Raw genomic sequence first — 57,671 nt, 5'->3', positions numbered from 1 at the left:
GATATAGCAAAAAGAATAGAAGAAGGAATTAATCAAGTTCAATGCTCTGTAGCAGAATATCCTGAAGCCATTACTTATCTACTAAGACAATACGATCGAGTAGCACTAGGAGAACTAAAGTTAACTGATTTAATTAATGGATTTGTAGATCCAAACTTAGAAGAAATATTGCCTCCTACTTCTCATAATTCTGAAACTGAATGCATAGAAGAAGAAAATATTCGCAATAACGACGATGAAAATTTAGATGAAAACAATAATGATCATCATATTGATCCTGAATTAGCTCGAGAAAAGTTCATTGAACTACAAAACCAATACATAATCACTAATAATACAATAAAAAATAAAAATAGAAATCATCAAGATTCTTTAACTGAAATCCATAATCTATCAGAAATATTCAAACAATTTAGATTAGTTCCAAAACAATTTGATTATTTAGTTAATAGCATGAGAAACATGATGGAACAAATTAAAGTGCAGGAAAAATTAATAATGGAATTGTGTGTAAAACGCTGTCATGTCCCCAAAAAAACTTTTTTAAAACTTTTTATAGGAAAAAAATCTAAAAAAATATGGCTACGATTATCTAAATACAAAAACCAACCATGGTTTGAAAAAATTCACAAAATAAGAGAAAAATTTAATACTATCTTAAATAAATTAACTAAAGTTGAAAAAAAAACAGGATTAACTATAGAACAAGTAAAGGCTATAAATAAAAGAATGTCAATTGGAGAAGCACAAGCCAAAAAAGCAAAAAAAGAAATGGTAGAAGCTAACTTGAGACTAGTAATCTCTATCGCAAAAAAGTATACAAATCGAGGATTACAATTTTTAGATTTAATTCAAGAAGGTAATATAGGGCTTATGAAAGCTGTAGACAAATTTGAATATCGCAGAGGATACAAATTTTCAACATATGCAACTTGGTGGATAAGACAAGCTATTACAAGATCTATTGCAGATCAAGCAAGAACTATTAGAATTCCAGTACATATGATTGAAACTATAAATAAATTAAATCGAATCTCTAGACAAATATTACAAACAATAGGAAGAGAACCAACACCTGAAGAACTATCAGAAAAAATGTCAATTCCAGAAGACAAAATACGAAAAATATTAAAAATAGCAAAAGAACCAATATCTATGGAAACACCTGTTGGAGAAGATGACGATTCTCATTTAGGAGATTTTATAGAAGATACTACACTAGAGCTACCTCTAGACTCAGCCACTTCAGAAAGTTTAAGATCTGCTACACATAACGTTTTGTCTGGACTAACAGCACGAGAAGCTAAAGTATTAAGAATGAGATTTGGTATCGATATGAATACAGATCATACTTTAGAAGAGGTTGGAAAACAATTTGATGTTACTCGCGAAAGAATACGTCAAATAGAAGCTAAAGCATTAAGAAAACTGCGCCATCCTAGTCGATCTGAAATACTACGTAGTTTTTTAGACGATTAAACTGAATATTTACTAAAATACTTGAAAAGCTTCCTCTTTAATAGGAAGCTTTAACCGATCTAACTAAACATATTTCTTATTATAAGACTATTATTCAACTTAAATTGCACATATAAAATATCTGCACTATACAAAATACATAATACATGCAAATCAAAAATCATTATTAAATTTAATAATACTATTAATCAAACAATTACTTTAAAATTTATAACTCAAATGAAATAAAAATATTTTTCTAAAACTAAAAAATTTTACACTATTAATATATCTATATAATTAATTTAGTTAAAATTTAAATTATAGCTGCTAACGATTATTAGAAAAACTTATTACTTTGGCGGGAACTCCAAAAACAGTACTATTAGAAGGTATAGAAGTTAACACAATAGAACCAGCCCCAATTCTTACTTTAGATCCTATTTCAACATTACCTAATATTACCGCTCCTACTCCTATTACAACTCCTTCTTGAATAATTGGACACCGCTGATAAACTCCACTAACCTCTCTAGTACTACTACCTAATGTAACTGATTGAAAAATGTAAACGTTATCTTGTATAACAGTTGTTGCTCCAATTACAATTCCAGTGGCATGATCTAGTACGATTCCACTTCCTATCTTAGCGGAAGGATGAATATCAACTGAAAATATAGTTGATATGCGATTGTAAAGATATATCGCTAATTCTTTTCGTTGATTATTCCAAAGATAATTGCTTATACGATATGCTTGTAATGCATGAAATCCTTTTATATATAAAAATGCAATAGAATAATATTCTACTGTTAAATCTTTTTCGTATATTTTCTGTATATCTTGTATTGCTGAAACAACAATATCATGCTGAGAATTATATATATCATCTATAATTTCTCTTATAGAAGCAATAGAAACTATTTCGTTTCCCAATTTGTTAGACAAAATATAACTTAATGCTGAACAAAAATTTTTATGATTTATTATATGAGAATAATAAAAACCAATTAATGCTGGTTCCTGATTCACCAATGTTTGCACTTCAGATAAGATCTGATTCCATATCAATTCTATTTTTTCAAACAAAATTGTATCTCCAAATATAACAATATAACTTATAACAACAACTTAAAAAATCATTTAATTCTGTTTTTTAGACAATATATAGAAATCTCTTATCGTAACCAAAAAAATTATACTATAACAACAATCTATTTTCTATTATATTAAATACTTTTTAAACTTATCATTTTATTAAAAATAAACAAAAAATGGTTTCTATAAGTTCAACAATAAAATTACTTCAAAGCATATTAAAATATATTGATGAATTATCGACGTATGTTTGATGTTCATACTACATATAAACATTATTTATATTTAATTTTTTCTAATAAAAAAATCTTCACCTATTTAACTCTCGTTTCACCTGATTAATAGCATTTTGAATTTGCACAGGTGAAACACCCCCTTTCATATTTCTCTTTTCAAAAATTGATTCTATTTTTAAACATTGATATATATCACATTCAATATGCTTACAATATTTTTTTAACAAATCCAAATCTAATTCTTCTAATGATACTTTGTGCTTCATTGCTTCTAATACTATTTTCCCAGCTACATAATGAGCATCACGAAAAGTTATCCCTTTCTTGACTAAATAATCAGCTAATTCAGTAGAATTAGCATAACTCTTTTTAGCTGCTTCTAAACAAACAGAAAAGTTAACTTCTAAATTTTCTAAAACTAAAACAGACATTAATAAACAATCACTCCACGTATCCAAAGAACTGAACAAACCTTCCTTATCTTCCTGCATATCTTTATTATATGATAATGGTAATCCTTTTAAAACAATCAAAATACTAACTAAAAAACCAACAACTCTTCCAGATTTAGACCTAATCAATTCCAATGCATCTGGATTTTTCTTTTGAGGCATAAGAGAAGAACCTGATGTAATTGCATCGGATAACGTTACAAATTTTGATTCAGAAGAATTAAAAAAAATTAAATCCTCAGAAAATCTAGATAAATGAATCATACCAATAGATGCAATAGATGCTAATTCTATGACATAATCACGATCCGAAACACTGTCCAAACTATTATTAGTTGCTGATGTAAATCCCATTTCTTTTGCTAACATTTCTCGATCAATGTTCCAAGAAGTTCCAGAAAGAGCTCCACATCCTAATGGACTAAAATTTAACCTTTTTAAAGCATCATTCAAACGATCTGCATCTCGATTTAACATTTCTATATAAGCTAAACACCAAAAAGAAAAAGTAATAGGCTGAGCTCTTTGTAAATGTGTGTATCCTGGCATGATGATATATTGATTTCTTTCAGCAACTGTAATAAGAGCTATCTTAAATTTTTTTATTTGCTCTAATAAAAATCCAATTTTATGTCTACACCATAATTTTAGATCAGTAGTTATTTGATCATTTCTACTTCTTCCAGTATGTAACTTTTTACCAATTACTCCTACAATATTCACTAACTGTTTCTCTACCCAACTGTGAACATCTTCTACATTACTATCTAAAATTAATTTAGGATTTTTAACAACACCTGCTAATATAACATTCAAAGCTACTTCAATTTTTTTTTGTTCTTCTATTGTCAATATATCAACTTTCAATAACGATTTTGACCAAGCTATAGAAGCAAAAATATCTTGCTCTACTAATCTATAATCCACGTTTAAAGAAGAATTAAATTTTTTAAAAAATGAATTGAGCTTATGTACAAATCTTCCTCCCCACAACATCTTATATTTACTCCATCTGCTAAAATTAAGTTAACATCTATATTCTATCTTTAACGTTTATTTATATATTAACAAGATTGATTATTCATTGCCCGTATTCTAGAAGGCAAAGAAAACAATCTTATAAAACCATGTGCATCAGATTGGCAATATACATTGTCTGCACTAAATGTAGCAAATGCTTCAGAATATAAAGAATTAGGTGAACATTTTTGAATAGGGGTCACCATACCTTTATATAACTCTAATACAACTTCTCCATTTAATTCCAAAGATAATTCAGTAGCTGATGCTTGAAGAGATCTACGAATAGGACTAAACCAATTTCCATTATAAATTATATATGACATTTCTAACCCAAGCATCTGTCTCCATTTAAAACTATCCTTATCTAATACTAATTGTTCAATAGCACGAAGTGCATGAAACATTATTGTTCCTCCTGGGGTTTCATAACATCCTCGAGATTTCATGCCAATTAATCGATTTTCTATCATATCAACACGACCGATTCCATGTTTTGATCCCAATATATTTAGCTTATTTAAGCATTGCAATGGAGTTAGATCAACACCGTCTACTGCTATTACACAACCATGTTTTATTTTTAAAGAAACAATATCAGATACATCAGGCGCATTTTTAGGATCTACAGTCCACACCCAACAATCTTTTTTACATCGATTCCATGGATCTTCAAGAATTCCACCTTCTGTTGAAATATGCCAAGCATTTTCATCTCTACTATAAATTTTTTCAATAGTAGCAGTAGTTTGTATTTTCTTTTGTTCTAAATAAGATAATAATTCCTGACGCGAACGTAAACTCCATTCTCTCCAAGGAGCAATTACTTTTAATTGAGGTGCTAACGCAGCATATGTTGATTCAAAACGAACTTGATCATTACCTTTTCCAGTAGCTCCATGACATAAACTATCAGCTCCTAATCTTAGTGCAATCTCTATCTGAGTTTTAGCTATAATAGGACGAGCTATTGCTGTACCTAACAAGTAATTGCTTTCATACAATGCTCCTGTTTGCAATACAGGGTAAACATAATGTTTAATAAACTCCTCTTTTAAATCAACAATAATACACTGAGACGCTCCAGATCGTAATGCTTTTTCTTCAATACCGTTTAAATCGTGTTGTGATTGCCCAACATCAGCAACAAAAGCAACTACATCTGCATTATAATTTTCTTTAATCCATGGAATAATAGCAGAAGTATCTAATCCACCCGAGTAAGCCAATACTACTTTGTTAATAATATTGTTATTAATCATTTTAAGTCCTAAAGTCAATATAATGTGATAAAATATTAAATTCCTTGATATACTTAAAACAGATAAATTCATATTTGTATTAAAATATACTATTGTATTAAAATCTTTAGGAATATATAAATAAATAAAATACTTATCTTCATGTACTTTACAAAAAAGTATAAATAAACATTAATATTTACATTAATTATATAAAAAGCAGACACTCATATATTAACATTTACTTTATAACAATTATTAACATGATTTATGTTGTATTCCTAATACATGACATATAGATATTACCACTTCTGCTTTATTTAAAGTATAAAAATGAAAATTTCTTACTCCTTCTTTGTAAAGTATTTTAACGATATCTATAGCTATACTAGCTCCTATAATCTTACTAATTTCAAAATTGTTATCTAATCCTTTAAACATATGATGAATCCAATTCGGAATAGTTACATTACTCATTTTAGAAAAATTACATAATTGATTAAAATTAATAATAGGAAAAATACCTGGAATAATATCTATAGTGATACCATGACGTACACATAAATCTCTAAATCGTAAAAAATGATTAACGCTAAAAAAAAATTGAGTAATAGCTCGATTAGCACCAGCATCAATTTTTTTCTTTAAGTTAATTAAATCAACATGAGCATTACAAGCTTCAGGGTGTACTTCAGGATAAGCAGCAACAGAAATATCAAAATCAGCAATACCTTTTAATAATTTTATTAAATCAACAGCATACATTTTTGGTTGTCTTTCATAATTTTTAACATCTCCTCTTAAAGCTATAATATGACGAAATCCATTATTCCAATACTTCTTTGCAATTTTTTCTAGTACTTCTTTAGTTAAATCAGCACAAGTAAGATGAGGTACTGTTTCAATATTAGTTTGCTTTTTTACTACTTTTGCAATATTATATGTACAATTTCTTTCCCCCAAAAAAGCCCCACATGTTACTGAAAAAAAAACAGGATTTAATAATTTCAATTGGCCAATAACATTCCAAAGATTATTTTGTGATATTTCATTTTTTGGAGGAAATAACTCAAAAGAAACGTTTATCTTACTACTAAAATCTACTAAGTTTTCATTTAACATTTCATAGTAGCATGTATTAAACGAATTCATATTATAACTCCTTTTAAAATAAAAATTTGAAAAACTAAAATATTATGCTAATTTTTTTGTTGAAATAATAAAAAATGTTAAAAATTAAAATATCTTTTAGAAAATACATGCAATAATACATAGAGATCAAAATATATTTCAAATTTTTTATAAATAATATAGTTTTCACATGCAAAATCACATAATTATTTTAAAAACAATTAAAAGTTTATACAAAATTCAAAATAAATATTAATTAATTAAATTTAAAATCAGTTAATATATTCCAAATGACATTATTACACAATAAAAATAAAAAATGATATATAAAAATCAATCTTTAAAAAAATTTCATACATTCAATATCGATGTATGCGCTAAAAAAATCGTTATAATAAAAAATATAAATGCTCTTACTAAAACATGGAAAATATGTAAAAAAAAAATACCTTTTTTATTTTTGGGAAAAGGTAGCAACACATTATTTTACAAAAATTATAATGGTATTGTAGCTATTAATGAGATAAAAGGAATTAAAGTTGTAGAAACTAAAAAAAAATGGTTAATACACGTTAAAGGAGGAGTAGAATGGCAGTACTTAATAACATATATGCTCAAAATTGGTATTTATGGTTTAGAAAATTTAGCTTGTATTCCTGGAACAACAGGAGCTGCTGCTATTCAAAATATAGGTGCATATGGATTAGAATTTAAAGATGTATGCGATTATGTAGAAGTACTTTCTCTAACCTCAACTAAAACAATTAAAATAAAAGCTAAACATTGCATGTTTAAATATAGAAATAGCATTTTCAAAAATGCGAACTACTATAATTATGTGATTTTATCAGTTGGAATTAAATTACCAAAAAAATGGAGTCCAAATGTTACTCATTTATCCTTAAAAAAGATAAATTACAAAAATATTACTGCTCATGAAATTTTTAACTACATTAAACACATTAGAACAACAAAATTACCTAATCCTAAAATTATAGGAAATGCTGGAAGCTTTTTTAAAAATCCAATAATTAATGAAAACCATGCTAAACAGTTATTATCTAAGTACAAAAATTTACCTTACTATCCTGAACTAAATGGTAACGTGAAAATTTCAGGTGGGTGGTTAATTGAACAATGTCAACTTAAAGGGCACTCAATTGGAGGAGCTCAAGTATATGAAAATCAAGCACTAATATTAATTAATAAATATAACGCTACAACACAAGATGTATTAGAACTCGCTAAAATAATACAAACAAGAATCAAAAATACATTTAACATCTTCCTCGAACTAGAAGCTAAAATCATTAAAAGTAATAACTAATTATCAGACAATGCATAAAAATAAATGAAACGTTTTAAAAATAACATAAAGAAAAACATATACAACGTATATATTATAACTCAAATCAAACTAAAAAATATAGACATTATATCTAATGATATCGAATATTATCCTTACGCATAAGTTGAATACTATTAATATTATGATTAAAATTCTTAGTTAAAACAAAATTAGCATATTTTTTAGTAGGCAAAATATTCTTTTTTAAGTTAACATAATTAATGTTATACCATATATTATCAGCAATATTTACTGCCTCTCGATACGACATTTTAGAATAGATATTAAAGAAAGAACTAGGATAAAATTGTGAAATATATCTTAATTTTAAAAAACGATTAAGATACCATTCTCTTAGCAACAACTCGTGCGCATCAAGATAAATTAAAAAATTAAAAATATTAGACAAAAACAAGCGATCGTTTTCTTGTCTTTGATACAAAAAAGGACACAAAATATGCAAACCTTCTATAATAAAAATATCTGATCTTTCTATAACTTTTTTAGAATACGGGATAATATCATAAAAAAAATGAGAATATGTAGGAATCACTATATTTGAAATACCTAACTTTATATTTAAAAGAACATTTACTAATTTATTAATATTATATGTCTTGGGGAATCCCTTTTTTTTTATTAATCCTAATGCGTGTAATTCTTTATTAGAATATAAAAAATCATCCGCAGTAACTACAGAAATTTTTTTTTAACAAAATACTTTTTTAAAACTATCTGTAACCACTTAGACATCGTACTTTTTCCTACTGCTACACTACCAGAAATCCCTATAATATAAGGCAATTTACTAGTATATCTAAAATATTTATCGTACATAAAATCATAATATAAAATATTCTTAACTAAACACTTTAGAAAATATTTAGAATTTAAATTAGTGTTAAAATTTCTCATCATAAGTTTAATCATTTATACTCAACTAAATTAAAAAATACTATTTTAATCATAAATAACATAATTTTAAAAATCAATCACTTATTGAAATAATTTTGACATTTAACTATACAACGCATACCATCTTCACTATAAATATAATTATCAAAAAGTTGATTATATTTTTTAAACAACCTTTATAATTTATTGTAATTTAATTAAATTCATGATTTTTATATAAGCATTATAAGTTTAAAAAAATAATATTTGATTATATCAAATTTATATTGCATAAAAACTAATCTATACGTAATATATTGGTTATAAAAGCCGGCTTAGCTCAGCAGGCAGAGCAACTGACTTGTAATCAGTAGGTCACCAGTTCAATTCCGGTAGCCGGCACGATAAAAATAAAAGTATATAAAAAAGAAGGTGGGATTCCCGAGTGGCTAAAGGGAGCAGACTGTAAATCTGCCGTCATAGACTTCGAAGGTTCGAATCCTTCTCCCATCATAAATCAACAAAACACCTTTTTATTTGCACTTAAAATATTATGTTTTGCGAATATCGTATAATGGACATTACCTCAGCCTTCCAAGCTGATGATGCGGGTTCGATTCCCGCTATTCGCTTTAACTAAAACATATTGCTGATATAGCTCAGTTAGATAAGAGCACATTCTTGGTAAGAATGAGGTCCCCAGTTTAAATCTGGGTATCAGCATATAATAACTATTTTCAAAAATCTATCTCTCAAAAAATTTAATGTTTGCTCATTTTTTTCTGTATATAAATAAAACTTATCTATAAAATAATTTATTAGTTTAAAGATATAATTTGTTGAAATACATTCAAATGTTTAATATAAATTAAGTAATTTAATATTTAAAATATTATTACTGCAATCAATATTGTTATATATGAAAAATTTTATTGATATGAATTAATAAACAAAATCAAAATAGATCCAAATCTAAAAAACAAATCTAATAAAATCTAATTGAATAACCTGTTTTATTATTACCATTTATAAAAATATCTCATATTATAATGCATGATTTCATCTTATATGGTTATTATATTAGGAAAATAAATGACTAAAACTACCAAATTCTACAAAAATCTTCACATTTCAGATAAAACTAAATGGTTTGGCATAGGAATACTGACAACATTAATGTTTATAAATCACTATTACATAAATTTATCTTTACCGTTAATAAACGTTATCATAAACCTATCTTTAGCTAGCTTAATATTAAGAATAATTGTTTTTACAAAACAAGGAAAAAAAATGTTTCGATTAATATACGAAGCAAAAGAAGAAATAAAAATAATCACTTGGCCTAATTTAAAAGAAACATTCTATACAACTGTTATCGTTATAGTTACAGCTTTTATTATATCTTTAATTTTATGGGGATTAGACAATATTCTAGTCCGATTTATATCATCAATAATTAGTTTAAGAATATAATATGCACAATAATTCAAAAAAACGTTGGTACGTATTGCAAGCATTTTCTGGTTTTGAAGGACGCGTAGCTCAATCGATACGAGAACATATCAAAATAAACAATATGGAAACATGGTTTGGAGATGTAATGGTACCAACTGAAGAAGTTGTAGAAATTAAAGCAGGACAACGCAAAAAAAGTGAACACAAATTTTTTCCTGGATACGTACTAATTCAAATGGTAATGAACGATTCTAGTTGGCATTTAATTCGAAACATACCCCGAGTATTAGGATTTATAGGAGGGACATCAGACAAACCTTCTCCTATAAGCAATAAAGAAGTTAATATTATTATTAACCGACTTAAACAAATCGGAGATAAACCTAGGCCTAAAATATTATTTGAACCTGGGGAAATGGTTAGAGTAAACGATGGTCCATTTTCAGATTTTAACGGAATAGTCGAACAAGTAGATTATGACAAAAATAGATTAAAAGTTTCAGTATCTATATTTGGAAGATCAACTCCTGTGGAACTAGATTTTGGACAAGTAAAAAAAAATTAGTATTTTAAAAAATGTGTCGTATTTCAAACCAACTTTGAAACATTCTACACATTATTTGAAGTATAATTTATATAATTTAATACATTTTACACAGTTGGCATTTAATAATACTTATCCTCATGTTTTTAAAATGTAAAAACTCCGTGTCTATATGTTTAACAAATAGAGCAAAATTTATCATGGCTAAAACAATTCAGACTTATATAAAATTACAAGTTTCAGCAGGTACAGCTAATCCTAGTCCTCCAGTAGGACCAGCATTGGGACAAAAAGGTTTAAATATTATGGAATTCTGCAAATCGTTCAATGAAAAAACCAATCATTTAGAAAAAGGATTACCTATTCCTACTATCATTACTGTGTATTCAGATCGATCGTTTTCATTTATTACCAAAACACCACCTGCTTCCATTCTATTAAAAAAAGCTGCAGGTATTAAATCAGGCTCTTCTAAACCAAGTCAAGAAAAAGTAGGAGAAATAACCTATCAACAAGTAGTAGATATCGCCCAAATGAAAGCAGTTGATATGACAGGATCTAATATCAAAAACATGACTAAATCTATTATAGGAACCGCTCGTTCTATGGGATTGACTATAAAAGGAGAATAAAATGAAAAAACTTACAAAAAAAATGAAAGTTATGCATAGCTTAATTAATCATGAAAAGATTTATAACATTGAAGAATGTATCACACTACTTAAAAAAATGGCAACTTCTAAATTTAATGAAAGTGTAGACATATCTATTAATTTAAATATTGATCCTAAAAAACCCAATCAAAATATTCGAAATAGTGCTATATTACCACATGGCACAGGAAAACTTATAAAAGTAGCAGTCTTTACTCAAGAAGAAAATATAAATATTGCAAAAAAGTGTGGTGCAGAATATATAGGATTGCATGATTTAATAAAAAAAATAAAAACAGAAGGTATTAACTTTGACGTTGCCATTGCCTCTCTTGATGTAATGCATATTGTAAACCAACTAGGACCAATATTAGGACCCAAAGGATTAATGCCTAACCCAAAACTAGGAACAGCTACTAACGATATTAAAACTACAATTGAAAATGTTAAACGTGGTCAAATCAGTTATAAAAATGATAAAAATGGAATAGTACATACTACAATAGGAAAAATCAATTTTATAAATAAAAAAATAAAAGAAAATTTACATGCTTTATTAACATCTTTATACAAACTAAAACCTACAAATTCAAAAAAAACATTCATAAAAAAAATTACTCTTGCTACAACCATGAGTTTAGGAATAAACATTGACCACAATAATTTAAACTAAATAGTTAATTCATTTTTACTTTACGATAAAAGAAAAATTCTCTATAATAAAAAGTTCATTTCTAAAATTGACATCTAAACTAATACTTTCAGTTTTAAAAAATTTAAATAATGCTTACTTTTTATCTAAATCTTAAAATATATGATTTTAATCATTTCTTTATTACTTAAATAAAAAAGTTGAAATGTTCAAAATTAATGTAAACAAAATTATTGATTTTTTCATTTTTATTCTCTTAGAATGAAATTATTTGAGCAATTTAAACTAAATTTAGGAGTATAAAATTAATGATACTAAATTTTCAAAAAAAAAAAGAAATTGTTTCTAAAATCAATGATACGATTAAAAAATCATTATCAATAGTTGTTGCTGATACAAGAAACATAAAAGTAAACAAAATAACTGAACTACGAATACTAGCTCGAAAAATAGGTGTAAAATTAGGTGTCTTTAAAAATACCTTAATAAATTTAAGTATTAAAGGTACACAATTTGAATGTTTAAAAAAATTATTAGTTGGACCAGTATTAATCGGTTATTCTATAGATCATCCAAGAAGTGCTGCAAAATTATTTAAAGAATTTTCTATAAATAATGTTAATTTCAAAATCATTGGAGCTGTTTTTGAAGGAAAAATATTATCTGCATGCAATATTGATACATTAGCAAATATACCCACATACAATGAAATAATAAATCGATTAATGATACTTATGAAAGAAATAGCTATAACAAAATTAATACGCACCATCATATCTGTAAAAAAATCAAAAAGTAAAAAATAGAATGCAATTTATATTTTATAAATAATATTTAAAATTGTTTTTAAATATTATTAGGAACAAAAATTATGTCTATTACTAAAGAACAAATTTTAGAAGCCATATCGGAAATGTCAGTAAAAAATGTTATTGAACTAATTTCTGATATGGAAAAAAAATTTGGTGTATCAGCCGAAACATCTATTAGTTCTACATCTTCTGCAACTATAGAACCTATCGAAGAAAAAACAGAATTTAATGTTGTATTAAAATCTATTGGTGGAAACAAAGTATCAGTAATAAAAGCTGTAAGAAGTTCTACTGGTTTAGGGTTAAAAGAAGCAAAAGATCTAGTAGAATCAGCTCCTACTATTATAAAAGAACACATTACTAAAACAGAAGCTGAATCTTTAAAAAAAATACTAGATGCAACTGGTGCTGAAATAGAAATTAAATAAACATTTTTAAACTATTGATCTAGATTATATTTATTAGTCGCTGGTGATTCTGAGTCACCAGCCTTTTCCTATTTAATTATTTGAAATGCTATATCAACTTCCAATATTTATTGAGTTCTTTAGTCATATAAAAACTATTTCATTATTTTTTATTTTATAAAAACATATAATAAAAAATATTTTAAAAAGATTGAAATTTGCTGCAGTTGTTTCTAATAACATAATAATAACTCAATGGACTGACTAATAAAGGAGTCCTATGATTTACTCTTACACTGAAAAAAAACGTATTCGTAAAGATTTCGGAAAACGTCCACAAGTACTCAATGTGCCATATCTACTTTCTATTCAACTTGATTCATTTCAAAAGTTCATAGAAAAAGACCCAAATGGATTACATGGATTAGAAGCAGCATTTCGTGCAATATTTCCTATTTCTAGTTACAATGGTCATGCTGAATTACAATACGTGGAATATTATCTAGGTAATGCTACTTTCGATGTAAAAGAATGTCAAATTCGTGGAACTACTTATTCAGTACCATTACGTGTAAAACTTCGTCTCATTATCTACGAGCGTGAAACATTAGAAAAAACAATTAAACATGTCAAAGAACAAGAAGTATATATGGGAGAAATTCCATTAATGACAAAAAACGGAACATTTGTAATTAATGGTACAGAAAGAGTAGTAGTATCTCAATTACATCGTAGTCCAGGAGTTTTTTTCGACAGCGATAAAGGAAAAACACATTCATCAGGAAAGGTATTATATAACGCACGCATTATTCCATATCGTGGATCATGGTTAGACTTTGAATTCGATCCAAAAGATAACTTGTTTATTCGAATTGATAGAAGACGCAAACTACCTGTAAGTATTATTTTAAGAGCACTCAGTTTTAATACAGAAGAAATTCTCAACATATTTTTTAAACATAATACTTTCAAAATGCTTCCAAAAAAAATTATCATGGAACTAATTCCAACAAGATTGCGAGGCGAAACTGCCACTTTCGATATTAATTTCAATAATAAAATTTATATAAAAAAAGGTCAGAGAATTACTGCTCGACATATTCATTTACTAAAAAAAGACAATGTTAATTCCATAGAAGTTCCCATAGAATATTTAATAGGAAAAGTGTCAGCAAAAAACTATTATGAAAAAAAGACCAAAGAAATTATCGTACATGCTAACACCGAATTAAATATCGAACTAATAAAAAAACTAAAGTTAAATAATTACTCTGAAATCAAAACAATATTCACAAATGATCTAGATCACGGACCATATATTTCCGAAACACTAAAGATAGATCCTACTTATGATCGATCCAGTGCATTAATTGAAATTTATAGAATGATGCGCCCTGGTGAACCTCCAACACGCGATGCCACAGAAACTCTATTTGAAAACTTATTTTTTTCTGAAGAAAAATATGATCTTTCGCCTGTTGGACGCATGAAATTTAACCGTTCATTATTAAGAACAAATATAGAAGGAAAAGGAGTTCTAAACAAAATAGATATTATTGATGTAATAAAAAAACTTATTGATATCAGAAATGGAAAAGGAGACGTTGATGATATTGATCATTTAGGTAACCGACGAATAAGATCAGTAGGAGAAATGGCAGAAAATCAATTTAGAATAGGACTAATACGTGTTGAAAGAGCTGTCAAAGAAAGACTTTCTCTAGGAGATTTAGACATGCTTATGCCTCAAGACATGATTAACGCCAAACCTATTTCAGCTGCTATAAAAGAATTTTTTGGATCTAGTCAATTATCTCAATTTATGGATCAAAATAATCCGTTATCAGAAATTACACATAAACGCCGTATTTCTGCACTAGGTTTAGGAGGACTGACTAGAGAAAGAGCAGGATTTGAAGTAAGAGATGTACATCCTACACATTATGGTAGAGTATGTCCTATTGAAACTCCAGAAGGGCCTAACATTGGTTTAATAAATTCTTTGTCTGTATATGCAAGAACAAATATATACGGATTTTTAGAAACACCCTATCAAAAAGTAAAAGAAGGCACTATTACAAATGAAATTGAATACCTTTCTGCTATCGAAGAAGGAAACTTTGTCATTGCACAAGCTAATACCAATCTAGATAAGAACGGACATCTAGTCGACGACTTAATAACGTGCAGACACAAGGGTGAATCTAGTCTATTTCACCCACATCAGGTTAATTATATGGACGTCTCGACTCAACAAATAGTTTCTGTAGGTGCATCTTTAATTCCATTTCTAGAACATGACGACGCAAACAGAGCTCTAATGGGTGCTAACATGCAAAGACAAGCTGTACCAACACTCATATCAGATAAACCATTAGTAGGAACTGGAATGGAACGAACTGTAGCTGTAGACTCAGGAGTAACAGAAATAGCAAAACGAGGAGGAATAATTAAATATTTAGACGCATCCAGAATAGTTATCAAAGTTAATAAAGAAGAAAGATGCTCTGGAGAAGCAGGAATAGATATCTATAATCTTACAAAATACACTAGATCTAATCAAAATACGTGTATTAATCAAATACCGTGTGTATCTTTAGGAGAAAAAGTAGAAAAAAACGACGTTTTGGCAGATGGACCGTCAACAGACTTAGGTGAATTAGCGTTAGGACAAAACATGCGTGTAGCTTTTATGCCTTGGAATGGATACAATTTTGAAGATTCCATCTTAGTATCAGAGAAAGTTGTTCAAGAAGATAGATTCACTACAATTCACATTCAAGAACTAGCCTGTATCTCTAGAGATACAAAATTAGGATCCGAAGAAATTACATCAGACATACCTAACGTAGGAGAATCTGCATTATCTAAATTAGATGAATCTGGAATTGTATACATTGGAGCTGAAGTAAATGGAGGAGATATTCTAGTTGGAAAGGTAACCCCGAAAGGCGAAACACAATTAACACCAGAAGAAAAATTGTTAAGAGCTATCTTTGGAGAAAAAGCTTCAGATGTTAAAGATTCATCTTTACGAGTTCCTAATGGAGTATCCGGTACAGTAATTGATGTACAAGTATTTACTAGAGACGGAATAGAAAAAGATAATAGAGCACTAAAAATCGAAAGTATGCAACTTCAACAAGCTGAAAAAGATTTAACAGAAGAATTTAAAATATTTGAATCAAGTTTATTTAATCAGATACAATCAGTATTACTATCATCAGGAATTAATATAAAACATCTAAATCAACTATCTAAAAAAGAGTGGTTAAAAGTTTCTATAAATAATAAAAAAAATCAAAAAAAATTAGTACAATTATCTTCTCAGTACAATAATCTTAAAAAAGAATTCAAAAAGAAATTAGAAATTAAACATAAACAAATTACTCAAGGAGATGATTTAACTCCTGGAGTACTAAAAATTGTTAAAGTTTATTTAGCAGTAAAAAGACAAATACAACCAGGCGACAAAATGGCTGGGCGTCATGGAAATAAAGGAGTGATTTCAAAAATAAATCCTATAGAAGATATGCCTTATGATCAAAATGGAGTCCCTGTAGACATTGTACTAAATCCACTAGGAGTACCATCCAGAATGAATATTGGTCAGATTTTGGAAACTCATCTAGGATTAGCATCAAAAGGAATAGGAGATAAAATCAGCCTAATGTTAAAAAACAAAGATTCTATTACAACTATTAGAAATTTTATTCAAAAAGCCTTTAATTTAGGCGAACATACTAGACAAAAGGTTGATTTAACACATTTTTCTGATGATGAAGTATTATGCTTAGCAAAAAATTTTAAAAAAGGGATGCCAATAGCAACACCTGTTTTCGATGGAGCGAGAGAAAACGAGATAAAAGAGCTATTAAAATTAGCCAATTTACCAGATTCTGGACAAATATCACTCTTTGATGGACGCACTGGAGAAAAATTTGAAAGACCAGTCACTGTAGGATATATGTACATGTTGAAACTAAACCATCTTGTTGACGATAAAATGCATGCAAGATCTACTGGATCTTATAGTTTAGTTACTCAACAACCACTAGGAGGAAAAGCTCAATTTGGAGGACAAAGATTTGGAGAAATGGAAGTATGGGCATTAGAAGCTTATGGTGCTGCCTACACTTTACAAGAAATGTTAACAGTAAAATCTGATGATGTTAACGGAAGAACTAAAATGTACAAAAATATAGTAGATGGAAACTATAAAATGGAACCAGGAATGCCTGAATCTTTTAATGTTTTGTTAAAAGAAATTAGATCATTAGGTATTAACATCGAACTAGAACATGATTAATAATACAATTATTGATACTTATTTCATCAAAATTTTTATTAATTAAATATAGTTATCTTCAAATATTTCACTTCTACGGGAACTAATTCGTGAAAGATTTATTAAAATTTTTAAAATCACAAATTAAAACTGATGAATTTGATGCAATTAAAATTGCACTCGCCTCCCCAGATATGATTCGTTCTTGGTCGTTTGGAGAAGTTAAAAAACCAGAAACTATTAATTATAGAACATTTAAACCGGAAAGAAACGGATTATTTTGTGCACGCATTTTTGGTCCAGTAAAAGACTACGAATGCTTATGTGGAAAATATAAAAGATTAAAACATCGTGGAGTAATCTGCGAAAAATGTGGTGTTGAAGTTACCCAAAGCAAAGTCAGAAGGGAACGCATGGGGCACATTGAATTAGCTTCACCTATCGCGCATATTTGGTTTTTAAAATCATTACCTTCAAGAATTGGATTATTATTAGATATGCCATTACGAGATATTGAAAGAGTTCTTTACTTTGAATCATATGTAGTAATCGAAGAAGGAATTACAAATCTTGAAAAACGTCAAATCTTAACTGAAGAACAATATTTAAATGCATTAGAAGAACATGGAAACGAATTTAATGCACAAATGGGTGCAGAAGCTATACAATCATTATTAATTAATATGAACTTAATACAAGAATGCGAAATTTTAAGACAAGAACTGAAAAATAGTAATTCTGAAACTAAACGAAAAAAATTAACAAAACGTATCAAACTATTAGAATCATTCATACAATCACATAACAAACCCGAATGGATGATATTAACTGTCTTACCTATTTTACCACCTGATCTTAGACCATTAGTTCCATTAGATGGAGGACGATTCGCTACATCAGATTTAAACGATTTATATCGTAGAGTTATTAATAGAAACAACCGATTAAAACGTTTGTTAGAACTATCAGCACCTGATATTATCATCAGAAACGAAAAAAGAATGTTACAAGAAGCAGTTGATGCATTATTAGATAATGGAAGAAGAGGAAGAGCTATAACAGGGTCAAATAAACGTCCACTTAAATCACTTTCTGACATGATTAAGGGAAAACAAGGTAGATTTAGACAAAACTTGCTAGGAAAAAGAGTAGACTATTCAGGAAGATCTGTAATTACTGTTGGACCATACTTACATCTACATCAATGTGGTTTACCTAAAAAAATGGCGTTAGAACTATTCAAACCATTTATCTATGGAAAATTAGAAATAAAAGGATTAGCTACTACAATCAAATCAGCTAAAAAAATGGTGGAACGCGAAGAACCGATCGTTTGGGATATATTAGATGATGTTATTCGAGAACATCCGGTATTGTTAAATCGAGCACCTACTTTACATCGATTAGGTATTCAAGCTTTCGAACCAGTACTAGTTGAAGGCAAAGCTATACAATTACATCCATTAGTATGTGCAGCATATAATGCAGATTTTGATGGAGATCAAATGGCAGTACACGTTCCTCTAACATTAGAAGCACAACTAGAAGCACGCTCATTAATGATGTCTATTAATAACATTCTATCACCTGCTAATGGAGAACCTATTATCGTACCTTCTCAAGACGTCGTATTAGGACTTTATTATATGACTCGAGAAAAAATTAATGTAAAAGGAGAAGGCATGATACTAAACGATCCAAAGGAAGCAGAAAGAGTATATCGAATGGGATTAGCTGAACTTCATGCTAAAGTAAAAACAAGAATATCAGAATATGTTCTTAAAGAAAACAAAACATTTGTGCAAACAAAAAAAATTGTAAACACTACTATAGGAAGAGCAATTCTATGGATGATTGTTCCAAAAGGATTACCTTTCTCTATAGTCAATCAAATATTAGGTAAGAAATCTATTTCTACTATGCTTAATATCTGCTATCGTATCTTAGGTTTAAAATCAACTGTAAATTTCGCTGATCAAATTATGTATACAGGATTCGCTTATGCTGCACGATCCGGTGCATCAGTAGGAATTGACGACATGATGATTCCAACGAAAAAAGCCGATATCATAACAGAAGCTGAAATTGAAGTAGCTGAAATACAAGATCAATTTCAATCAGGACTTGTCACTTCTGGAGAAAGATATAACAAAGTTATTGACATTTGGGCAGCAGCTAACGAACGTGTTGCAAAAGCAATGATGAAAAATTTATCTACAGAATCTGTGATTAACAAAAAAGGAAAAGTAGTACAACAAATTTCTTTTAACAATATCTTTATGATGGCGGATTCTGGTGCAAGAGGATCAACAGCTCAAATTAGACAATTAGCTGGAATGAGAGGATTAATGGCAAAACCAGACGGTTCCATTATTGAAACACCTATTACAGCAAATTTTAGAGAAGGATTAAATGTATTACAATATTTTATTTCTACTCATGGTGCAAGAAAAGGATTAGCTGACACTGCTTTAAAAACTGCAAACTCAGGATATTTAACTCGTCGTTTAGTTGACGTCGCTCAAGACCTAGTAGTTACTGAAGATGATTGCAATACACATGAAGGTATTATTATGACTGCTGTCATAGAAGGAGGAGATATTAAAGAACCATTAAGAGAAAAAGTTTTAGGTCGTGTTACAGCAAATAACATTTTAGAATCTTATTCTACTAATATATTAATACCTAGAAACACGCTACTAAATGAAAAATGGTGTGATACTTTAGAAAAATATTCTATAGATAGTGTGAGGGTAAGATCAGTAGTAAATTGTGAAACAAATTTTGGTGTTTGTGCTCAGTGTTATGGAAGAGATTTAGCTAGAGGAAAAATAGTTGAAAAAGGTGAAGCAATTGGAGTAATTGCTGCACAATCTATTGGAGAACCAGGCACACAACTTACAATGCGTACTTTTCATATTGGAGGTGCTGCTTCAAGAATAGCTACAGAATCTAATATACAAGTTAAAAATTTTGGAATAATAAAACTCAATAATGCTAAATCCGTAATTAACTCTGAAGGAAAAATAATAATTACTTCACGTAATGTTGAATTAAAAATTATTGATGAAGTTAAAAGAACAAAAGAAAGTTATAAAGTGCCATACGGTTCTATAATAGCTAAACAAAACAAAGAAAAGGTACAACCAGGAGAAATAGTAGCGAAATGGGATCCCCATACTATTCCAGTAATTTCTGAAGTAAACGGATATATTAAATTCATTGACATGATCGACGGACAAAGTATTACTAGACAAACCGATGAACTAACAGGTCTAACATCTATAGTAATACTTGATACATCAGAACGAACAACACTGGGAAAAGATTTAAGACCATCGTTAAAAATTATTAATGCTGATAATACTGATGTTTTAATTACTGATACCGATATGCCAGCACAATATTTCTTACCAGGAAAGGCTATAGTACAAGTTGAAAATAATGCTCAAATTAGATCAGGAGACACTTTAGCTAGGATACCTCAAGAATCAGGAGGAACTAAAGATATTACTGGAGGATTACCACGAGTAGCAGACCTTTTCGAAGCACGTCGTCCTAAAGAACTAGCCATTTTAGCTGAAATTAGTGGTTTTATTTCTTTCGGAAAAAATACTAAAGGAAAAAGAAGATTAATTATTACACCATATGACGGAAATAATCCTTACGAGGAAATGATTCCAAAATGGAGACAATTAAACGTATTTGAAGGAGAAAGAGTAGAAAAAGGTGACATTATATCTGATGGACCAGAATCACCTCATGACATTTTAAGATTAAGAGGAATTCAAGCTGTAACAAAATACATTGTAAACGAAGTACAAGAAGTATATCGTCTTCAAGGAGTTAAAATCAATGATAAACATATTGAAGTTATAATCAGACAAATGTTACGAAAAGCTACAATTATTCAATCTGGAAATTCAGAATTTTTAAATGGAGAACAAGTAGAATATTCTCGAATAAAGATATCAAATCAAAAACTTCAAGATAAAAGAAAAACATTAGCAACATTTTCTAGAGATTTATTAGGTATTACCAAAGCTTCTCTTGCAACAGAATCATTTATATCTGCAGCCTCTTTTCAAGAAACAACAAGAGTATTAACTGAATCAGCAGTAGCAGGAAAAAAAGACGAACTAAGAGGACTAAAAGAAAATGTTATTGTAGGACGTTTAATTCCTGCAGGAACAGGATATGCTTATCATAAGAAACGGTTGAATCATCGTCGAAAAGAAAATATAAATTCTAATTTGTCACCTTCTATTAGCGCAGAAGAAGCATCTGCTAATTTATCAGAATTGTTAAATTCTACTTTATGAATTTTAATAAAAAACAAACATTTACTGTGTATTTAAATGTTTGTTTTTTATATTTATTTTATAAAAAACAAATTAATTCAAATTACAATCAATATTTTCATGTAAAACATATTAAACATATTATAAAAAGTTACTTGATATAATCTTTTTTCAAATTAAAAAATCACAAATTTCACACCATTATTAAAACATTTATTTGAATTATTAGAACTACTACTAAATTTATGCTTCATATAAAACATATATAATTTAAAAAAACAAAATTCAAAATTTAGAGAACTTAAACATATTATTAATTGATATCGATTAACTAACAACATAATAATGATTTTTAAAATTAACTATTTAACTGTTTAAAAGCTATTATTATAAATAAAATGTACCATTAATTATTAATTAGAAAAACATTACAATTCAGACAAAAATATAAACACTAATTATAATTATATCAACCATACATACTATAACACTAAAATAGTACAAAATGTTTCAATATAATAATTAATATACAAAATACATAAAATACTAACATTTATATTAATACGTTCTCAAAAATAATAAAGTTACATTTTAATATAAATTCATATCAATAAAATTGTAATAAACATAAAATATGAAAAAAAATACAATAATACGAAATGCGTTAATCAGTGTCTTTGATAAAACTGGAATTATAGAATTTGCTAGGAAACTTACTCAAAAGAAAATCAATTTATTTTCTACATCTGGAACTAGAAAAGCATTAAAAAATGCAGGAATAAAATCAACCAATATTTCTAAATATACTAATTTTCCTGAAATCATGTGCGGAAGAGTTAAAACACTCCATCATAAAATATATGCTGGAATACTAGCACGCCCAGAACAAGATCAAGATACATTAAACAAATATCAAATAGTTCAAATGGATTTAGTTGTAATAAATTTTTATCCATTTGTTCAAATGTTAAATAAGAAAAACACAAATTTTGATGACATACTTGAATTTATTGATATCGGAGGGCCAACTATAGTTCGAGCTTCTGCAAAAAACTACAACCACGTTACTATTGCAACTAATAACAATGATTATTGTAACATTCTTAAAGAACTAAATAAAAACAATAATCAAATTTCACACAAAACACGTATAAAATTAGCTTATACTGCTCTTCAATATGTCTTTAATTACGATTATAGTATAGTAGAACATTTTTCAAACCTAAATAACAAAAATTCTTCTTCTAATACTTTTCCTAATTATTTAAATTACATATTTAAAAAAAAGCAAGATCTAGCATATGGAGAAAATAAACATCAACAAGCAGGATTGTACACAAATTTATCTTATAATTATAATGTTATCCAAATGCAAGGAAAAACTTTATCTTATAATAATATGTCTGATGTTGACATAGCTATATCTTGCGTTCAAGAATTTAAAGATCCAGCCTGCGCAATAATAAAACATGGAAACCCATGTGGAGTAGCGATTTCAAATAATGATCTTTCTGCCTATTTATCTGCTTACGAGTCAGATCCTATCTCATCATTTGGGGGAATAATTGCTTTTAATAGTACGATACATAAAAAAACAGCAGAAACTATAGTAAATCAACAATTTGTAGAACTAATTGCAATTCCAGATATCACTGATTCAGCACTAAATATATTTTCTAAAAAGAAAAATATAAGAATATTAAAATATTGCGATAAATATCAAAAAGTAAACAAGTTAGACATAAAATCAATAAATACAGCATTCTTATTACAAACCAATTCTTATAATGACATAAATCATAAAGATTGGAAAATAGTTAGTAACAAGCAACCAACGCAAAAAGAGATATATGATGCTACATTTGCCTTAAAAATTGTCAAATATCTAAAATCTAATGCTATAGTATGCGTTCGAGACTTAAAAACAATAAGCATTGGAGCAGGACAAACTAGTCGTATTGATGCCATTAAAGTTGCAGTAATGAAAGCCAAAGATAAAAAGATAAACCTGAAAAAATCTATTGTTGCATCTGACGCTTTTTTTCCATTTAAAGATAGTATTGACGTCCTTGCTACACAAGGAACTTCTTGCATTATTCAGCCTGGAGGATCTATAAGAGATAAAGAAATAATTTCGTCTGTTAACAAACATAATATTTCTATGATTTTTTCAAACAAAAGATATTTTAAACACTAAAAAACTATCAATTTAGATGATACATTTATATATAAAAAGATCTTTGTTAACACTAAGATTTAAAGAGGTTTAAGTTATGATTTATAGCATGACAGGCTATGCAAAAGAAAAAATTAACAGAGCATGGGGTAGCGCCATTTTTGAGATTCGTTCATTTAATCATCGTTATTTAGAAATTAATCTTAGGTTATCAGAAGAATTTAGAGAACTAGAACCATGGATCCGTCAACATATTAGATCTAATTTGAACCGAGGGAAAATAGAATGCAATTTACAATTTGAATCTAATAAATATGCGATTCCAAACAAATCTATTAATACCACTTTAGTAAAACAATTAGTAAAACATATTAAATATATTAAATTAAATGTACCAAATGGAATAATAAACATAATTGATTTATTAAACTGGCCAGGAGTAATAAATTCAAAAAATGATAATATAGACCAAATTTCTTCTGAATTACCGGGATTATTAAAAAAAACTATAAAAAGATTATTAAATTTTAGAAAAAATGAAGGAATTAATCTTAAAAAATTAATAGAAACAAAATTGTTTTTCATACAAAACAATGTAAAAACTATAAAAAACAATATAACTCAAATTATAAAATGGCAAAAACAAAAGATCTCAGACAAAATAGAAGAACTAAAAATAGACATTGATCCAAATAGACTAAATCAAGAATTATTTTTTATAATACAAAAGACCGATATTTCAGAAGAACTAGACAGAATCGAGATACATGTTTTAAAAACTTTTTCTATACTAGAAAATAAAGAACCAATTGGAAGAAAACTAGATTTTATTATGCAAGAATTAAATCGAGAAATTAATACGTTATCTTCTAAATCTTCACATTTTGATATTCATTCTTCTGTAATAGAAATCAAAGTATTAATCGAACAAATTAGAGAACAAAGCCAAAATATTGAATAAACTTGTAACACTTTATACTAATATAAATAATTCAATATTATTTTCAATAAAACAACAACCCTAAAATATAATCATGTTATTCACTTCCTTTATTTAGCATCATTATATAATTATTAAAATCGACTTTAAAATTGTATGCGTTTTATTAAACTTATAAAATAAGTTCAAAAAATCAATTCAAACAAAAATTAAGACATAAACTACTAATTAAACATAATTTTCAATAAAAAATTAAAAATAAATATTGTAGTAAATAATGTTAATTGTACAAATAATAGTCACGTGTCAAAACAACTAAAAATAAAAAAGTTATATTTTTAAAATCATAAAATTAAAATAAACCAATATGATTAAAAAAACGATGTTTAGCAACAACATCGTTTTTTTAATCATATGAATTCTAACTATAATCTTTTCTAATAATCTTTGCTGCTTTAACCATATTCTTTAATGCTAGTTTAGTAACTTCCCAATTTCTAGTTTTTAACCCACAATCAGGATTAATCCACAATCTCTGTATTGGAATATGATTTATAGCTTTTCTTAATAACGAAATCATCCATTGTACATTAGGTACATTAGGTGAATGAACATCATATACACCTGGACCAATCTCATTAGGATACTCAAAATTTTTAAAAAATTCCAATAATTCCATATCAGAACGTGATGTTTCAATAGTAATGACATCTACATCCAATAAAACAATAGCATCCATGATATCATTAAATTCACAATAACACATATGCGTATGAATTTGTGTATCATCCCTTACACCAGAATAAGTTAATCGAAAAGACTCAATTGCCCAAGAAAAATACTGATTCCATAAACTACGACGTAATGGTAAACCTTCTCTTAAAGCTGGTTCGTCAATCTGAATAATACCGATTCCTTGACTTTCCAATTCTAATACTTCATCACGTAAAGATAACGCTATTTGTTTTGCTATATCTTCTTTAGACAAATCTTCTCTTAAAAAAGACCAACATAAAATAGTTATAGGACCAGTTAACATGCCTTTTACTGGTTTTTTGGTTAAAGATTGTGCATATGTAATCCATTCCACAGTAATCGATTTAGAACGGCTAATATCTCCGATAATAATAGGTGGTTTCACACATCTTGATCCATAACTTTGAACCCAACCGTTTTCGGTAAACGCGAAACCATTTAAATTTTCACCAAAATACTCTACCATATCATTTCTTTCAAATTCACCGTGTACTAAAACGTCGAGATCTAAATTTTCTTGAATAGTAATAGCTAACGATATATGTTTACGTAACTCATTCTGATATTCTTTATGACCTATCTTCCCTGTTTTAAAATTAAATCGTAACTGTCTTATTTCTTCTGTTTGTGGAAAAGAACCTATAGTAGTAGTTGGAAGAACAGGCAAATTTAGCTTTATTTTCTGATGTTTATTCCTAACAGAATATACGCTTTTCCTCTTATTATCATATTGCGATAATTCATTAACTCTAGCTTGTACTAAAATATTATTCACTAAACGTGAATTACTGCGAGCATAAATTGGCTCACTCCATGTTTTTATTTCATCTATAATATTATTATTTAATGCATTTCTTAACAAAAATAATTCTTTACATTTTTGTAAAGAAAAAGAAAACCAATCCTTAATTTCTAAATTTAAAGAACTTTCATACTCAAGATCAATAGGAGAATGTAATAATGAACAAGAAGAAGATATCCATACTTCTTTTCTAAACATTAAAAATGACTTTAATTTTACAAACCATTGTACTAAATCTGTACGCCAAATATTTCTTCCATTTATTACACCTAAAGATACTAACCACTCTTCAGGAATTTGAGAATTCAACAAAGATAAATTACACTTTCCAGATATTAAATCTACATGTAAACCCTGTACAGGTAACTTACATATTATATCTAAATTATGATTAATACTTCCAAAATAAGTAGTTAACAATATTTTACTATAACCTAATAAACTTTCATAAACAGAATAAAAAGATCTTTTCCATTTTTCTGGTAATTCTAATGCTAAAATAGGTTCATCAATTTGAACCCACATAATATTTTTCTTTTTAAGCTTCAATAAAAGTACCTGATAAACTGGAATAATTTTTTTTAGTAAATTTAATTTATCAAAATAAGAACCTTTTATTTTTCCTAACCATAAATAAGTTAATGGTCCCAAAATTACAGGTTTAACATTATCATATAATAATAAAGCTTCATCGACTTCTTCTAGTAATTGCATCCAAGATAAATTAAATTCTGTATCTTTTACAAACTCAGGAACTATATAATGATAATTAGTATCAAACCATTTTGTCATATCTGACGCGAGTATTAAGTCTTGATTAACAGAACATCCGCGAGCGACGCGAAATAAAGTGTTTAAATCAAAAATACCATTTTTATTTTTGTGTCTTTTCGGTACATTTCCTAACAACATAGTCATTCCTAAAACATGATCATACCAAGCAAAATCACCTACAGGAATGAAATCAATACCAGCTTGCTTTTGCTGATCCCAATGACGACGCCTTAACATTTTTCCAACTGATAATAACTCGTCTTCAGAAATCTTTCCAGACCAATAATTTTCTTGTGCAATTTTTAATTCACGTTTTATACCAATTCTAGGAAAACCTAGTGTATGACTCATGACATTCATATAATGACTAACCCCTATACACATGTTCAAAATACCACGAAATTAAAATACCATTCAAAACAATAATTTGTAACTTATATAAACATCCAAAGTATATTAAAACGTTAAAAATAAAAATTTTAAAATATTAATATTCTAAGTTTAATGGTATTAATGTACATATAATCAATGTCAATTGATAAAATTAAGATCTGTTAATTTATCAAATAAGACAAAATATTTTAATAAATTCAAAACTTTTGCAAAATTAAAAATTTACTATAAATTATCTACTATTAATTAAAACTAATAAAGCTCAATGTACGAATATTACTTGTATATCCAATTAGTTTAAAAACAATTTATGTAAATAACAAGCTACTCCATCTTCTGCATTACTGCCAATAGTTTCAATGTGAGGAAGACATCTTTTTAAAATAGAACATCCATTTTTTACGATGCATCCTTTTCCAGAAATTTCTAACATATCCTTATCATTCATTCCATCTCCAAAAGATAAACAATTTTCCAATGAAAATCCTAATAAACTAGATACTAATTTTAGACCGTGTCCTTTAGAAGCTTTGTAACCTGTCACTTCTAAACAAGAAGAACAAGAAAAATTAACATTTACTAAATTTTTAAATTGACAATTAATATAATTTTCTAAAAGAAACAATTTTTTGAAATTATTACTTGTAAAAAATATTTTACTAATGTTTTGATGTTGCAAATATTTGTAATTAAATAATTTATATTTAAAATCTAATGATAAAAAAAATTTCGAACTATTATTATAATTACTATTTATATACCAATTATTATGAGAATATAATTGAACTAATACATCTTTATCCAAGGATAATATTTGAATTAGCTTTAATACAATTTTTTTATCAAGATCGCAACTATATACTAATTTATCATTAAAATCATAAATTCTTGCCCCATTCGAAGTAATAAGACAAGCTGAAACACCCAAATTTTCTCTAATTTTATATGCTTCGGAATAATGTCTACCTGTTGCTATTACAAAATAAATTCCTTTTTTAACTAACGTTTGAATCACATTTTTTGTATACTCAGTCAAATGATATTCTGGAGATAATAATGTTCCGTCTAAATCAGATGAAATAATATGATAATACATAGTATCCTTAATGTATACTAATTGCTAATAAAACAAATATTTTAAAGCTTATAGTTAAAACAACTAATTAAAATATATTTATGAAAATAAGATTAAATTAAACTATTCTATAACTGTTAAATACTACTAATTATATATTTCAAAAAATTTGTAATTAATTTATATAATAAACGAAAAAATCTTAAACTAGGAATAAATATACAAATGTTAGCTACAAATCTAAACATTATTATTCTTGCTGCTGGAAAAGGTAAAAGAATGCATTCTACTTATCCAAAAATACTGCATTTACTAGGAGGAAAACCCATCTTGCAGCATGTTATAGATTTATCAAAATCTATTAATTCAAAAAATATTTACTTAATTTATAATTATCAATACAAACTATTTAGATCTATTATTACAGATCCTGACCTAATATGGATAAAACAGAAAAAATTATTAGGTACTGGAAATGCTATTTATCAAATAATAAATATTTTAAAAAATAATGAAAATTATCTGATTCTATATGGGGATATGCCTTTAATATCCAATCAATCTATAAAAAACTTAATACTTTCTAAAAGAAAATCATCAATTAGTTTGTTAACAGCAAAAGTAAGAAATCCAGAAAGTTATGGAAGAATTATCAGAAAAAAAGAAAAAATTAAGAAAATAGTAGAACATATAGATGCTACCAAAAAACAACTAAAAATTCACGAAATTAATTCTGGAATTTTTATTACTACTGGAAAAAATTTAAAAAATTGGACAAAAAAAATAAGTAATAAGAACAAAAAAAAAGAATATTACATTACAGATATTATTTACCTAGCTTATAAAGATAAGCATACAATACATGCTGTACATCCTACCAATAACAATGAAATACAAGGTATAAATAATAAACTTCAATTATCCAGAGCAGAAAAATTATACCAAAAAAAAAGAACCAATCATTTATTATTGTCCGGTGTTACAATTCACAATCCATCAAACTTTAACATTCGAGGTACATTAAAACATGGAAAAAACGTAGAAATTGATAATGGTGTTATCTTAGAAGGAACTATCAAGTTTGGTCATTCTGTTAAAATTGGACCAGGTTGTATCATTAAAAATAGCACAATTGGAAACAATTGTTACATTAAAGCATACACAATCATTGAAGAAACAATTATTGCTAATAATTGTATCATTGGTCCTTTTTCTAATCTAAGAAATGGAACTGTATTAAAAAATAACACTAAAATAGGAAATTTCGTCGAAGTTAAAGAAAGTATTATAGAATATGCATCTAAAATTAAGCATCTAAGTTATTTGGGTAATTCTAACATTGGGAAAAAAGTTAATATAGGGGCAGGAACTATTTTTTGTAATTATGACGGAAAAAATAAATTTAATACTACCATAGGAAACAACGTTTTTATTGGATCAAATTGTCAAATTATCGCACCTATTACCATTACAAATGATACTATTATCGCAGCAGGTACTACAGTTATGAAAAATGTTAATAAACCTAGTTTAGTTTATAATAAAAAACAAGAAATACAAAAAAAAATGAAATATTAAAATAAAAAAATTATTTTAAAAAAATAAAATATATAATTTTTTATTATAGGATAAAACATGTGTGGAATCATTGCTATAATTGCTCAAAAAAATGTAATAAATACATTAAAAAAAGGAATGATAAAATTAGAATATAGAGGATACGATTCTTCAGGAATGGCGATCATAAATAAAAAAAATAAAATTATACGATATCGAGCCAAAGGAAAAGTAAATAATCTAATAAACATTATAGAAAAAGTCAACTTATCTGGAAAAATAGGCATAGCACATACTAGATGGGCAACCCACGGAAAAGCATCGATAAAAAACGCGCATCCTCATATATCTGAAAACATTTCTATTGTACACAATGGAATTATTGAAAACTACAAAGAAATTAAAAAATATTTAGAAAAAAAAGGATATCAATTTTTTTCCGATACTGATACAGAGGCTATCGCACATCTAATTCATTTCACTCAAATTAAAAATTGCTACAAAAATTTTTTACAAATCATCCAAAGCGTTATTAAAAAGCTAAAAGGAAACTATAGTATGGTAATTATGGATGCAAATAATCCAAACATATTATTAGCAGTACGTTCAAAAAGTCCATTAATACTAGGAATAGGACAACAAGAAAATTATATTGCTTCCGATCAATTAGCATTAATTAACATTACAAAACGTTTTATATATTTACATGAAGGCGATATTGCAATATTAACACATTATAGTATTAATATTTTAAATAAAGATGGAATATTTATAAAAAGAAAAGAAACATGCATACAACTTAGTGAAAACGTTACCAATAAAGAACCATTCAAACATTATATGAAAAAAGAAATATACGAACAACCTACCTCAATTCGTAATACTCTTATAAATAGATTAAATAAAAATAAAACAATTTGTTTTTCTGAATTAGATACTAAAGCTAAAAAATTACTATTAAAAACAGAACATATCCATATTATAGCCTGTGGAACATCCTATCATGCAGGGTTAGTATCAAAATATTGGTTTGAATCACTAGCTACAATATCATGCGATGTAGAAATTGCTTCAGAATTTTGTTACAGAAAGTTTGTAGTTAGAAAAAATAGTTTACTATTAATACTTTCGCAATCTGGAGAAACCGCTGATAACTTAACTGCTCTGAGAATTTCAAAACATTTTGGATATTTAGGATCATTAGTAATATGTAATTCACAAAGTTCATCTTTAGTACATGAATCCGATTTTTCATTATTAACTTATGCAGGAATAGAAATAAGCGTAGCTTCCACCAAATCCTTTACTACTCAATTAACTATATTACTTATGTTAGTAGCTAGATTCATTCATTTAAAAAAAGATGATTCAAAATTAGAAAAAAAAATAGTTAATACATTAAACGTTCTTCCAAGTAGAATTGAAGAAGTATTAGCATGCAAACACATAATTTATTCTTTAGCCAAAAAAATATCTAACAAAGAAAACATTATATTTTTAGGAAAAGGAGAACAATATCCTATTGCAATGGAAGGAGCTTTAAAAATAAAAGAAACGTCGTATATTCATGCAGAAGGATATCCCATTGGAGAAATGAAACATGGCCCTCTAGCATTAGTTGACTCAAAAGTTCCAATTGTTATAATTGCTCCTAACAATCACTTATTAGAAAAAATAAAACTAAATATAGAAGAAATTTATGCTAGAAGAGGGCTAGTTTATATTTTTACAGATCCGTTCACTCAGTTTAATAAAAGTAGTAATATTATACGACTACCTTATATAGAAGATTTAATATCACCAATTTTTTATTCAGTACCACTACAACTTTTAGCATATTACATTGCTTTAATAAAAGGAAAAAATATAGATCAGCCCAGAAATCTAGCAAAATCAGTAACAGTGGAATAAAAAATTAAGTAATAGATTTGAAAGGAAAAAATATGAAAAAGATCTAAAAATTTAACTTAACGTATTAATTTTACTTACGTCACGTCTCTATAGCAATACGCAATTTTTTCATTGCACTTTTTTCTAGTTGACGAACTCTTTCGGCTGATATTCCATAACTGTTCGCAATAGCTTGTAAAGTAATTTTATTGCTATCATCTAACCATCTTACATTAATAATATGACGACTTCTCTCATCTAATCTTAAAAGAGCATTATTTAACTTGTCAGTAGCATGTATTTCCCAATTATTTTCTTCAACTTCGTTAGCAAAATTCGATAAGTCATCTTGCAAATACGGTGTAATATTTATAAATTTTTCTTTTTCTAAATCTTTCCTTGTAATGGGGTGCAAAGCTATATCTTGAGCAGACATACGAGATTCCATTTCTCTAACATCTTTACTTTTTACACCTAATTCACGTGCAACTAGTTCCAACTCATCATCATTAAACCAACCTAATTTTTTTTTAGCTTTACGAAGATTAAAAAACAACTTTCTTTGCGATTTAGTAGTGGCTACTTTTACAATGCGCCAATTTCTCAATACATATTCGTGAATTTCAGACTTTATCCAATGCACAGCAAAAGATACCAATCGAACTCCTATTTCTGGATTAAAACGACGAACAGCCTTCATCAACCCAATATTACCTTCTTGAATCAAATCAGATTGTAATAACCCATAACCAGAATAATTTCTTGCAATATGAATTACAAATCTTAAATGAGATAAAATCAATATTTTAGCCGCTTCTAAATCACCTTGATAACATAATTTTTTAAAAAGAGATTGTTCTTCTTTCAAAGACAACATCGGCCAAGAATTAGCTACTCTAATATATGCTTCTAAATTTCCTAATGAAACAACCGTGGTTAACATTTTCATATTCTTAGTCATATATAATCCAAAATACTAAAAATATAACTTATTATATAATATTATTAATATAATATGTTAAAATTAAAATAATTAAACTTACATTTAATATTATACTATTTTTAAAAGTTTATAAACACTTCTTATTTTAAATATCAAATTTATTTAAGAATACTCTGAAAAAATAGCATTAACAAAATTTTCACTATTAAAGCAATGCATATCTGCTTCTTTTTCTCCAAAACTAATATATCTAATTGGAATAGATAACTTATTAGCTATAGTGAATATGACTCCTCCTTTTGATGTACCATCTAATTTTGTAATTACTAAACCGGTTACACCTAATGCTTTATTAAAAATTTCAGCTTGATTAATTGAATTTTGACCTATACAAGCATCTAATACTAACATAATTTCATTAGGTGCTGAACAATCTAATTTTTTCATAACTCTTTTAATTTTCTTAAGCTCTTCCATTAAATTTATTTTATTATGTAACCTACCTGCAGTATCAGCTATTACGATATCAACATTTTTTGATTGCGCCGATTTCAATGCATCAAAAACTACTGCTGCTGGATCTGATCCACATTTTTGGGATATTACTGGAATTGCATTCTTTTTTCCTAATATTTCTAGCTGATCAATAGCAGCAGCTCTAAACGTATCTCCAGCTGCTAGCATTACCGATTTTCCTTGATTCTTAAAACTATATGCAAGTTTTCCAATTATTGAAGTTTTTCCTACACCATTTACACCTACCATTAGTATAGAAAATGGTTTCCTATATGTTGCTACAGTTAATGGTTTTTCTACTTTTTTTAAAATGTCAACCATATATCTTTTCAATAAAGACAGGATAACCTTACTATTTTGTATATTTCTAATGCGTACTTCTTTCTCCAAATAATTAATTAATTTATCAGTAGTATTTAAACCAACATCAGCTATTAAAAGTTGCTCAGAAATTTCTTCAAATATAGAACTATTTACCTTCTTTTTCGAAAATAAATTATAAATTTTAGATCCAAAGTGTTTCTTAGTTTTTGAAAGTTTTTTTACTAATGTTAAAAACATCCCTTCTTTTTTAACCTTTATGCAAGATGAAACTATACTTTTTACATTTTTTATGTCAGCATTTTGAGAATTTATAATACTACTCTCTTTTTTATCTAATACAACTGTTTCATTTATATGTTGAGTAGAACAATCTAAAAAATCATTCTTAGGAATTTTGCTTATTTTTAAAATATTTTCATTAACTTCATTATCTTGTACACTAAGTTTCTTATTTGAGTTAAACCAAGAAAATAACTGTTTAAATTTACTTTTATTATCTTTTAACATTATACTATCCTTTATTGTTCTAACGTATATAATAAACTATAAAAAACATAACATCATTTAAAGAAATTACACATATTAATTTATATAAAAATGTAAAAATAAATAAAAAACTTAATTTTTTATATAATTACATAATTTATAAGTCTAAGTAAACGTAGTATATTAATATGAAACAAACAAAAAAAAACAAAATTCGTATTATCAGTGGTGAATTTCGAGGGCAAAAAATATTCATAAAAAAAACTTATAAAGTACGCCCTACTACTGATCGCATGCGTGAAACATTATTTAATTGGATACATGCGAGGACTATTAATGCTAATTGTTTAGACTGTTTTTCTGGAAGTGGAGCATTAGGTATAGAAGCACTTTCTCGTTATGCTTCGTTTGTTACTTTTATAGAAAAACACAAAAGAACAGCATATGAATTAAAAAAAACAATTATAAAATTTAAAAAACAAAATATTAAAATTATAAATGCTGATGCAACAAAATGGTTAAATAAAATTAGAAAACCTTACGACATTATATTTTTAGACCCTCCATTTAATACTGAACTATTACAAAATACAATTATTCAATTAGATAAATACAAATATACCAAAATGTATTCCTTAATATACATAGAACAAGCAAGAACATCAAAAAAACTATTTATGCCTTATTATTGGACATTATATAAAGAAAAAAAAACATTAAATGTTCACTATCAACTTTATATATGTCAAAAAAATGACTAAAAATAATTTTCGTTTCAAATTTTTCAATATATAAACTAAAAATGATTCTAAGGTTACAATGAACAATAACAAAAAATTTTTAAAACGTTTACAATGTTTAATACCTAAGCATATCAAACCTAAATTCGATAGTGACGAAGATCTTTTAGCATGGAATCAAGAACAAGGTAGGCTATCATCTGAAGCTATCATAAAAAACAATAAAATGTTAAAAATTCAACGTATTTTAGGAAGATCAGGCATTCGAGAACTATATATACATTGTTCATTCGAAAACTATCATATAGAACATGAAGGTCATAAAAAAGTAGCTAAAGCAGCAAAAAAATATGCCGAAGAATTTAATAAAAATATAGCAAGCTTCATCTTTTCGGGAAAACCAGGAACAGGTAAAAATCATCTCGCTTCTGCAATTGGTAACTACTTAATTTTAAATGGAAACAGTGTATTAATTATAACAGTAGCAGATCTAATGTCTAATATAAAAGGAACCTTTAAAAATAATAATAATATAACTGAAGAAATTTTATTAAATAATTTAAGTACTGTAGATTTATTAATGATAGATGAAATAGGCATGCAAATAGAATCAAAATATGAAAAAATAATTATCAATCAAATAGTAGATAGAAGATCATCATCTAAGCGTTCAACAGGTATGTTATCCAATTTAGATTATAAAGGATTAAAAATGCTTTTAGGTGAACGTGTTATTGATAGAATGAGATTAGGAAACAGCCTATGGTTAACATTCGAATGGGACAGTTATAGAAGAAAAATAAAAAAGAACGAATATTAGAGCATACAACTTAAATCCAATAAATGTGAATTTGATTAATCATAAAAAAATAAGCTATAGCGTTTGTTAAATTAAACGTTTAATTTCATTTGTTTGTCTTATCTATTAATAACAAAAATTTATAAAATACAACTATATAAAAAAATTTAAAATACTTATATTCCTAAAATTTCTAATACAATAATAAAACTTTATAAAAATGCAACAAAGTTACTTTTCCATAATATAGTTATTAAAATAATTATATTCTTAAAAATTACACACCAAAATATCTAACTAAAAATTGTTCTTGAATAAAATTCATTCAGTATATTTTTATTTATAAAAATATAATAATTTTAATTACTTACAATAATAAAATATATCACTTTTTTATATCAATCAATGAATATATTAAACGATTTATATAATTTATTTAAAATTTTATATTAACTAAATCTTAGAAATCTAGATTTATTCATTAAATTTCGTGAATTAAATTGAAAAGTCATACAAAATTTTGAAAATATATAATATTAGCTTAGATTTTAATCACTTTAAAAAAATTTTAATTTATTACAATAATAATCTCATTAATAAAAACTATATCAAGAAACATGAAAATTGTTTTAATTTTTCTATTTCATATACATAAATAAAATGTTTTATATTCCCAAGTAAAAACAAGAAAATATTTAAAATTAACATCTTATAAAATAAACATATAATGTATAACTTATACTCCATCAATCAGACGTTTAATTTTAAGTTAAATAAATAAACATTACTTTAATTAAATATACACCATTTGTTACATTAAGATAACACTAAAGCATTTCTCTCCTAAAATCCTGAATTTAAAGGAGAGAAACATCACAACGGATACATTAAAAAATTATAAAACTACATCATACCACCCATACCACCCATTCCAGGAGCAGAAGGAGCACTACCACCTAAATCAGATTTTTCTTCTTTTGGTAAATCCGTCACCATACACTCTGTAGTTATCATTAATCCAGCAACAGATGAAGCATATTGTAATGCCGAACGAGTAACTTTCGTAGGGTCTAGAATACCAAAATGTATCATATCTCCATACTCATCTGTAGCAGCATTATATCCGTAATTACCTTTTCCATCTTTAACATTGTTAGTTACAACAGATGGTTCTTCACCAGAATTAGATACAATTTGACGTAATGGAGCTTCCATAGCACGAAGAGCTACTCTTATTCCTACATTTTGATCTTCATTTTGTCCTAACAAATTAGAAATTTTAGCAGCTACTCTAACCAAAGCAACTCCACCACCCGGTACTACACCTTCTTCAACAGCAGCCCTAGTCGCATGTAAAGCATCTTCCACACGAGCTTTTTTCTCTTTCATTTCTACTTCTGTAGCAGCACCTACTTTTAATACAGCTACTCCACCAGATAACTTGGCTAAACGTTCATTTAATTTTTCTTTATCATAATCAGAAGTAGCCTCTTGAATTTGTTGACGAATCTGACTAATTCTATTTTGAATATTAAATTTCTCGCCTATTCCACCAATAATTGTAGTTGTATCTTTGCTTATTACTACACGTTTTGCTTGTCCTAAATCTTCTAAAGTAGCTTTCTCTAATTCCATAGCTAATTCTTCAGATATTACCGATCCAGCTGTTAATATAGAAATATCTTGCAACATAGCTTTACGACGATCACCAAAACCAGGTGCTTTTACTGCTGCTACTTTTACAATTCCTCTTATAGAATTTACAACTAAAGTAGCTAATGCTTCACCTTCTAAATCTTCTGAAATAATTAATAAAGGTTTTCCTGATTTTGCTACAGATTCTAATACTGGAAGCAATTCTCGAACGTTAGAAATCTTTTTATCTGCCATTAAAATATAAGGATTGTCTAGTTCTACAATGCCTGTTTCCGCTTTATTGATAAAATATGGAGATAAATATCCTCTGTCAAATTGCATACCTTTTACTACTTCTAACTCATCTTGTAATCCAGTACCTTCTTCAACAGTAATCACTCCATCTTTTCCTACTTTTTCCATTGCATCAGCAATTAACATACCTACTTTTTCGTCAGCATTTGCAGAAATAGTTCCAACTTGAGTTATAGCTTTAGAGTCAGAACATGGAACTGATAAACATTTCAGTTCTTCTACTGCGGCAATAACTGCTTTATCGATTCCTCTTTTTAAATCCATTGGATTCATGCCAGCAGCTACAGCTTTTAAACCTTCGTTAACAATCGCTTGTGCTAATAATGTTGCTGTAGTAGTACCATCTCCAGCTGCATCATTTGCTTTAGAAGCTACTTCTTTTACCATTTGAGCGCCCATATTTTCAAACTTATCTTCTAGTTCTATTTCTCGAGCAACAGATACACCATCCTTTGTAATACTAGGTGCACCAAATGACTTATCTAAAACAACATTTCTACCTTTAGGTCCCAAAGTTACTTTTACTGCATCAGCTAACACATTAACACCTCGAAGCATTTTAACACGTGCTTCGTTTCCAAATTTTACGTCTTTAGCGGCCATTAAATTTTTCCTCAAACTTAAAATATGGTTTATTTAGTAAGTACTATAAAATTACTTTTCAACAATTGCTAATATATCACTTTCAGTTAGAATTAATAATTCTTCATTATCAATTTTTTCTATTTTTGCACCGTAACCTTCATTAAAAATAACTGTATCACCTACTTTTACGTCTAACGGTTTAACAATTCCATTATCTAAAACACGACCTTTACCAACAGAAACTACTGTACCACGAGTAGATTTTGCTGCAGCCGATCCTGTAAGTACAATGCCACCTGCTGATTTAGATTCTGTTTCTTGGCGCTTAACAATAACACGATCATGTAATGGACGAATTTTCATTCAATGTTTCTCCTTTTAGTAACTAAGATAAAAAATTCATTTAATTTTTAATATTTCCTGATATAAGATATGTGGATCTTCATCTCAACTTTCAAGTATTGATAATAAAATTTTACTATCTATAGTAAAATTAGAAAAGTGATTAGTATACATAAAATAACAGAACAAATATTAACAACTTTTACTTTAGGATATAAAAACAATATACCTATATTATCATATATCCTTATATATTTCATAGAAGTATTAATTTTATCTAAAAAGTTATTGACATCATTAAATTATTGATGTTTAAATAGAAATATCTGCCTGGATAGCTCAGTTGGTAGAGCAGAGGACTGAAAATCCTCGTGTCGGTGGTTCAATTCCGCCTCCAGGCAAAAACAAAACTTATTATTCATATGTAGTAGAAACAAAATGCATATTTCAAAAGTAATTAAAAATAAAATTTTTATAAAGTAAAACACTCTAGAGAAAAATTAATAATTAATTTTTTATTAATATATTTTAGTCAAAATATATTTTGTATTTTATAACTTTTTTATTTTAATATAATATTCACGTTATGAATTATATAATGTAAGTCCATATCTCCTAAAACAATTAAATTTACAAACTTTTCCCGATCTTTTTATTAAAAATTTGTTTTCATATATGAAAAACTTCATATAAAAAAAAGTTTTAATTATTTAATAGAACAATAAAAATAACCACAAAAACTATACATAAAATCCATAATATTTTTTGTAAATATACTAATTTTTTTTAAAACATCAGTGTTTTTAATTAAAAGAACGCGATACGGATAAAGTATCTCGTTTAACATAAATAATCAAACTTTATCAACAAATTAAAATTGTTTTGTAAGTATCCATATTTAATTTAAAAATTTAAAATCGCATTAATTGTTAGATCTTTAAACCTAAAACAGAACTCTATAAAATTTCTAATAAATTCTGTATTATTTTTTTGAATATAAAAAATTGAAATATAACGTTTACTAATTCTCCTATAAAACTCAAACAATTTTAAGTACTTATCAATAATTCTTATTCATAAAAAATATACTATAAATCTCATATACACACGATCTTTTTATTGAAATAAACACAATAAATTATTTTCCAATACAGAAATTAGAAAAAATATCAGACAATAATTGATCAGAAGTACAAATACCAGTAATATGATTTAGTTGATCTTGACAAATGCGTATATCTTCAGCTAATAATTCAATATTGCAATATTTATTCCAGTTTTTTAGACTTATTTTCATATAATTTAAAATTTTTAACAAAGCATCAATATGGCGACGTCTAGCTAAAAAAATACTCTCATTATTACAAAAAAATTTATTAATTTGAAAAGTATCATACAAGTTCTTACGCAGTTCTTTAATTCCTTCTCCAGTTTTTGTTGAAACAAAAATATAGTTATTATTTTTAAAATAATTAACATCAATTTTAGAACTTAAAAGATCCAATTTATTAAAAACGATAGTGATGCTTATATTACTTGATATTAACTTAGTAAAATCAACATAATGTTTTATTTGATCACACAAATTAGAATTACTATCAATTACAAATAATATATGATCTGCTGAATTAATTTCTTTCCAAGCCAATCGTATACCCATGCGTTCTATTATATCTTCGGTTAGACGCAAACCTGCCGTATCTACTAAATTAAATAACATTCCATTAATATTTATACATTCATAAATAATGTCACGAGTAGTACCTGGTATATCAGTAACTATTGCTCGCTCAATACAAGATAAAGAATTCAATAAACTCGATTTTCCAGAATTAGGATGACCACATATAACTATTTTTACTCCTTGTCTTAACACAGCCCCTCGAATAGACATATTATAAATATCATTAATTAATCTAATAATGTCACTAATATCATGTTTAATAGTATTTTCGTTACTCAAATTTATTTCATCTTCAGAAAAATTAATCAATGCTTCTATAATCATTCTAAATTTATTGAATTTTTCAATTAATGTATTAATATGCAAAGAAAATAAACCTTGAAGAGACTGTAAAGCAGCACGTGCTGCTTGCTCAGAAGTTGCGTTTATTAAATCTACTATAGATTCTGCTTGTATTAGATCAATTTTCCCATTTAAAAAAGCTCGCTCAGAAAATTCTCCTGGCTTAGCTAGTCGAATATTAGAAATAGATAGTATATTGGATATTAATAAGTCCATTATAATTGGATTCCCATGTCCTTGTAGTTCTAAAATATCTTCTCCAGTAAAAGAACACGGAGCTGGAAACCATAATGCAATTCCATGGTCCAATGTTTTACCCTCTATGTCTAAAAAAGGTAAATAGCTAGCATATCTAGCTAAAGGAACTTTTCCTAATACTTTCTTAGATACCTTAGAAGATAACGATCCAGAAATTCTAATTATTCCAATATTACATCGCATTTCAGGTGTTACTTTTGCAACAATCGTATCATCTTTAAAATTCATATTTTAAAAATATCCTTTATAAAATACCTAAAATAATAATTTTTATTTTAACATGAACTTAAAAATATTAAATTTTTTAGTACTTTTACTATCAATTTCATACTAATTTATTGATATCTTTAAAATAATCTGAAATAAACTTTTGTTGAATAATAGTCACTAAATTACTAACAACGTAATATAATACTAATCCAGAAGGAAACCATAGAAAAAATATTGTAAATATCATCGGAACAATATGCATAATATTTTTTTGAATAGGATCTGATATATCGTTAGGTGTAATACGTTGAACAAAAAACATCGTAATACCCATTAGAACCGGTAATACGTAATATGGATCTTGATCAGATAAATCCTTAATCCATAAAATAAATGGTGCATGTCTTAATTCTACTGAACTAATTAACATATAATATAACGCCAAAAATATAGGCATTTGTACTAATAAAGGTAAACAACCACCTAAAGGATTTACTTTTTCATGTTGATATAATGCTAACATTTCCTCACTCATTTTTTTTCTATTATGTTTATAATTTTGTTTTATTCTATCAATTTTAGGTTTTAATTTTTTCATTTTAAACATCGTTTTATACTGAGATTTAGTTAAAGGATATGTTAATCCTCTTATAATAAAAGTAATTAAAATAATTGATAAACCCCAATTTCCTACAAGATTATATAGAATTTTTAATAATTTGAACAAAGGCTGAGAAAGAAACCATAACCAACCATAATCAACAGTTAAATCAAGATTAGGTGCTAACATAGCCATTTTCTCTTGTATTTCTGGTCCTATCCACAACTTTGAATTACATATAATTTGATCATATGGTTTTATATGCATTTTATTAGAGTGAAATCCTACTTCAACCACATCCTCATTAATTTTATTAGTGTAAAATGTATTTAACTGAGTATGATTTGGAATCCACGCTGTTACAAAATATTGTTGTAACATCGCTATCCATCCTCGATGAGTAACAATATTTAAATTTTTTTGTTGAAGAACTGAATCAAATTGATATTTTTCATATTTATTATTATCTGTAGAATAAGCTATACCTCTAAAAGTCTGTAAAGAAAAATTATCGTTATTGATACTTTTATTATCTGGAATTGCAATAGTTTGTCGTAATCCACCAAACATGGAAATTTCTAGTTCTTTATCAGTTCCATTATATATTTTATATCTAATTTCTATATCATATGAGTTAGGTTTAAAAATAAATGTCTTAACATATGTTATACCTTCGCTTGAAGTCCAAGTTAATGGCACATGTAACTCTTCTTGATACTTTTTTAACTCAAAATATTTTTTTTTAACCACATAAACATGCCTTGTTTCAGGATCCCAATTATCTAAACTATTTTGTCTAATTAATCCACTTCTCGTTTGATATATAAAATTACTTTTAGTATCCAATAAGATCAATGGTTTGAAAGAATCTAGTTTATCTTTAAAATTCAATAATTGAGCTTGCTCTATGTCCCCACCACGTAAATTCACTTTTAAAAGTAAAACATCAGTTTTAATTAAAATATTATTTTTATCATAGCGATTTATTAAATTTACATTATGATGCTGACTAGATAACTGATTGGAATAAAAATGAGTACTAGATTTCCATATTTCCCAAACTAAAAACGAAATAAAAAAAAATCCAAAAATGAAAATACTACGTTGTAAATCCATATTTAATATTCTCTTTTATTTCTAATTGTTTCAGGTATATTATCATAACCACCAGGATGTAATGGATGACATTTTAATATTCTTTTAATAATTAAATAACATCCTTTTACGAAATTAAAACGATACAACACAGATAAAGCATAATGCGAACATGTAGGATAAAAACGACAAGCTGGTAAAAACAAAATACTAATAAAATGTTGATAAAATAAAATTATTAAAATTAAACACTTAGAAATTATTGATAATAATGTATCCATAAATTTTCCAATTTTTTTACTAATAATTTACGATTTATATCCGTAGAATATGAACCTACAATAACTACAAAATCTGAATTAATTAGTTTATGTTGAATTAGTCTAAAACTTTCTCTAATAATTCGTTTAATTTGATTTCTTTCATGTGAATATTGAATATTTTTTTTTGATATACTAATACCTAAACGTGGAAAAGTTAATGCATTGTTCTTTTCTAAAATTATAAATTCTTTACATTTAACTCTATTCGATTTATCAAAAACATGTTTAAAATGAAAAAAAGATAACAATTTCATTTTTTTTTTAAAATAAAATTTATCATATTATTATTTTATCATTTAATAGAAGAAACTGTTAAACGTGTTCTAAATTTAGCACGTCGACGTGCTAAAATATGACGACCATTTTTCGTGCTCATTCGAGCTCTAAAACCATGACATCTATTTTTTTTTAACACAGAAGGTTGAAAAGTACGTTTCATTTATTATGGTATCCTAATTTTACTAATTACAAATATTATTATAATAAATATATAAATTAACCGCATAAAGCAACAAAAATTTTTAATAGTTAAATAAATATATTGTTGAAAATATTAATATATAGAAATATTAGAATTATTTGAAATAATACTGGCTATTGCAATAATTTTATTGTTCATATTTGATAATATACATTAATCCACATTAGTGACCTACTAACAATGTGTTAATAAAACTATGATTAATATATCTATAAAATGATATATGAACATAAATACTTAAATATAATTAAGTGCATTTATTAAAGTTATCTATACAAAATAAAACGTATTACTTTTATATAGTAAATATATTATTTACAATATATTTTAAAAATAAACTACTTTCTAAAATATAAAAATATTTTAAAAATATAAATTTTAATTAAATTAAAATAGCTATAAATATTTTAGTCATGCTTAGTATTAATAAAAAATTTAAGATTGTATAGATATAAAAATAAATATTTTAAAAATATAAAAATTTTAATTAAAAAAACTTTTAAAAATGTAAAATATTATGTTTTATCGATCTTTTTATAATTGGTTAACATTAATAACATAATTATAACGAATATATTGCTTTATTTTTATTAGTTTTTAAAAATCTTACAAAAAATTTTAAATAGAAATTTATATTTTATCACATCAATAATATAAAACATACGTTAAAACTTATTCAAAACATTTATTGCTTTAAAATATTCTACTAATTTTTTTATTTATATAATAGAATCTTTATTTATACTAAATAATTAACTTAAAAATACGTTAATTTATTATTAGGACAAGTTCTATAGTTATATGTTAAATTAATATAGTAATATTAAAACTACATAGATAAATAAACTACATACTATTTATTTAAATAAAGGTTATATTTTAATGAAATTAAATCATTTCATAAATGTTGTATATATATGAAATCGACATAATTTTTAAAATTGTGTTATAAAATTTGTTAGACTAAAATATATACTATAACTTTAAAATTTATGAAATTCCAAATTAAAAAAAAAATTTTTCTATCTTCTTTACAAAAGATAAGTAGTTTAATTACAAAAAATACTTTATATCCTATACTTGAAAATATTTCAATAAAAATAAAAGATAATGTTTTGTTTTTAACTTCCACTAATCTAGAATCAGAAATTCAAATAAGTATACTAAAATTTTTCTCTCATACATCGGGGTGTACAACAGTCTCTGGAAAAAAAATATTAGCTGTATGTCGTAAACTACCTGATGATTCTAATATAACGATACTATTAAAAAATAATAAATTAAAAATATTTTCTGAAAATAGCTATTATTCGTTAACAACATTACCTATATCTGATTTTCCTAATTTCAAATTAAAAAAATATCAAGTTGAATTTTTTACTACACAAAATGCATTTAAAACTATAATATCTGCTACCCAATTTTCTATGGCTGTTCAAGATTTACGATACTTTCTAAATGGATTATTTTTGGAAATAAGAAATCAACATTTATATGCAGTAGCTACTGATGGTTATCGCATAGCAATATGCAAAACACCTATAACATATTCATTTAAATATTACTCTACAATACTTCCAAGAAGAGGAGTGATTGAACTATTACGATTATTGAATAATACATCAACATTAGTTTCTATAAATATGAATGATAGCTATTTTCAACTTCGAACAGATAATATTGTTTTTACTAGCAAAATAATTGAAGAAAATTTTCCAAAATATTCTTCAATTATACTAAAAAATCTCAATAAAAAAATTATTATTAATACTTTATCATTTAAGCAAGCACTATCACGTATAGTAATTTTATCCAATGAAATGTTTCAAGGTATTTTAATAAAAAACAATAAAAATAAATTAGAAATAACAACTAGTAATCAATATGATGAAAAAGCATATGAAATATTAGAAACAATTTATATTAATACTGATATTGAAATATCTGTTAATGCATATTATTTATTAGATATTTTGAATGTTATTACGAATAATGAGGTCTGTTTACTAATGAATAACTTTAACTCTAGCATACAAATTCAACAAAATACCTGTGATAATAATCAAAATCATAAATCAATATATGTTTTAATGCCATTAAAAATGTAAATAATAAAAAATATTTTCCTAAAAAGTTATTGCTTATTTTACTTATATCTTAAAACGTACACATTATAAATCAAATAAATATTGCTATTAAACATATAAAATTTACGCAACATTATCTATTTTGTTTAAAAAATTTTAGCGTAATAAAAATTTAATACATATATTTAAGAAATAAAGTGTCTTTTAAAAAATCATTAGGAACAAAAATGCCAAATTCTTATAGTTCATCAAATATTAAAGTTTTAAAAGGCTTAGATGCGGTTCGAAAACGTCCAGGAATGTATATAGGAAACATAGATGATGGAACTGGTTTACATCATATGGTTTTTGAAGTAGTAGACAATTCCATAGATGAAGCATTAGCTGGATTTTGTAAAGAAATAACAGTTACCATACATACCGATAATTCTGTGTCTATTCAAGATGATGGAAGAGGAATTCCTACTGATATTCATAAAGAAGAAGGAATTTCTGCGGCAGAAGTAATTATGACTGTGCTTCATTCTGGAGGAAAATTTGATAATGATTCTTATAAAATTTCTGGGGGACTACATGGAGTAGGCATTTCAGTAGTTAATGCATTATCAGAAAAATTAGAACTTAATATCTATCGAGATAAGAAAATATATAGACAAATATATTATAATGGAAATCCTCAAACTACATTATCTATTGTAGGACAAACTAAATTAAAAGGTACAAAAATACGATTTTGGCCAGATTTAACTACTTTCACTAATATTACTAAATTTAACTTTGAAATTTTATCCAAAAGATTACAAGAACTTTCGTTTTTAAACTCTCAAATTTCAATACATTTACATGATAAAAACAAAAATATTAATGAGAAATATTACCATCAAGGAGGATTAAAAGAATTTATTAAATTTTTAAGCAATCATAAAAAACAAATTCATTCTAAAATATTTTATTTTTCTTCTGAAAAAGATCATATTGGAGTAGAAATTGCTATGAGATGGAATAATGGATTTCAAGAAAATATATATTGTTTTACCAATAATATTCCTCAACAAGACGGAGGCACACATTTAGCTGGTTTTAAATCAGCGTTAACTAGAACAATTAATAATTATATAGATAAAGAAGGTTATACTAAAAAAAATAAAATAAACGTTATTGGAGAAGATATAAGAGAAGGATTAATAGCTGTGATATCTATTAAAATTAGTAACCCAAAATTTTCTTCTCAAACCAAAAATAAATTAGTTTCATCAGAAGTAAAATCAGCTATAGAATCCTTAGTAAATGAACATTTAATAGAATTTCTTTTAGAAAATCCTCATGATGCTAAAAATATTATTATAAAAATATTAGATTCTGCTCGAGCAAGAAATGCAGCAAGACGTGCAAGAGAAATCACTAGAAAAAAAGGATTTTCAGATTTATCAATGCTGCCTGGAAAATTAGCTGATTGTCAAGAAAAAGATCCTACTTTATCAGAAATTTATTTAGTAGAAGGAGATTCTGCAGGTGGATCTGCAAAACAAGCAAGAAATCGAAAAAACCAAGCTATTCTTCCTCTTAAAGGAAAAATTCTTAATGTTGAAAAAGCAAAATTTGAAAAGATGTTATCTTCACAAGAAGTAGCAGCACTTATAACAGCGTTAGGATGCGGAATAGGGGAAAATGAGTATAATCCAGAAAAACTACGATATCATCGCATTATTATTATGACAGATGCCGATATCGATGGATCTCATATTCGAACTTTGTTACTAACATTTTTTTATCGTTACATGCCTGAAATAATTAAACGTGGACATTTATATATTGCTCAACCTCCTTTATATAAAGTAAAAAAAGAAAGAAAAGAAAAATATATAAAAGATGATATAGCGATGGACAAATACAAAATAAAATTAGCATTAGAAGGTGCAATATTAACTGCCAATAATATTAATTTTACTCCTATTGATAATTCTCTTAGAGAACTAAAAAAAATAGTATCTCAATACAACAGTATTCAAATAATGTTTAATCATATAAAATATAATTTATCATTTATTATTTTAAATGAACTACTTTATCATCCTAAATTAAATCAATTGTTAGACAACAAAGCTTATTTAGAAAATTGGGCTAAAACTTTTATAAATAGTCTAAACAAAAAAATAAAAGATAATTCTAATTATTTATTTAATATAGTTCTTAATGTTTCAAAAAAAAGTTACGAACTGTTAATTATAAGATATCGAGATGGGAAGAAAAAAATTTATAATATTCAGCATGAATTTCTAAACAGCTACGAATATCAAAAAATTTGTTCTTTAGGAGAAAAATTACAAAATTTAATAAATAATCATGTATTTATAAAACGAGACAATAAACGTTACACTATTAATAATTTTGAAAAAACTTTACAATCATTAATATATGATTCTTTAAAAAATGTATTTATTCAAAGATATAAAGGATTAGGAGAAATGAACCCAGAACAATTATGGAAAACTACAATGAATCCCGATACAAGACGTATGCTCAACATTACTATTCATAATATTGATTGTACTAATAAACTATTCAATACCCTCATGGGAGATGCTGTGGAACCTCGAAAACTATTTATAGAACTTCATGCACTAAGAGCAAAAAATATTGATACATAAAACTATAATAATAAGATTAAAAATCAAGAATTGTTTATAACAATTCTTTGTTTTAGTTAAATGTACGACAGGAATAATTGTATGACTTCCATTCCCTGCCGTAAAATTATATAAACTATTTATATTAAATAACGTTATGCAATTTAATTAATTTTCATAAAAGTTTTATTTGAATATAACTTCTTTAATTCATATGGCAGTTCTTTTAACAATCTCTTTTTATTTACTATAAAACTATTTTCTAATTTTTTTTTTATATCGTTTTCTATTATTAAAATTGATTTTTCATCTAATTTTGAAATTTTAAAAAATATATTTGTTAGAATATTAATTCTTTGAGGTTGTATTTCTATAATACCTCCTGAAAGATAAATATAATATACATTATTATTTTCATCTAAAATATATAGAATTCCTGCTTTAAGACATGACAATAGTTGCAAATGACCAGGATAAACACCAAATTCACCTTTATCCCCTGAAACTTGAATTTTATTTATTATTCCAGAATAAATAAGTTCTTCAGGATTTACTACACTTAAATAACAAACCATGATTTATATCCAGTTTATAGTTTTTTGGATTTTTCTATAACTTCATTGATTGAACCTACCATATAAAATGCTTGTTCTGGATAATTATCCAATTTTCCACTAAGAATATCTTTAAAACCTTGAATTGTATCTTTTAAAGTAACATATTTTCCTGGAAAGCTAGTAAATATTTCTGCTACAAAAAATGGTTGAGATAAAAATTTTTGAATTTTTCGAGCTCGTGATACTAACAATTTATCGTCTTCAGATAATTCGTCCATACCTAATATAGTAATAATATCTTTTAGTTCTTGATATCTTTGTAAAATAGACTGAACACCTACAGCAACATCATAATGTTCTTGACCTACTATCTGAGGATCTAATTGACGACTATTAGAACTTAAAGGATCAATAGCAGGATAAATACCTAATGATGCAATTTGACGACTAAGTGTTATAGTTGAATCTAAATGTACAAAAGTAGTAGCAGGAGAGGGATCAGTTAAATCATCTGCAGGAACATATACAGCTTGTATAGACGTTATTGATCCTAATTTAGTTGAAGTAATTCTTTCTTGTAATAAACCCATTTCTTCAGATAATGTAGGTTGATATCCGACAGCAGAAGGGACACGTCCTAACAACGCTGATACTTCTGTTCCAGCTAAAGTATAACGATATATATTATCTATAAATAATAAAACGTCTTTTCCTTCATCTCTAAATTTTTCTGCTATAGTCAACCCTGTAAAAGCTACTCGTAATCTATTTCCAGGAGGTTCGTTCATTTGACCATATACTAGTGAAACTTTATCTAATACATTAGAATCTTGCATTTCACGATAAAAATCACTACCTTCTCTAATTCTTTCGCCTACCCCAGTAAATACTGAATATCCTGCATGTTTTATAGCGATATTTCTAATTAATTCCATCATATTTACTGTCTTACCTACTCCTGCTCCTCCAAACAAACCAACTTTACCTCCTTTGGAAAAAGGACAAATTAAATCAATTATCTTAATACCTGTTTCTAAAACTATATAGGAATTTGATTGTTCTTCATATCCTGGTGCTGTTCTATGAATTTCCCAATATTCTATCTCACTTTTATTGTTAGTTGGTTGCAATGGACCTTTCATATCAATAGGCTGTCCTAATACGTCAATAATTCGACCTAAAGTTGATGTACCTACAGGAACCTTAATACCGTGTCCTAAATTTAAAACTGATAAACCTCTTTTTAATCCTTCAGAAGGTCCCATAGCAATTGTTCTAACTATTCCAGATCCTAATTGTTGTTGTACTTCTAAAATTAAGTTTTTATCATTATTTTGCACTGATAGTGCGTTATATATTTTTGGTACTTTATTGTAAGGAAATTCAACATCAACAACAGCACCAATAATTTGAACTATATTTCCAGTAGTCATTTTAAAATATACTCTTATAATCTAATTAATTTAACGAAACTGTAGTAGCACCTGAAATAATTTCAGTTAGTTCTTGTGTGATGTTACCTTGACGTATTTTATTGTAAATAGTTTGTAATTGTTCGATTAAATCTTTACTATTATCTGTAGCTTGTTTCATTGCTATCATACGAGCAGTTTGTTCACATGCATAATTTTCTAAAATAGCTTGATAAATTTGAAATTTTACATATTTTTTTAACAATTTATCTAATAAGAGATGTGAATTAGACTCATAAATATAATCCCAACGTTCATTATTATTCGCACTAATTTTTTCTTCTGATAATGGTAATAATTTTATAATTAAAGGTATTCGAGTAAAGGTATTTTTAAATTGATTGTAAGCAAGAAATAATTTGTCAATATTTTCAATATTATAAGATTTTAAAGAAGCATTAATAAAATCTGAACACTTAAAAAATGTATAATTATTTTTCAAATTATTTTTAAAATAAACTATATTACTTGAAAAAGATCGAAAAAATGATAATCCTTTTGATCCAAGAATAAATAAGTTGCTTGCAATATTTTTATTTTTGTAAAAATTGATAAGTTCTACAATATTTTTAAAAAGCATTGTATTTAAATTACCACACAAACCTTGGTCTGTTGAAATGATAATAATTCCAATCTGTTTTATTACCTTCTTATTTAAATACAAATGATAATATTTAGTATGATTATGCATAATACTATTTATAATATTCGTGATGATTTTCAAATATGGATGTCCTGAATTCATCTTAATTTCTGCTTTTTTCATTTTTGAAATAGATACCATTTCCATTGCTTTTGTAATTTTTTGTGTATTTTTAATGCAATTAATTTTGTTTCTAACTTCTTTAATCTTAGACATAATTTTTTATCTCTTTTTATTCACTTCATCAAAATATTTTAAATAAATTACCAATACTGAGTTGATTTAAATGTATTAATTATAGTAACAAATTGATCTTGAATAGATTTATTAAAATTACCATTTATATTAATATTTTTCATAAATTCAGAAAAGTTTTCATTAGAGAATGCAATCAATAGTTCTTCAAATTCTATTATTTTTTCTACTGCAACATCATTTATAAAGCCATGATTAGCCATAAATAAGATGAGTGCTTGTTCTGCAACAGACATGGGTTGATACTGTTTTTGTTTCAAAAGTTCAACCAATTTTTTTCCGTAAACTAATTGATTTCGAGTTACTTCATCTAAATCAGAAGAAAATTGAGAAAAAGCTGCTAATTCCTGATATTGTGCTAAAGCAGTACGAATGCCAGAAGAAACATGTTGAATAATTTCATGTTGAGCAGTACTACCTACTCGAGATACTGAGATCCCAGGGTTGATAGCTGGGCGAATACCAGAATTAAACAAATTTGACTCTAGAAATATTTGTCCATCAGTAATAGAAATAATATTAGTAGGTATAAATGAAGAAACATCTCCTCCTTGAGTTTCTACAATAGGTAAAGCTGTTAGCGACCCAGTTTTATTTTTAATATTTTTTTTTGTAACATTGTTAAGGTAATAATTATTTACTCTGCATGATCTTTCTAATAGTCGAGAATGAAGATAAAAAATGTCACCAGGAAATGCCTCTCTTCCCGGGGGACGTCTAAGTAATAAAGAAATTTGTCTGTACGCTATTGCATGTTTAGATAAATCATCATAAACAATTAAAGCATCTTCTCCACAATCTCTAAAATATTCTCCCATAGCACACCCAGAATATGGTACCAAATATTGCAAAGAAGCTACTTCTGAAGCAGACGCAACAATAATAATCGTATGATTTAATGCATTGTTATCTTCTAATTTTTTAACTACATGAGAAACTGTAGAAAATTTTTGTCCAATGACGACATAAACACATTTTACATTAAATAATCTTTGGTTAATAATTGTATCAATGGCTAAAGCTGTTTTTCCTGTTTGACGATCTCCTATAATTAATTCGCGTTGTCCACGTCCTATAGGAATCATTGCATCAATTGATTTGTAACCCGTTTGTAGTGGTTGATTTATTTTTTCTCTATAAATCACGCCAGGAGCATAAGATTCTATAGGTAAAAATTTAGTTTCTTTAATTGGTCCTTTTCCATCAATCGGTAATCCAAGAGCATTTACTACGCGTCCTAAAAAATTAGAACCTACTGGAACTTCAAATACACGTCCAGTACATTTGACTATAGTTCCTTCAGAAATATATCTATGTTCACCCATTACTATGGCTCCTACAGAATCTTTTTCTAAATTTAATGCTATTGCATATTGATTGTTAGGTAGTAAAATCATTTCTCCTTGCATGACATCAGATAAACCATAAATATGTATAATTCCGTCACTAACTGAGGTAATCATTCCTTCATTATAAGTATTACTAGTAATATCAAATTGAATAATTCTCTTTTTTATTAATTCACTAATTTCATTAGAATTTAACTGCATATTTTGTTCTCTTAGCATTGTAAAAAATATAATAAATTTTTTAATTGAAATTGAGTAGATAAATCAATTACTGTATCATTAAATTTAACAATAAATCCATCAATTAGATCTTTATTAATTATACATTCTATATTAATATTTTTTGACAAACGTTGCTTTAATATTTTTTCGATACACTTTAATTGATTCAAACGAAGAGTATAAGCGGAAATAATTGTAACATGTACGATATTGTTATAAACATTACATAACAATAAAAATTCTAAATATATACTTTCTAATAAAATTAAACGTTTATTTTTTGCTAAAATTTTAATGAAATTTTTTCCATATCTATCTAATTTTTTTTCACAGATAGAAATAAAAAAATTAGCTAGTTGTTGACAAAAAAATGTACTTGAAATAATTCTTTTAACTTCTTTATGATTAGATACTTTAACCATATATTCTAACATGTCTTTCCATATATCAAAAGAACGATGAGAAACGGCAAGTTCATAAATTGCTTTAGCATATGGATGTACTATACTTTTAAACTTTATCATTAATATTTATTTATCCTTTACAATTTTTTAATTAAATTGTCGATTATATGTTTTGTTTTTTCATCATTTATCTTATTTTTTATTATTTTTTCAGCAATGCTAACAGAAATTTGACTAATTTCTTTAATTAATTGATGTCGTAAATTTTGATACGCTATCTTTATTTCAGTTTGAGTTTTTTCTAAAATTTTTTTCTTTTCTTCTTGTGCTTGTATATTTGCTTGTTTTAGAATTAAAGTTCTCTTATATTTTGCTTGACTAATAATTTCATGAGCTTTTTTCTTTGTTATATAGATCTCATCATTTATTTTCTTTTGATAAGATTCTAATTTTTTTTTACTATCTTTGATATATAACATAGAATCAGATATTTTTTTTTGTCTATTATTTATAGTAAATATGATAGGAGGCCATATATATCTCATACAAAAAAATACAAACAAAAAAAACGAGATAGCTTGACCTAAAATGGTTGCATTAAGGTTCATAATATTTCACCTTTTAACATGTACATCTTTACGTTACTTCAGCAAATAACGCAAAGATTATATATGGAGTATTTAATATAATAAATTAATATAAAATATATAAAAATATTATACAATTGCAAATAACATATACAAACCTAGTCCTACAGCAATCATAGGAATAGCATCGACTAATCCCATAATTATAAAAAACTGAGTACGTAATAATGGTATTAGATCTGGTTGTCGTGCTGCTCCTTCTAAAAATTTACTACCAAGTATTCCAATTCCAATAGCTGCACCTATTGCAGCTAAACCGATCATTATAGCAACTGACATATAAAGTATATCTGTATTTATACCTTGCATATTTAGTTTCCTTTATAAATTTTTTTTGATCAATGTTTACATTAATGACTTTTAGTTGCCATAAATAAATATACTATTGTCAACATCATGAATATAAAAGATTGAAGAAAAATAATTAAAATATGAAAAATAGCCCAAGGAAGACTTAAACTCCACTGCATCCACCATGGTAATAACCCTGCAATTAGAATAAAAACCATCTCTCCAGCATATATATTACCAAATAAACGTAAACCTAAAGAAATGGGTTTAGATAATAATCCTATGCTTTCTAATACAACATTAAAGATAAAAAATATTGGATGTTTGAATGGTTGCACTAAAAAATCTTTTAAAAAGTTTTTTATACCCTTTATTTTAATGCCATAATAGATCGTTAAAACAAAGATAGCTAATGCCATTGAAATAGTAATATTAATGTCAGCTGTAGGAACTATTCTAATAGTTGAAAATCCAAAAAAGAAATTACAAATTAAAGGTATACAATCAATAGGTAAAAGATCCATCAAGTTCATTAAAAAAATCCAAGAAAAAATAGTTAATGATAAAGGAGCAATCAATTGATTTGTAGTATTACAAACATCATTTACACTTTTATTAACAAAATCGATAGCTAATTCAATTGCAATTTGTAATCTGCTAGGTGTATCATCAGTACATTTTTTTGCCACTTTAAAAAATAACATTAAAAATATTAATCCTAAAAAAACAGAAAAAAACATTGAATCAATATTAATAGTCCAAAAATTATTAAAACGTTCATTTACGTTTGAAATTTTAAAAGAACATAAATTTAATTGTAAATGATGTAAATGATGGTTAATATATTGCGATAAATTAAGTTCTTGTCCCAAAATCATTTTAGATGTTTACCTTTTCAAATTATTTAAATATTAAAAAAAATTATAAATAATAATTAATATCTAAAAAATTATAATATAAATTTTTAATTTTTTAATAATTTATATTTTAAGAGACCAACTAATTATGACTCAAAATAATATTAAATTAATAAAGTAATAGCTATAATTAAATTAAAGTTGAATGATATTTTTTATCTTTTATTTTTTATTGCAATTAAAAATTTCACTAAAGTATATAAATGAAATACCTAAAGTAAATTTAATACTATACAGTTTTTATTTAAATTAATAAAAATGATTATTTTAATAAAACGGATATATTACTTGTTGTTATAATTTTTTTTTAAGTGAATTAATAAAATAGAGATAGCAGCTGGAGTAATTCCAGAAATTCTAGAAGCTTGACCAATTGAATAAGGTTTATAATAATTTAATTTAGAAATTACTTCACTAGACAAACCTTTCACTTCATGATAATTCTTAATTTTAATAAGTATGATATTTTCTTTATTCAAATATCGATTAATTTCTTTTTTTTGTCGAAGAATGTAACCTTGATATTTTTCTTGAATTTCTATTTGTTTAGCTGCTTCTTTATCTTGTATTCCTGGACCAAATCTATTTAATGACATTAAACAATCATAAGTAATTTCTGGGCGCTTTAATAGTTCTTTTGCATTTGATTTAGTATTTAATTTTACATTTAAAAGCTTATTTAATTGATCAATATCCTTTGAACAGGGATCAATCCATAAGTTTTTTAAACGCATTAGTTCATTTTCAATATTTTCTAATTTTTGATTATAGCGTCTCCATCTTATTTCATCTACTAAACCTAGTTCTTTTCCTATTTTTGTTAAACGTAAATCTGCATTATCTTCTCGAAGTATTAAACGATATTCAGATCTAGCAGTAAACATTCGATAAGGTTCATTTGTTCCTTTAGTACATAAGTCATCTATCAATACACCTAAATAAGCTTCGTTACGTTTAGGAAACCATCCGTCTTTACCTGATACATATAACGATGCATTTAATCCAGATAATAATCCTTGAGCAGCTGCTTCTTCGTAACCTGTAGTACCATTAATTTGACCAGCTAAAAACAAACCTGAAATAAGTTTACTTTCTAAAGTTAATTTTAAATGTCTAGGATCAAAATAATCGTATTCGATAGCATATCCAGGACGAATAATTTTAGCTTTTTCTAATCCTCTTATAGACCTTACAATATTTTTTTGAATATTTTCAGGAAAACTAGTGGAAATGCCATTGGGATAAATTTCAATTCCAGATAAACCTTCTGGTTCCAAAAAAACCTGATGCATTAATTTATCAGAAAAACGAATAACTTTATCTTCAATAGAAGGACAATAACGAGGACCTATTCCTTTTAAAGCACCTGAATACATAGCACTATGATGAAGATTTTCTCGTATTATTGCGTGAGTGGTTTCATTAGTGTATGTAATATAACAAGGAATTTGTTTTGGGTGTTCTGATGTAGTTCCTATAAAAGAAAATACTGGCAAAGGATTATCACTATGTTGAGGTTGCAACATTTTAAAATTGATGGTTCTACAATCTAATCTAGGGGGGGTTCCTGTTTTTAACCTGGATATATTTATAGGTAATTCACGTAATCGTAGTGCTAAATCAATAGAAGCATTATCTCCTATTCTACCACCATTGTAACTATTTAAACCAATATAAATTTTTCCTCCTAGGAAAGTTCCAACAGTTAGAATAACTGATCGAGAAAATATTTTTGTTTTATCATGTATTAAGACACCTTTTATACAATAATTTTGAATTAAAATATCTTTTACTTCTCCTTCTAATATTGATAATTTATTTTGACATTGAAGAAAATTTTTAATAACTTTACTATAAAGATTTCTATCTGCTTGAGCTCTAGTTGAACGAACAGCAGGACCTTTGTTAGAATTTAAAATTCTAAATTGGATACCTGATTGATCAATAGTTTTTGCCATGACACCACCTAAAGCATCAATTTCTTTTACTAATTGACTTTTTCCAATTCCACCGATAGCTGGATTACAAGATAAAGCACCAATAGTACTTCTTTTTTGAGTAATTAACAAAGTCGTATATCCCATTCTAGAAGAAGCTAATGCAGCTTCGGTTCCTGCATGTCCACCACCTACTACTATAACATCAAAATTATTTTTAAATGACAT

General features: G+C 26.5%; 43 protein-coding genes and 5 tRNA genes (1 of these 48 running past the window's edge). 23 read left to right on the top strand and 25 right to left on the bottom strand.

From position 1 onward, the window contains the following. A protein-coding gene (rpoD, locus tag U0T58_00240; protein ID XBC42341.1) for an RNA polymerase sigma factor RpoD crosses the window boundary here: on the top strand, window positions 1-1,479 show its 3' portion. It extends 360 nt beyond the left edge of the window; only the last 1,479 of its 1,839 coding nucleotides appear in the window; its start codon lies beyond the left edge, outside the window; its stop codon occupies window positions 1,477-1,479. A 309-nt stretch (window positions 1,480-1,788) separates the two neighbouring features. Here rpoD and cysE read toward each other — a convergent pair whose 3' ends face one another. The 4 genes from cysE to metF form a co-directional block, all read right to left on the bottom strand. Then, complete coding sequence (gene cysE, locus U0T58_00235; GenBank protein XBC42340.1) at window positions 1,789-2,547, bottom strand: serine O-acetyltransferase; 759 nt, start codon at window positions 2,545-2,547, stop codon at window positions 1,789-1,791. 319 nt (window positions 2,548-2,866) lie between these two features. Next, on the bottom strand, window positions 2,867-4,240 hold the full coding sequence (gene argH / locus U0T58_00230; protein ID XBC42339.1) for an argininosuccinate lyase: 1,374 nt from the start codon (window positions 4,238-4,240) through the stop codon (window positions 2,867-2,869). Between the two features lie 68 nt (window positions 4,241-4,308). After that, entirely contained in the window at window positions 4,309-5,523 is a 1,215-nt protein-coding gene (locus U0T58_00225) for an argininosuccinate synthase (GenBank protein XBC42570.1), read from the bottom strand. Between the two features lie 240 nt (window positions 5,524-5,763). Next, a complete protein-coding gene (gene metF / locus U0T58_00220; GenBank protein ID XBC42338.1) occupies window positions 5,764-6,657 on the bottom strand; it encodes a methylenetetrahydrofolate reductase in 894 nt (297 codons plus the stop codon). 298 nt (window positions 6,658-6,955) lie between these two features. On the opposite strand from metF, the gene murB reads away from it, so the two are divergent. After that, complete coding sequence (gene murB / locus U0T58_00215) at window positions 6,956-7,963, top strand: UDP-N-acetylmuramate dehydrogenase (GenBank protein XBC42337.1); 1,008 nt, start codon at window positions 6,956-6,958, stop codon at window positions 7,961-7,963. Between the two features lie 112 nt (window positions 7,964-8,075). On the opposite strand, the gene U0T58_00210 is transcribed toward murB, so the two are convergent. Continuing rightward, window positions 8,076-8,549 carry a hypothetical protein gene (locus U0T58_00210; GenBank protein ID XBC42569.1) on the bottom strand — a complete coding sequence of 158 codons (474 nt, stop codon included), beginning with the start codon at window positions 8,547-8,549 and terminating at the stop codon, window positions 8,076-8,078. Between the two features lie 658 nt (window positions 8,550-9,207). Here U0T58_00210 and U0T58_00205 point away from each other — a divergent pair. From U0T58_00205 to U0T58_00140, 14 genes are all read left to right on the top strand, one after another. Further along, window positions 9,208-9,280 (top strand) — tRNA-Thr (locus U0T58_00205). 29 nt (window positions 9,281-9,309) lie between these two features. Continuing rightward, window positions 9,310-9,391 (top strand) — tRNA-Tyr (locus U0T58_00200). A gap of 47 nt (window positions 9,392-9,438) precedes the next feature. Then, window positions 9,439-9,510, top strand: a tRNA-Gly gene (locus U0T58_00195). A 16-nt stretch (window positions 9,511-9,526) separates the two neighbouring features. Next, window positions 9,527-9,601 (top strand) — tRNA-Thr (locus U0T58_00190). 369 nt (window positions 9,602-9,970) lie between these two features. Further along, window positions 9,971-10,354 (top strand): preprotein translocase subunit SecE, encoded by a 384-nt coding sequence (gene secE / locus U0T58_00185; GenBank protein ID XBC42336.1) that lies wholly within the window; start codon window positions 9,971-9,973, stop codon window positions 10,352-10,354. Window position 10,355: 1 nt separating this feature from the next. Continuing rightward, window positions 10,356-10,901: a transcription termination/antitermination protein NusG gene (nusG, locus tag U0T58_00180; protein XBC42335.1), complete on the top strand. Its 546-nt coding sequence runs from the start codon at window positions 10,356-10,358 to the stop codon at window positions 10,899-10,901. A 179-nt stretch (window positions 10,902-11,080) separates the two neighbouring features. Beyond that, window positions 11,081-11,512: a 50S ribosomal protein L11 gene (gene rplK / locus U0T58_00175; GenBank protein XBC42334.1), complete on the top strand. Its 432-nt coding sequence runs from the start codon at window positions 11,081-11,083 to the stop codon at window positions 11,510-11,512. Window position 11,513: 1 nt separating this feature from the next. Then, the gene (rplA, locus tag U0T58_00170; GenBank protein XBC42333.1) at window positions 11,514-12,206 is read left to right on the top strand and encodes a 50S ribosomal protein L1; all 693 of its coding nucleotides are present in this window, start codon (window positions 11,514-11,516) and stop codon (window positions 12,204-12,206) included. A 287-nt stretch (window positions 12,207-12,493) separates the two neighbouring features. Then, on the top strand, window positions 12,494-12,991 hold the full coding sequence (gene rplJ / locus U0T58_00165) for a 50S ribosomal protein L10 (protein XBC42332.1): 498 nt from the start codon (window positions 12,494-12,496) through the stop codon (window positions 12,989-12,991). A gap of 65 nt (window positions 12,992-13,056) precedes the next feature. Further along, window positions 13,057-13,425, top strand: a complete 369-nt coding sequence (gene rplL, locus U0T58_00160; protein XBC42331.1) for a 50S ribosomal protein L7/L12 — start codon at window positions 13,057-13,059, stop codon at window positions 13,423-13,425. A 259-nt stretch (window positions 13,426-13,684) separates the two neighbouring features. Then, on the top strand, window positions 13,685-17,713 hold the full coding sequence (gene rpoB, locus U0T58_00155) for a DNA-directed RNA polymerase subunit beta (GenBank protein ID XBC42330.1): 4,029 nt from the start codon (window positions 13,685-13,687) through the stop codon (window positions 17,711-17,713). Window positions 17,714-17,802: 89 nt separating this feature from the next. Next, window positions 17,803-22,014, top strand: coding sequence for a DNA-directed RNA polymerase subunit beta' (rpoC, locus tag U0T58_00150; protein XBC42329.1), 4,212 nt, complete (start codon window positions 17,803-17,805; stop codon window positions 22,012-22,014). Between the two features lie 613 nt (window positions 22,015-22,627). Next, entirely contained in the window at window positions 22,628-24,190 is a 1,563-nt protein-coding gene (gene purH, locus U0T58_00145; GenBank protein XBC42328.1) for a bifunctional phosphoribosylaminoimidazolecarboxamide formyltransferase/IMP cyclohydrolase, read from the top strand. Between the two features lie 88 nt (window positions 24,191-24,278). After that, window positions 24,279-25,130, top strand: coding sequence for a YicC/YloC family endoribonuclease (locus tag U0T58_00140; GenBank protein ID XBC42327.1), 852 nt, complete (start codon window positions 24,279-24,281; stop codon window positions 25,128-25,130). A 400-nt stretch (window positions 25,131-25,530) separates the two neighbouring features. On the opposite strand, the gene metE is transcribed toward U0T58_00140, so the two are convergent. Beyond that, window positions 25,531-27,801, bottom strand: coding sequence for a 5-methyltetrahydropteroyltriglutamate--homocysteine S-methyltransferase (metE, locus tag U0T58_00135; GenBank protein XBC42326.1), 2,271 nt, complete (start codon window positions 27,799-27,801; stop codon window positions 25,531-25,533). Between the two features lie 325 nt (window positions 27,802-28,126). After that, window positions 28,127-28,930 (bottom strand): Cof-type HAD-IIB family hydrolase, encoded by an 804-nt coding sequence (locus tag U0T58_00130; GenBank protein ID XBC42325.1) that lies wholly within the window; start codon window positions 28,928-28,930, stop codon window positions 28,127-28,129. A 204-nt stretch (window positions 28,931-29,134) separates the two neighbouring features. Between U0T58_00130 and glmU the strand changes: the two genes are divergently transcribed. Both glmU and glmS read left to right on the top strand, forming a co-directional pair. Continuing rightward, window positions 29,135-30,487, top strand: a complete 1,353-nt coding sequence (gene glmU, locus U0T58_00125; GenBank protein XBC42324.1) for a bifunctional UDP-N-acetylglucosamine diphosphorylase/glucosamine-1-phosphate N-acetyltransferase GlmU — start codon at window positions 29,135-29,137, stop codon at window positions 30,485-30,487. A gap of 57 nt (window positions 30,488-30,544) precedes the next feature. Next, a complete protein-coding gene (glmS, locus tag U0T58_00120; protein XBC42323.1) occupies window positions 30,545-32,377 on the top strand; it encodes a glutamine--fructose-6-phosphate transaminase (isomerizing) in 1,833 nt (610 codons plus the stop codon). A 79-nt stretch (window positions 32,378-32,456) separates the two neighbouring features. Here glmS and rpoH read toward each other — a convergent pair whose 3' ends face one another. Both rpoH and ftsY read right to left on the bottom strand, forming a co-directional pair. Continuing rightward, the gene (gene rpoH / locus U0T58_00115; protein ID XBC42322.1) at window positions 32,457-33,317 is read right to left on the bottom strand and encodes an RNA polymerase sigma factor RpoH; all 861 of its coding nucleotides are present in this window, start codon (window positions 33,315-33,317) and stop codon (window positions 32,457-32,459) included. A 144-nt stretch (window positions 33,318-33,461) separates the two neighbouring features. Next, window positions 33,462-34,646, bottom strand: a complete 1,185-nt coding sequence (gene ftsY, locus U0T58_00110; protein ID XBC42321.1) for a signal recognition particle-docking protein FtsY — start codon at window positions 34,644-34,646, stop codon at window positions 33,462-33,464. Between the two features lie 167 nt (window positions 34,647-34,813). Here ftsY and rsmD point away from each other — a divergent pair, with 167 nt between their 5' ends. Both rsmD and dnaC read left to right on the top strand, forming a co-directional pair. After that, on the top strand, window positions 34,814-35,386 hold the full coding sequence (rsmD, locus tag U0T58_00105) for a 16S rRNA (guanine(966)-N(2))-methyltransferase RsmD (GenBank protein XBC42320.1): 573 nt from the start codon (window positions 34,814-34,816) through the stop codon (window positions 35,384-35,386). A 58-nt stretch (window positions 35,387-35,444) separates the two neighbouring features. Beyond that, entirely contained in the window at window positions 35,445-36,185 is a 741-nt protein-coding gene (dnaC, locus tag U0T58_00100) for a DNA replication protein DnaC (GenBank protein XBC42319.1), read from the top strand. An 882-nt stretch (window positions 36,186-37,067) separates the two neighbouring features. Here the strand turns inward: dnaC and groL are convergent. Both groL and U0T58_00090 read right to left on the bottom strand, forming a co-directional pair. After that, window positions 37,068-38,717 (bottom strand): chaperonin GroEL, encoded by a 1,650-nt coding sequence (gene groL / locus U0T58_00095; protein ID XBC42318.1) that lies wholly within the window; start codon window positions 38,715-38,717, stop codon window positions 37,068-37,070. 51 nt (window positions 38,718-38,768) lie between these two features. Further along, window positions 38,769-39,062, bottom strand: a complete 294-nt coding sequence (locus U0T58_00090) for a co-chaperone GroES (GenBank protein ID XBC42317.1) — start codon at window positions 39,060-39,062, stop codon at window positions 38,769-38,771. Window positions 39,063-39,369: 307 nt separating this feature from the next. Between U0T58_00090 and U0T58_00085 the strand changes: the two genes are divergently transcribed. Further along, window positions 39,370-39,442, top strand: a tRNA-Phe gene (locus tag U0T58_00085). Window positions 39,443-40,179: 737 nt separating this feature from the next. Here the strand turns inward: U0T58_00085 and mnmE are convergent. The 5 genes from mnmE to rpmH form a co-directional block, all read right to left on the bottom strand. Beyond that, the gene (gene mnmE, locus U0T58_00080; GenBank protein XBC42316.1) at window positions 40,180-41,553 is read right to left on the bottom strand and encodes a tRNA uridine-5-carboxymethylaminomethyl(34) synthesis GTPase MnmE; all 1,374 of its coding nucleotides are present in this window, start codon (window positions 41,551-41,553) and stop codon (window positions 40,180-40,182) included. 97 nt (window positions 41,554-41,650) lie between these two features. Then, complete coding sequence (yidC, locus tag U0T58_00075) at window positions 41,651-43,252, bottom strand: membrane protein insertase YidC (GenBank protein XBC42315.1); 1,602 nt, start codon at window positions 43,250-43,252, stop codon at window positions 41,651-41,653. A 2-nt stretch (window positions 43,253-43,254) separates the two neighbouring features. Then, entirely contained in the window at window positions 43,255-43,512 is a 258-nt protein-coding gene (gene yidD, locus U0T58_00070; GenBank protein ID XBC42314.1) for a membrane protein insertion efficiency factor YidD, read from the bottom strand. Beyond that, on the bottom strand, window positions 43,491-43,808 hold the full coding sequence (rnpA, locus tag U0T58_00065; protein XBC42313.1) for a ribonuclease P protein component: 318 nt from the start codon (window positions 43,806-43,808) through the stop codon (window positions 43,491-43,493). Before rnpA ends, yidD begins: the two co-directional genes overlap by 22 nt. Window positions 43,809-43,846: 38 nt before the next feature. Next, window positions 43,847-43,993, bottom strand: a complete 147-nt coding sequence (gene rpmH, locus U0T58_00060; GenBank protein XBC42312.1) for a 50S ribosomal protein L34 — start codon at window positions 43,991-43,993, stop codon at window positions 43,847-43,849. Between the two features lie 1,034 nt (window positions 43,994-45,027). On the opposite strand from rpmH, the gene dnaN reads away from it, so the two are divergent. Beyond that, window positions 45,028-46,143, top strand: coding sequence for a DNA polymerase III subunit beta (gene dnaN / locus U0T58_00055; protein XBC42311.1), 1,116 nt, complete (start codon window positions 45,028-45,030; stop codon window positions 46,141-46,143). 206 nt (window positions 46,144-46,349) lie between these two features. Further along, window positions 46,350-48,770, top strand: a complete 2,421-nt coding sequence (gyrB, locus tag U0T58_00050) for a DNA topoisomerase (ATP-hydrolyzing) subunit B (protein XBC42568.1) — start codon at window positions 46,350-46,352, stop codon at window positions 48,768-48,770. 143 nt (window positions 48,771-48,913) lie between these two features. On the opposite strand, the gene atpC is transcribed toward gyrB, so the two are convergent. The 9 genes from atpC to mnmG form a co-directional block, all read right to left on the bottom strand. Further along, window positions 48,914-49,324, bottom strand: coding sequence for an ATP synthase F1 subunit epsilon (gene atpC, locus U0T58_00045; GenBank protein ID XBC42310.1), 411 nt, complete (start codon window positions 49,322-49,324; stop codon window positions 48,914-48,916). Between the two features lie 14 nt (window positions 49,325-49,338). Further along, entirely contained in the window at window positions 49,339-50,739 is a 1,401-nt protein-coding gene (atpD, locus tag U0T58_00040; protein ID XBC42309.1) for a F0F1 ATP synthase subunit beta, read from the bottom strand. A 25-nt stretch (window positions 50,740-50,764) separates the two neighbouring features. Beyond that, the gene (gene atpG / locus U0T58_00035) at window positions 50,765-51,637 is read right to left on the bottom strand and encodes an ATP synthase F1 subunit gamma (protein XBC42308.1); all 873 of its coding nucleotides are present in this window, start codon (window positions 51,635-51,637) and stop codon (window positions 50,765-50,767) included. A 47-nt stretch (window positions 51,638-51,684) separates the two neighbouring features. Then, a complete protein-coding gene (gene atpA, locus U0T58_00030) occupies window positions 51,685-53,226 on the bottom strand; it encodes a F0F1 ATP synthase subunit alpha (protein XBC42307.1) in 1,542 nt (513 codons plus the stop codon). An 11-nt stretch (window positions 53,227-53,237) separates the two neighbouring features. Then, window positions 53,238-53,771 (bottom strand): F0F1 ATP synthase subunit delta, encoded by a 534-nt coding sequence (locus U0T58_00025; GenBank protein XBC42306.1) that lies wholly within the window; start codon window positions 53,769-53,771, stop codon window positions 53,238-53,240. 17 nt (window positions 53,772-53,788) lie between these two features. Further along, the gene (locus U0T58_00020) at window positions 53,789-54,259 is read right to left on the bottom strand and encodes a F0F1 ATP synthase subunit B (protein ID XBC42305.1); all 471 of its coding nucleotides are present in this window, start codon (window positions 54,257-54,259) and stop codon (window positions 53,789-53,791) included. Between the two features lie 108 nt (window positions 54,260-54,367). Then, complete coding sequence (atpE, locus tag U0T58_00015; protein XBC42304.1) at window positions 54,368-54,607, bottom strand: F0F1 ATP synthase subunit C; 240 nt, start codon at window positions 54,605-54,607, stop codon at window positions 54,368-54,370. A gap of 41 nt (window positions 54,608-54,648) precedes the next feature. Further along, window positions 54,649-55,467: a F0F1 ATP synthase subunit A gene (atpB, locus tag U0T58_00010; protein XBC42303.1), complete on the bottom strand. Its 819-nt coding sequence runs from the start codon at window positions 55,465-55,467 to the stop codon at window positions 54,649-54,651. 323 nt (window positions 55,468-55,790) lie between these two features. Next, window positions 55,791-57,671 carry a tRNA uridine-5-carboxymethylaminomethyl(34) synthesis enzyme MnmG gene (mnmG, locus tag U0T58_00005; GenBank protein ID XBC42302.1) on the bottom strand — a complete coding sequence of 627 codons (1,881 nt, stop codon included), beginning with the start codon at window positions 57,669-57,671 and terminating at the stop codon, window positions 55,791-55,793.

Origin of the sequence: Buchnera aphidicola (Meitanaphis elongallis), assembly GCA_039830015.1 — a bacterium.
In the GTDB taxonomy this organism is placed as follows: Bacteria; Pseudomonadota; Gammaproteobacteria; order Enterobacterales; family Enterobacteriaceae; genus Buchnera_B; species Buchnera_B aphidicola_AU.
This window is presented reverse-complemented; position numbering and strand designations above follow the sequence as displayed.

Excerpts from the sequence above, each read along its gene's own strand:
- U0T58_00140 (XBC42327.1), top strand. The coding sequence starts at position 24,279 with ATGACAGGCTATGCAAAAGAAAAAATTAACAGAGCATGGGGTAGCGCC.
- glmU (XBC42324.1), top strand. The coding sequence starts at position 29,135 with ATGTTAGCTACAAATCTAAACATTATTATTCTTGCTGCTGGAAAAGGT.
- mnmG (XBC42302.1), bottom strand. The coding sequence starts at position 57,671 with ATGTCATTTAAAAATAATTTTGATGTTATAGTAGTAGGTGGTGGACAT.
- ftsY (XBC42321.1), bottom strand. The coding sequence starts at position 34,646 with ATGTTAAAAGATAATAAAAGTAAATTTAAACAGTTATTTTCTTGGTTT.
- secE (XBC42336.1), top strand. The coding sequence starts at position 9,971 with ATGACTAAAACTACCAAATTCTACAAAAATCTTCACATTTCAGATAAA.
- atpA (XBC42307.1), bottom strand. The coding sequence starts at position 53,226 with ATGCAGTTAAATTCTAATGAAATTAGTGAATTAATAAAAAAGAGAATT.
- mnmE (XBC42316.1), bottom strand. The coding sequence starts at position 41,553 with ATGAATTTTAAAGATGATACGATTGTTGCAAAAGTAACACCTGAAATG.
- rplK (XBC42334.1), top strand. The coding sequence starts at position 11,081 with ATGGCTAAAACAATTCAGACTTATATAAAATTACAAGTTTCAGCAGGT.
- rplA (XBC42333.1), top strand. The coding sequence starts at position 11,514 with ATGAAAAAACTTACAAAAAAAATGAAAGTTATGCATAGCTTAATTAAT.
- groL (XBC42318.1), bottom strand. The coding sequence starts at position 38,717 with ATGGCCGCTAAAGACGTAAAATTTGGAAACGAAGCACGTGTTAAAATG.
- purH (XBC42328.1), top strand. The coding sequence starts at position 22,628 with ATGAAAAAAAATACAATAATACGAAATGCGTTAATCAGTGTCTTTGAT.
- dnaN (XBC42311.1), top strand. The coding sequence starts at position 45,028 with ATGAAATTCCAAATTAAAAAAAAAATTTTTCTATCTTCTTTACAAAAG.
- rnpA (XBC42313.1), bottom strand. The coding sequence starts at position 43,808 with ATGAAATTGTTATCTTTTTTTCATTTTAAACATGTTTTTGATAAATCG.
- atpB (XBC42303.1), bottom strand. The coding sequence starts at position 55,467 with ATGATTTTGGGACAAGAACTTAATTTATCGCAATATATTAACCATCAT.
- atpG (XBC42308.1), bottom strand. The coding sequence starts at position 51,637 with ATGTCTAAGATTAAAGAAGTTAGAAACAAAATTAATTGCATTAAAAAT.
- metF (XBC42338.1), bottom strand. The coding sequence starts at position 6,657 with ATGAATTCGTTTAATACATGCTACTATGAAATGTTAAATGAAAACTTA.
- atpE (XBC42304.1), bottom strand. The coding sequence starts at position 54,607 with ATGCAAGGTATAAATACAGATATACTTTATATGTCAGTTGCTATAATG.
- yidC (XBC42315.1), bottom strand. The coding sequence starts at position 43,252 with ATGGATTTACAACGTAGTATTTTCATTTTTGGATTTTTTTTTATTTCG.
- murB (XBC42337.1), top strand. The coding sequence starts at position 6,956 with ATGATATATAAAAATCAATCTTTAAAAAAATTTCATACATTCAATATC.
- atpD (XBC42309.1), bottom strand. The coding sequence starts at position 50,739 with ATGACTACTGGAAATATAGTTCAAATTATTGGTGCTGTTGTTGATGTT.
- rsmD (XBC42320.1), top strand. The coding sequence starts at position 34,814 with ATGAAACAAACAAAAAAAAACAAAATTCGTATTATCAGTGGTGAATTT.
- atpC (XBC42310.1), bottom strand. The coding sequence starts at position 49,324 with ATGGTTTGTTATTTAAGTGTAGTAAATCCTGAAGAACTTATTTATTCT.
- rpoH (XBC42322.1), bottom strand. The coding sequence starts at position 33,317 with ATGACTAAGAATATGAAAATGTTAACCACGGTTGTTTCATTAGGAAAT.
- U0T58_00130 (XBC42325.1), bottom strand. The coding sequence starts at position 28,930 with ATGTATTATCATATTATTTCATCTGATTTAGACGGAACATTATTATCT.
- dnaC (XBC42319.1), top strand. The coding sequence starts at position 35,445 with ATGAACAATAACAAAAAATTTTTAAAACGTTTACAATGTTTAATACCT.
- metE (XBC42326.1), bottom strand. The coding sequence starts at position 27,801 with ATGAATGTCATGAGTCATACACTAGGTTTTCCTAGAATTGGTATAAAA.
- U0T58_00020 (XBC42305.1), bottom strand. The coding sequence starts at position 54,259 with ATGAACCTTAATGCAACCATTTTAGGTCAAGCTATCTCGTTTTTTTTG.
- nusG (XBC42335.1), top strand. The coding sequence starts at position 10,356 with ATGCACAATAATTCAAAAAAACGTTGGTACGTATTGCAAGCATTTTCT.
- argH (XBC42339.1), bottom strand. The coding sequence starts at position 4,240 with ATGTTGTGGGGAGGAAGATTTGTACATAAGCTCAATTCATTTTTTAAA.
- rplL (XBC42331.1), top strand. The coding sequence starts at position 13,057 with ATGTCTATTACTAAAGAACAAATTTTAGAAGCCATATCGGAAATGTCA.
- rpoB (XBC42330.1), top strand. The coding sequence starts at position 13,685 with ATGATTTACTCTTACACTGAAAAAAAACGTATTCGTAAAGATTTCGGA.
- glmS (XBC42323.1), top strand. The coding sequence starts at position 30,545 with ATGTGTGGAATCATTGCTATAATTGCTCAAAAAAATGTAATAAATACA.
- U0T58_00090 (XBC42317.1), bottom strand. The coding sequence starts at position 39,062 with ATGAAAATTCGTCCATTACATGATCGTGTTATTGTTAAGCGCCAAGAA.
- gyrB (XBC42568.1), top strand. The coding sequence starts at position 46,350 with ATGCCAAATTCTTATAGTTCATCAAATATTAAAGTTTTAAAAGGCTTA.
- U0T58_00025 (XBC42306.1), bottom strand. The coding sequence starts at position 53,771 with ATGATAAAGTTTAAAAGTATAGTACATCCATATGCTAAAGCAATTTAT.
- rplJ (XBC42332.1), top strand. The coding sequence starts at position 12,494 with ATGATACTAAATTTTCAAAAAAAAAAAGAAATTGTTTCTAAAATCAAT.
- rpmH (XBC42312.1), bottom strand. The coding sequence starts at position 43,993 with ATGAAACGTACTTTTCAACCTTCTGTGTTAAAAAAAAATAGATGTCAT.
- yidD (XBC42314.1), bottom strand. The coding sequence starts at position 43,512 with ATGGATACATTATTATCAATAATTTCTAAGTGTTTAATTTTAATAATT.